Origin of the sequence: Legionella quinlivanii, assembly GCF_003265995.1 — a bacterium.
In the GTDB taxonomy this organism is placed as follows: Bacteria; Pseudomonadota; Gammaproteobacteria; order Legionellales; family Legionellaceae; genus Legionella_C; species Legionella_C quinlivanii_A.
The window spans coordinates 1-57,671 of the sequence record NZ_MVJN01000014.1 but is presented as its reverse complement, the minus strand read 5'-3'; the positions used below and the strand labels follow the sequence as shown (position 1 = coordinate 57,671).

The following is a 57,671-nucleotide window of genomic DNA, read 5'->3' as shown; positions in this document are numbered from 1 at the left end:
AGCAATGGGTCAGTTCAACTGCTGCCGCGATATAGTCGAGTGCTGCCAGTGGTGCCCGAACCATTTCACCGCAAAGATAAACCAGAACCGGCCTTAGCCGCTTACCACCAGGAAACAAGGAATAAGCAATGGCTTCTTTTAACCGGGAAGCAGGAATGTCGAGTTCAGACAGCAGTTGCAATAAGACCATCTCGTGACGGTCAATAAGGGCATTTACTTTCTCATTATTCATTGGAAGGCTCACCGGTTTCCATTGTATTCATGCGCAACATTTCAATTTTCTGCTCAGCCTGGGTCAGTACTTCCTGACATTTACGAGCCAGTTGGATACCTTTCTCATATTGCTTTAGTGAATCTTCCAGCATCAAATCTCCGCGCTCAAGCTGCCTGACGATTTCTTCGAGTTCCTGCATGGATTTTTCAAAATGAATGGTTTTAGACATAAGGGGTTCCAGAGGGGCAGAACGTTGCGAGTATACTGCCTGTGCACAAAGTTGCAATATTATATACCCAAGCCCTTTCAAAATGCTATTTTGGTCTATTGCTTTTTTCGCCTTATCTTGAAAGCTATGTGTGATATTTGAGCCATAATGGCAGTATCTTGTTAAGATAAACCATAAATTTCCAAAGCCCCACCTGCGCCTCAACACTGCCATAAGGATCGGCTTTTAATTCAGGATAAGCGATACCCAGACCAAATAATCCCGGACCAATAATACCAAGATGAGGATTGTATTGGACCTGATCAAAATCACCGATAATCAGGTTTTTCCGCGTTTCAAAGCCCACGGCATAGATGACCTGCTGGCATTGCGGGAGATAGCGGGCCAGATTGTGTTCATTGATAATATATCGGGAAAGACTGGCTGGCAGTGTTCCATCAATGTTCTCGCGTGCCCAGTTCGCCGTTTGACCTTTTAAACCGGTATTATCAAATAAAATCCAGTCGCCCATATTGATGGCATATCGGCAGGGGGAGCGGTAGAAATTGATAATTTTTTCCACGCCAAGTTCAACCAGATGGCGCAGGATAATGATGGCCGAGTGAGAGGAGCCAAACACTCCATAGCAATGATCTCTGCTTATTGTCTGGGCTAATTTCTGCTTATCAATGGCTATTTCAAAAGGCAATACATCCACACCAGGATAGTTTAGCGAAGAGGGAAGAGCACCAGTCGCTAAAATGACATTCGCAGCTTTATATTCATTTCCTTCAGTAGTCAAAGTCCATTGCCGTCCTGATAAATTGATCTGCTGCACTGATTCCTGCCGAGACGTGGTGGATTGACGTAAATGATCGCTCACCCATTGTAAGGGTTTGACGATATATTCAAGCTTGCAAGTCTCCTCGGGAGGCAGTCTCAGTAACTCAAATTGTTCTGCGGCTTCATTGAATTTAAAGGAGTGGGCATCTTTTAGAAAATCCACAAAAAGCGAAACGCGGGTATTACTGGACACCTCACTCCAGTATTGTCCCAGATCACCCACTTTAAAGGCAGGATCAATCCAGAGGATTTCACGCGCCGGTATACCCTGGTCGATGAGTTTTCCTATCGCTGCAATTCCTGCGGGCCCAGCCCCTGTGACTGCCCATTGAAATACTTCTGCACTCATTGTCGACATAGCCTCGATTAGATTTTCAGGATAAGATTACCCAGTTTGTTACATTATGCAAAAAGAAGCAAAGAATAAATGAAAGCTAAAATCCGTTACAGTTGCAGTCAATGCGCAGCCAGTTTTTCCCAATGGTCAGGTCAGTGTACACAGTGTGGTGCCTGGAATTCAGTGATTGAAGAAAGTATTGCACCGGTGAAGAATCTGCGCATTGGTAATTACGCAAATCAGAAATCAATCGTTACTTCTGTTGAAGATGTGATTATCAATCATGAAGTACGTATGGACTGCGGCTTATCGGAGCTCAATCGCGTTCTTGGCGGAGGATTGGTGGATGGTTCGGTAGTGCTAATCGGAGGTGATCCCGGTATCGGTAAATCGACTCTTTTGCTTCAGACTCTGGCGAATCTTTCCAAAGAGCAATCTGTCCTCTATGTAACGGGAGAAGAATCATTACAGCAGGTCGCCATGCGCGCAAAGCGCCTGCAGTTGCCTCTGGATGGTCTTCGCTTGCTGGCCGAAACCCATGTGGAAACCATTATAAGCCATACCAAGACTGAAAAACCACGCGTAGTGGTGATTGACTCGATACAAACTATTTTTACCGATAGCATTTCTTCCGCACCGGGTGGAGTAGGGCAGGTCCGTGAATCTGCTGCACAGTTGGTTCGTTTTGCAAAAAGCTCACAAACTGCGGTATTTCTTGTAGGCCATGTCACCAAGGAGGGCGCTCTGGCAGGCCCACGGGTTCTGGAGCACATGGTGGATAGTGTCTTGTATTTTGAAGGTCAGAGTGATAGCCGGTTTCGAGTAATTCGCGCGATAAAAAATCGTTTTGGAGCGGTAAATGAGCTAGGTGTTTTTGCGATGACTGATCGCGGACTAAAAGAAGTTGCCAATCCTTCTGCAATATTTCTGTCCCGTCAACCAGAACCGACACCCGGCAGCGCAGTGATGGTAACCTGGGAGGGATCTCGTCCTATGTTAGTTGAGGTGCAGGCTTTGGTTGATGAAGCGCATGGGCAGCAGCCAAAACGGGTTACGGCGGGTCTTGAACATAATCGTCTAGCCATTTTATTAGCCGTTTTACATCGTCATGGCGGAGTAGCTACTTTTGATCAGGATGTGTTTATTAATGTGGTGGGCGGCGTGAAAGTGACTGAAACTGGCAGTGATCTGGCTTTGCTGGCGGCTGTGGTTTCTAGTTTAAGAAACCAGGTCTTTGACCGTGAAACAATAATCTTTGGCGAGGTCGGTTTAGCAGGCGAAATCCGTCCAGTGCAAAGCGGGCAGGAGCGCCTGAGGGAAGCTGCCAAGCATGGTTTTAAACGGGCCATTGTTCCTTTTGCCAATGCACCGAAACAGGCAATGGGCCTCGAAGTAGAACCTGTCAAACATCTGCAGGAAGTATTGCAAAAGATGTAAGAAAGGCGGACCTGGGTTTTAGTAATTTGCAAATAGAGAGGCTTTATACTAATAATTCGTTATGTGTATTATTTGGACAATTAATATGCCTCCTCGCAGTGTCCTCACCCCTTTTGCATTTCTAAATCCCTATAAAGACCTGACCTCTGAACAGAATGACAAAGTAAATGAGCTGGTGATGAATCTTGAAAACGAGCATCCTCTCATTGCACTGAATAATTTAAGCCAGGAAGAACCAACAGTTGTAATGAATGTGCTCCTGCGGGTGGACATTCTGGCATTATGGAGTTCATTTCGCGAGCAAAATGAAGATCCAGAAGAGATATTTGATAAATTAGCGCAATATGGTCCTGATTTCAGCCGGTTTCTTTTTCTCGAGCTTTGGAGCAATGAGCGTGCCTGGGCCAGAGCATCCGATGAGCATTATCTGCAAATGGCAACTAATTTTAGTACAATTCCTTTTTCTATCGAAGAGGTACAGTATTTTTTACGCCATATTAATCCCTATGATTATGTGAAACTTTGTGCTGCAAGTCTTGAATTTCATGGATTATCTATGAAAGCGATGATTAAGGAGCCAGCGCTTGAAAAGCGATTTCAGAAGTCTATTGATTTTAAATCGTATCCGCCGATGTTAAAAGAGCAAAAGACCAGCCACTCCAATCCCTTAACCCAACTGAGTAATTTAATTTCCGTCAATCATCGAAATTTCAACCAGGGTACTTTGATTTCAGGGGATAGAAAAGGCTTCGTGAATAAGGGCGGAGAATGCTACGGTATTACCGGTCTGTGGCTAATAACGGATAAATTCGTTAAGCAATTTCGGAAATTAACTTCCAACCAAAGTGATTATAGCAATATGCCAATGGTAAGAAGAATTGCGGCTTTACAGCGAGCCCAGTGGCGATTGCGGCCTGATGATTTGCCTGAAGCCAATTTTAAAGCAGGCAGCTCGACGCAGAAATCCATTGCTCATACCATTGTCAGGGATATCCTGGCCAATCCGCAAAAAGATCGCATGCAATTCTTCTATTATGGAGAGGAAGTCGCTCATACAATGGGTTTACGTATCCAACACAAAGATAAATCCATCGTTTTAAAATATTTTGATGCGAATTATGGTACCCGTAGCATAGAATTTACCAATAATGCAGCAGGCGTAGAAAAAGCGGAAGATTTTTTAAGAAAGTATCTGAAGAAATCGGGAGCGGAAATGCTCTCTTATTTGCATACGTCTCAAAAGGAAATGGCCGAGCAAATTGAGTCTGCTATTGCTTCTCATGCTATAGAGCAGGAAGAGGGGATTATAGCTTTACAGAGAAAAGCGTTGCGCGCAGTTCCTCTGGCTGATACGCTGCCAGACTTCGGACCGTCAGTTTCAGCAACTCCTGATAAAAAGCCCGTGACGCCCAGTGAAGAAAAAAGTGAAGCACCAGTAAAAAGCCGCAGTTACAGCAGTAGCATGTGGCAAAACATAAAAAACCACAGCGCCAGAATTTCAAGGCTTGATACCGATTTGACGCATATCAAAGAAGGCCCACTTTTTGCTGATCTGTTAAAACAGGCGGACAAATTATTCAATGAAAAAGAGGTCAATTTTCCAAAACAGCAAAAAGATAAGCTATTCACTGTTCTGGCTGGCCTTTGCAATGCAGTCAACATTGAGCAATTTAAATCGGAGCTTGCCCAATGCAAAACATCAGGGTTTAAAGCAGGGAAGTCTGTTTCTGAGGGCGCACAGAAGATGGAAGACTCAGCTTCTTCTAAGAGATACGGTTTTTTTAAAAGCGATGCTGAATCGTCCTGCAAACGATTGGACGATTTGCTGGACGCGGTTGATGCAATGACGAAACAGGCGGCACCGGTTATTGGATAATGCTTACAAAAATGTGTCATTCCCGCCTATTCGCATAAACGTCAATTTTAAGAGGAGCGTTAGAGAAAGGGGTTAAAATCAACCCTCACTCTAGCCCTCTCCCAAACTTGGGAGAGGGGATTTTCTATAAAAGAAATTCGTTATGAAGTACTCTCTCCCTCAGGGAGAGAGTTAGAGAGAGGGGCAGTTTCTCTTAAGTTGAGGCTATGCTTTTAATGTTGCTCAAAATAATCAGAGGGCACGCCATAGATTGAGCAGGCTAAGGCTTTGTCTGATTTTCTTTCCCAATCCGGTTTAACCAGAACGTCCAGAGCATTCTGATAGCCCGTATTCATTCGATGATCAATAGCGGAGCGAATAAAATTATAATCTTTGAATGAATGTGCAAAGGCGGTTCCGCGATAGATGATATGCACCACACTGAAATGTTTGCTATGACCCAGTTCGAGAATTTTCTGAACTTCGGGATCCTGCATCGCTTCCGGGGTTAATTTATCACTAAGATATTGAATAGCTGCCTGTAAATTCTGACGGCTGGTGTACACGTTGGTCAAACGTCGGGAATGACTGGCGTAGCGGATATCTTTTTGACGCTCTTCCATCTCATCCATTGTTCGCGGCAAATTGCCTTGTAAGCTGAAACAGTCCACCACAAAGCAAAGCGTATCCTGTTCGGGCAAGGCATCCAATACGGTTACTAATGGAGTGTTGGCATAAATTCCGCCATCCCAATAGTAATTATCTCCTATTTTAACAGCTGGGAAACCGGGGGGTAAAGCACCGCTGGCCATGACATGGTCAACGGTTATTTCCGTCTTCTGATTGTTAAAAAACTCCATTTCACCAGAGGCAATATCCACAGCCCCAAGGCATAAAGTTATTTTTTTATCATTAATGCGATCGAAATCAATCAATTCTTCCAGAGTCTCACGTAAGTAGGAGGTATCATAATAACTTAAATTATCCGGCGTATTATTTGAAAAAGCATGAGGGGGTAATGGACGTGGTTTAAAAAAACCATCCAGGCCGAAAAATACAGTATGCAAAGCGCCCATACGGTTATGAAAATGGTGCAGATAATCAGGCATTTCATGCGCAAAAAAAGAATCAGTCCACAGAGCGGGAACAATTTTGTCCCAGAATGCCATTAATTTTTCAAGCTGCTTTTCCGGGGGATTGCCGGCAATGATGGCACTGTTAATAGCCCCAATCGATACGCCTGCCAGAAAATTGGGCTGGTAACCCTTTTCATGGATCGCACGAAAGGCTCCTACCTGATAAGCGCCTAATGCGCCACCACCCTGAAATATACAGGCTATTCGATCATAATGCTGCCGTGCATCGGTTAAATGGGATGGTTTATTAATTCGACATAAAGGACCTTTATGGTGGCAACTTGCATCCTCACATTTATCTTTGTGGCCCATCGTACTACTCCCGCAATCCTTATAAAAAGCTTGAGATCTCCTGGCTAGAGGAGATCTCTCCCTGAAAAATCAGCTATGTCATTAGCATCACTCGCTAGTTCAGTTTAATCTATTTACCTTCTTTTCCTGAACAAGTCGCAGCGATTTTGTAAATTTCTTTATAATACTCGTCATCTGTCATTTTTTCGGAGTTTTTACTTAAATCAACTAACTTGGGATCTGCGCAATCGCAATAGGATGTCGCAATTTTCTTATCGTTCTCATCCATTTTTGGATACACAAGCAGCCAGCGATTGTGACAGCTGTCATCGATATCTTTACTGGTTACTTTATCCAGGCCTACATTTTCCTCTACATTGTCCATTGCATCTTGCAATATGGTGCGTGACATACACACTTGAGCGGCTTTATTAATCGCTTCCTGGGTGTCAAGAGGTTGTTGGGTTTCCGCACATTTACAATATTTTTCACCAAAATTTTTAAAATCCATTTTATCAGTTATTTCCGTATTTCGGCCCATCCAGGCATTAACGCAGGTTGACTGGAATGTGGGCGCCTCGGTTTTTGCATCCGTTTTTGTATCGTCGCTAAAACCAATGGCCGGCAAACAACTTACAACTACAACTGTTAATAGTGACTTCATGGATCGAAAGGTCATGGCATGCTCCGTTGAGTGAAGTTATCATTTTCTAGCTTAGTCTATAGATAGGAACTTGGCTAATTTATTTATTGAAAACAATGAATAATGTCAAAATTTGAACTTTTTCCCTACGTCTCTAGATTTGCTTTCCTAACACCCGCTACTTGTTTGGTGTTGAGTAACTATAACGAATTAACTAACTTGTCGTCTTTGCGAACGAATGTGAAGCAACCCAGATCGAACCTTGAACAAAGTTAGAAGCTGGATTGCTTCACATTCGTTCGCAAAGACGGATTTGTGCACTAATCTTCATTCAGAACAACGCCGACTTGTTCGCTGAATCCAAAGCTCTGATTCACGGTTCAATTCCCGAAGCTTAAGCTTTTCTTAAGTCTTTACGTGTAAAATATTAATCCATTGTGTTTAATTGTAAATATTCATTTTGGGAGTGTTATGCCAAACCTGGAAAATATCCCTTTACTTCCTGCTAATTCAAATGCCATAGAGCCGCCTTCATCAATCGAAAAATTCAAAACCGGCATCCGGTTGGTTGCTTCCGTTCCTGAAGGCGCAGCGAATTGGGTTTCGACTTTAGGTTTGGTGGCGATTTATTATCATCCAGGTTCCTGGCTGATTGCTCCCATGGCCCTGGGGGCGGGTATTTCACTTAGTAACGAGGTTGTAGAAGCGCTTGCCAAACGATATCCCGAAAATAAATTCCTGAAATCCCTGCATAAAGGCACGTTCTTTATGGACTACGCAGTAGGCGGATTTCTGGCTGACTTCGGCTTTGCATGGACCATGATCACCACCGTGGCTATGGATATCGGGGGAGTGAGTTTATATAACGATAGCTTTGGCAAGATTATTGCGCCGGCTTTGGCTCTCATACCCACGCTGATTTCAACTCGAAATGAATATTACCGTGTTCTGGGTGAGGGCAATGAACGTAGTTTTTCTCGACACGCTGCCAGTTTCTGGCGTGGAGGAACTGCTTTCACTGGAGTTCTGGATGTACTGATTCAGCAGGGACAGCTAGCCTTAAACTCATTTATTCCCACTACAATAATCCTTTTCACTGCGATTACCGGCCTATGTGAGTCACTGGCAAGAGAAGGCTATCCGATATTAAGCGATAGTTTAATCTTTCTATTGACCGTGCTTTGTGTGAATCCTTCCCTGGCTGCTGCTCTCTTCCATTTTCCTTTGGATATCTATGCCGCAGCACATGATGATGAGGTTACTAATGGTCTGTTTGACGGGGATTTGGCTGGTAGCTCTTTCTTGATGGGTTTACTGTCTGCAGTGGCACTTATCGATTTTCAGTTGCAATTAGCACAGCGCCGTCAAAAAGAGCCTTCAGTGCGGGTTGAAGAAATTGAAGATGAAAATGATATCGAAAGCCAGGAGTTGATCACATTTTCAATGTCTGATTTTTCAGATGATGACGAAAACATAAATAGTGAAGTATTTGTACAACAGAACGATGCGGACGCAGATCAATCCGATGAGAACAGTGATTACTATGACGCAGATGATGATATCAGCCTGGACAGTGATGAAGAAGAGCAACTGACTTCAGAGCCCCTTCTCGAAGATTTATGTATTTCTGATGACAATCCTGCTTCACCTTTGAGTCAAAAAGAGTATAATGAATCAATAAGGACGGATTATAGGCAGATAAGGGATATGCCAGAGGTAAATGTTTCTTTGCAGGGCAAGAATCGTTATCCGTTTTTTGCGAGACATAGCCTGGAAACATCTAGTGTAGTAAAGCAAGAGCATAACGACGATTTAACTCATCGTAGCGGATATGAATCGAGCTAATTTAAGAGGTTATCATGAAAAAGTTGTTGGGTACTGTTTGTCTGGTAGTCAGTAGTTATGCAATGGCCTCAACTCAGACCAATTACATGTTTTTCCAGAGCGACTCACAGGCGCAGCTGGTAAAAAATGCTGACAGTTCGTATACCCTGACCTTGCAAAATCCTCCCAATTATCTGAGCTACTTCTCAGACCGACCAGTCCGTTCAACGGGTCTGGTAAGTTTATCTGAGTTTCTGAAGCTATGGACCGAGAATTCAATTAAAGATAATTTCAAAGAGGTGCCGCCGAATGTCGCTTTCGCCATGATGCCAGCGTCTGGAAAGCAGCAGAATTTTGTAGCCGTGGTTTCTTCTCCACATTACAAGAACAATGAAGTCAGCTACAAGCTGGCAATCATAGAGAAGCAGAATATTCAGACCGGTAAAATGACGCATGTGGATGCATTCTTTGATAATATTCCCTGGAATCCAGGTGGATTTGGTCATTCAAAAGAGTAATAATTATTAATTATCTGTGCTTCCCCGCGGCATGCGGGGAGCTGGATGGCAGCTAATCCAGTGACACAATCCCCAAATCAATCAATGCATTAGTCAATGCCATCAGAGGCAGCCCCTGAATGGTACTATCACTGCCGATGACTTCACTAAAGAGCCATTTGGCCCTTCCCTCATAATGATAAGCGCCGCAGCTTTGATAGGGTTTATCATGTTGAAGATAATTTTGAATGGCTTGCTCACTTAGGTTTTTTACAGTCAGCAGAGCGCTATCCTGAGCCTCCCAGATAATTTTTCCAGCAAAAGCAATACAGCAGGCCGAAATCTGACTGTGCTGTTTACCTCTTAACAGTTTAAGGTGGATAACCGCGGTTTCATGGCCCCCCGGTTTATCCAGAATCTGCTGCCCCAATACACAGAGTTGATCTGCAGCAATCACATAAGAGGATGGGTTCGCCTCACTCACAGACAGCGCTTTAGAGCGAGCCAATTGACGGGCCAGCTCTATAAAATTCTGGAAAGGGAATGATTGTTTGATTTCCTCTTCATCGCAATTGGAGGGAATTACACGAAAATCAAGGCCAAGTGATCGCAAAAGTTCCTGACGGGCTCTCGAACCGGATGCCAGAATAATCGGTTTTTGATGGGGGAAATTATACATAAACCGCTACCGAAGCCATCAACAGAAAACCAATGATAACAAAACTGAAATCGCGAAGATTACAGCAGCGCTCCACCATTACACAGCGCTCCAGTCCATGCAAGGTTCCCAGATAAAGAAACGTACCGGCTGAAGCTGAGATCAGTATGGAGTCAAAAAGGGAATTGGTCTCAAGTCCTCTTCCAAAATACCAGCCGAGAAAAATACCCAGTGGCGTCATCAGGCTAAACGATAGAAAAAAGAGCAGGCTTTTGGTATGACTGAGACTGCTTTTGTTAAGTTGTACAGCGATCGCAAAACTTTCGGCCCATTTATGAGTAATAATGGCCAGGAAAAGCATGATTACTACTGAATTACTGTGGCTTAGGCCCAGTGCTGTGCCTAACATCAGCGAATGAACCGACAACATCGCCCAGGCTAAGATGGCGAAAGCCGGATGGCGGTGATTATGATGCTGGTACAGTTCCTTGCCCAAATGTTCAAACCACAAAAACACCAGGAAAACCAGGCCAGTAATGATAAAAGCAAAAGGATAATGATAGCCTCGTTCCATAAAGGCATGATTTGCTTCAGGCAGCATATGCATTAATGCTGCACCCAGAAAAACACCGGTCGCCAGTGTTTCTCCGATAGGAAAGTCCAGATGTTCTTCGTTTTCAATTCGTTTCTTAAAAGGTAACCAACCTGCTAATAAAATTACCGCAACAATGGCAACGGCAAATATCAGCTTTAATGTAGCTGCAGTGACAATCATGGATTTCCTTGGGTGGGATACTGTTTAATAATATGCCTGGGCCTGAAAGATGCAGGAATGATATTTTTCCATACTCTGTTTGGCAAGTGTTTTCTAGCCAATTCGGCAAGCCCCATTTTCAATACTCTGGTTCAGATTCAGGATAGTAACGCGTTTAATTTCAGGATAATCTGTGAGATCACGGGTAATGGTTTCCTGAAGCGATAAAGAGATTGATGAGGATTTAATCTGCAAATCAAGATAGATAAAGCCGTCAAGATAATGAATGGTGCATCTCTCCAGTTCAGGAAATTGCTGCTGCCAGGGAGTAATTAACATTTCTTGCAATTTTTTTCGGCTGGGAAGATGCAAGGACGGGCAAGTGACCTCATCATCTTCCGGATCCACGTGAACAATAACATCTTTTACTCTTTCGAGTTTATTCACTAATGCCTGATGAACATGTTGGGCAATATAATGTCCTTCAGAGACTGATATAAACGGGGAGACAAGGATATGCACATCGATTAGGATATCGCCACCCATGAATCGGCTGCGCAACTGATGAATTTTGTCTACACCATCCACTTGCTGAATAATCGTTTCAATTGCCTGCAGGGTCTCGGCGTCAACCGCGGTGTCAACCAGCTCTTTCACACTGTTCCAACCGTATTCAAGTCCCATTTTGATAATCATTAATCCCACAATGATGGCAGCGATAGCATCAAAATAAATAAACCCTGAAAGGCTGGCGACTAATCCTAATGCCACCACGACGGAAGAGGCGGCGTCTGAACGATGATGCCAGGCATTGGCAATAATCAGCTCTGATTTAATGCGCTTGCCCACATGACGGGTGTAATGAAAGAGGAGTTCATTCAACAGAATAGAAATTAAGGCAACCGGCAGGGCAAGCCAGCCAGGTCGGGTGTGGCTGGCGTTCATCAGCTCGTCAATAGAATCCCAGGCAATGCCGCTTCCTGCGAGTACGAGCAGCAGCGACAACAGTAAAGTGGCGGCAGTTTCAATGCGCTGATGCCCATAAGGATGGCTGTCATCTGCATCCAGACTGCCATATCGGGAGGCAAAGAGAACCAGACCGTCGGTGAATAAGTCTGAAAAAGAGTGTACGCCATCTGCAACCAGCGCATGGGAATGCCAGATAAAACCGGTGATTAATTTAATTAAACCCAGCATTGCGTTGACTAATGCGCCAAGAAGTGTAACGCGTTTGGCCTGCTGATAACGTTCTGATTGAACCATGCTGCTTTTCATGTGCAAAGTTGCTAATTTTAGCATGATTTAATTACTGTAAACACAAGCCTGATAAAAAATTAACTCGCTGCCATTGATAATGCAGCCTGTCAGAATTGAAGCAATAGCTCACAGGCCTTTGTTTTAAAGACGTTTTACAGTGTATGCACAAGCTTATCCACAGATTCTGTGGATAAGCGGTCGAATGAATGCCCCGCTTTGCGGGTTTTGTAAAGGCTTAAAGGGTTAAAGCCCGGGAACACCTGACTCCAACAAGATTGCGCTTGGTAAGGTCGTAGAGCTGATAACTGGCCCCCCAGTAGCAAAAAACTGATACCAGGGGCTCTGGACAGGATTCGGTGCAATTATTCTATTCATAACCCGTCTGCCAATCATCCTGTGTCCTTATGCGATGAAATAAGATCAATTACTTTATTGTGTAAAGCTAATTGAGAGCAGGAAGTAATTAATGGCCAGACCAGTATTTGTACGATTAATTTTTATTTGCACAATCCTGCAAATCGCTATAATTTAGTCATCAGAATTAATATCCACGAGGTAATTATGGAGTTTGTCAGCCGCTATGTTTCTCACACGCCTGATTCAGAGGGCATGGTCAACTATTCCCCTGAGGAACATCGAATCTGGCAATTGCTCTATGAGCGGCAAATGCCGATTTTGGTTAATCGGGCTTGCGATGAATTTTTAAACGGCCTCAAGCGCTTGGGCCTGTCTGCCGATACAATTCCTCAATTACCGCATATCAGCCGCAAATTGCTTGAGTTAACAGGTTGGCAGGTGGAACCGGTTGCGGCGCTAATTTCAGCGAGGGAGTTTTTTGAGTTGCTGGCACAGAGGAAATTTCCAGCGGCTACCTTTATCCGCTGTGAAGAAGAGTTGAATTATGTTCAGGAGCCGGATATTTTTCACGAACTCTTTGGTCATTGTCCCATGCTTACTAATCCTGTCTATGCCGATTTTGTGTGCAACTATGCCCAGCGGGTGCTGGGTTTTTCCGAGGATGAATGGCCTTTGCTGCAGCGCTTGTTCTGGTTTACCGTTGAATTTGGATTAATAAATAATCGCCAGGGTCTGCGGGCATATGGCGGCGGTATTCTCTCTTCAATCAGCGAAACCGCTTACAGCGTGGAAAGCGAAATTCCGATGCGGGTGATATTCAATCCTATTACTGCGTTTAGAACGCCATACCGTATTGATCAGTTACAAAAAGTTTATTTTGTTATTGATAGTTATGAGCAGCTTTACGAGCTGGTGACTCAGGATATTTCCAAATTGATTAACAGGGCGCGGGAACTGGGTGAATATCCTCCTCTTTTCCCTGTGGATCCGAATAATCCAAGCATTCATATTCTGGCCTGTTAAATTCCGCTACACTATATAGTATGCGTCATGAATGGGCACAGGGAAATTGAAATGGTTATTGACTGGCTATCATTGTAATGACAGAGCAGTCTTGCTAATATCAGTGGACCTTTTGTGTTCATTGGCGTAGTGGTCAAGGAGCATCGTTTGATTAAAGTACTCATTGTGGATGACCATGTGTTCGTTAGAATGGGTATTCGCCGTTTGTTGGAAGATTTACCTGACATGAGTGTCGTTGCTGAGGCAGAAAGCGGCGAACAGGCGTTAACACAGGTCAAGTTGCATAAACCGGATGTGATTTTGCTCGATATGAAAATGCCCGGCATTGATGGCTGGGAAGTAACCCGTCGTTTAAAAAAATCCAATCCGCAGGTCAAAATTATTGCCGTGACGGCATTATGCGCTGAACCATTGCCCTCACGAGTGTTACAATTGGGTGCAATGGGGTATGTCACAAAAGAATCCAGTGCTGAAGAAATGGCTGCCGCAATTCGCAAAGTAGCCAAGGGTGAGAAATATTTAAGCACTGAAATTGCTCAGAAAATGGCAATCAGCAGCCTCGAGGCTGACCAGGAATCTCCTTTTGATCAGCTTTCTGAACGTGAAATGCAGGTCATGTTTATGATCACCAGTGGTATGACCGTTCAGGATATTGCTGACCGCTTATTTTTAAGTACCAAAACTATTAATGGTTATCGTTACCGCATGTTTGACAAGCTGGGCATTAAAAATGATGTCGAGCTGACCTTCCTGGCGATGAAACATCGTATTATTGAAAAGCCCACCGATGCACTGCACGATGAGTCTTAAGCAGGAGCTTTCAGCTAAAAGTCTTCCCTTCAGGGAGAGGGGTTTAAATCAACCCTCACCCTGGCCCTCTCCCAGCTTGGGAGAGGGGATTTTCTCTTATAAAGAATCTTCCTTAGAGTCCTCTCTCCCTGAGGGAGAGAGTTAGAGAGAGGCGTTTAAGATCAATCCTCATCCTGGCCTCTTCCAGCTTGGGAGGGGGATTTTCTTTTAAGGAATCTTCCTTTAAAGTCCTCTCTCCCTGAGGGAGAGAGTTAGAGAGAGGAGTTTAAGATCAATCCTCATCCTGGCCTCTTCCATCTTGGGAGGGGGATTTTCTTTTAAGGAATCTTCCTTTAAAGTCCTCTCTCCCTGAGGGAGAGAGTTAGAGAGAGGGGTTTAAGATCAATCCTCATCCTGGCCTCTTCCATCTTGGGAGGGGGATTTTCTTTTAAGGAATCTTCCTTTAAAGTCCTCTCTCCCTCAGGGAGAGAGTTAGAGAGAGGGAATTTCAGCTGAGTGCAAAAAATGTTGAGCTTTATAGTATAATTGTAACCTTATGAGTAATCACGAAGTCACTACAGATTTTTCAGCCTTTCTATCAAAGCTCACCAGCCAGCCTGGTGTTTATCGCATGCTGGATGGTGAGGGTACTGTGCTGTATGTAGGCAAAGCATCCAATCTTAAGAAAAGAGTCAGCAGTTATTTCAATAAACAAACAATCGGTACCAAGACCCAATCACTGGTCAATCAAATCACCGCTATTGACATAACAGTAACCAGCAGCGAAACCGAAGCCTTATTGCTGGAAAGCAGCCTCATTAAAACACTGCGGCCTCGATATAACGTATTGATGCGCGATGATAAAACCTATCCTTATATTCAGGTAAGCGCTGGAAGTGTGTATCCCCGAATCGAAATGTTTCGCAGTAAGCGAAAGCCGCAGAAAGGCCAGGTATTTGGACCTTATCCCAGTGCGGGCTCGGTACGGGAAACACTTGGGGTGATTCAGAAAGTGTTTAAAATCCGTAATTGCCGCGACAGTTATTTTAATGCACGATCAAGACCCTGCCTGCAATATCAGATTAAACGCTGCAGCGCTCCCTGCACTGCCTATATCAGTCCTGAAGACTATCAGCAATCAATCAATGATGCGCTGCGGTTTTTGCAGGGTAAATGCGGGCAAATTCTTGATGAGCTGGCTAAGCGCATGGAGAGTGCGGTTGAGCGCCTGGCTTTTGAGGAAGCCGCTGTTTTGCGCGACCAGATAAAAAGTTTACGCCTGGTACAGGAACAGCAGGGGATAATTCAGTTGCGCGGCGATGCCGATGTGATTGTCATGGATGTACAGCCAGGTTTTGCCTGTATTCAATGTCTCACGATCAGAGATGGTCAGGTGATTGCCAGCCAAAGCTTTTTTCCCAGCATGCCCAGAAAACACATTGCTCTTGAAGAATATGAACCCAATGATTTGCGTCAGCAAGTATTTGAAGCCTTTGTTTCATACTATTATCTTGAAACGCCAGAGAGGATTCCTTCGCTCATTATATTGGATGAGGCTTTGACCGATGAGCCGGTCATTGAACTGATGTTGGGCGATCTAAGAAAAAAAGAGGTTCGCATTAATTCAAAGCCGCGAGGGATTAAAGCCAGATGGCTTGAGCTGGCCCGCAAAAATCTGCGTCTGGCAGTGTCTGAGCATATTGCTTCCACCACCACACTCGAAAAACGCTACAGCGCTCTTATGGAGTTACTTGCCCTGCCATCGGCGATTACCCGAATGGAATGCTTTGATATCAGCCATACGCAAGGGGATTCCACAGTTGCATCCTGCGTGGTATTTAATCAGGAGGGGCCCTGGAAAAGTGAATACAGACGCTTCAACATTCAGGGTATTACGCCAGGAGATGATTATGCGGCGATGGAGCAGGCGATTACCCGCCGCTTCAGACGTCTGACGGCAATGCAGAATTTGCCGGATGTACTGATAATTGACGGCGGTAAAGGGCAGGTTGGGGTGGCATCGAAGGTATTATCTTCATTAGGCGTTCAATCGGTTTTTTTGCTGGGGATTGCAAAAGGTCCGGAACGAAAGGCCGGCTGGGAGCGTTTGATTCTGGTATCTCAGGATAGAGAAATTACTTTACCCATGGATTCTCCTGCACTCCACCTTTTACAGCATATTCGCGATGAGGCGCATCGATTCGCGATTACTTCCCATCGTAAAAAGCGTTTGCAAACTGGACTGGATTCTTCCTTATTAACTATCGAAGGAGTTGGGCCAAAGCGGCGTCAGGCACTGATGAACCGTTTTGGCGGTATCAGAGAACTGGCAAAAGCGCCTTATGATGAAATTGTAAAAGTATCCGGAATCAATGCCGAACTGGCAATGCGAATTTTTCAACATTTCCATCCTGAGGCTTGAAAAAAGGCGACATTTGAGAGAATGTATAGGCTTTTGTCTGCATTGGCCGGTATTTCAGAATTTGTAGCTGGAAAAGTTTCCTTTTTAGCTAAACTTTTTTCACCTTCTACCGACATTAGCTTTGAAACAGATTAATAACACAAATTTAAGCACGTTTTTTGCTTGAGAAAAGATAAATGCACGAAGGGAGCAAATTATGAGAAAACTATTAGCAGTGATGACATTATTGCTATCGACTTCAGTGTCTGCCGCAAGCAATTATTATGGCGTGGGTCTTTGTGCTTATTCTCAGTATCAATGCATCAAAGTGCAAAAGGGACAAACCTGGGAAACGCTGTTTCCAGACCCTGTGCAGCGTGATATTGTTCAGCGTTTGAACCGCTCCTACAATCATTTATGGGCGGGTAAGGAAATTGTAGTCCCAAAAGATCTTAATCAAAAAACGTTGCTCGATTTCGCTCCCTTCCCGCAAAAGATTGAACCCGAGGATGAAAAGCAGGTGATTGTCGATCAGGACAAATTAGCCTGGGCAGCTTATGATGTGAACGGCAAGCTGGTTAACTGGGGTCCTATCTCTTCAGGCCGGGATAAATGCTCTGACAGCAACCACTCTTGCCGGACAATGACGGGGATCTTCCATTTCTTCAGCAAAGAAAATGAGAAATGCCGTTCCAACGTGTTCCCTATCGGCAGAGGGGGCGCAAAGATGCCTTACTGTATGTATTTCCACAAAGGTTTTGCTTTACACGGTTCCGATGATATGCCTGGGGAGCGGGCCAGTCATGGATGTGTCAGGTTGTTCACGCAGGATGCGCTTTGGTTGAATCATGAATTTGTAGAAATAGCCAACCCCAAAATTAATCGATTGGGTACAAAGGTAATTGTTCGTCCAATATTGGCCACCAACAGTGGAGCAAAAAAATGAAAACAATAAATTCCGGAAAAACTCTGCTGCTTGCGTCTGTGTTATTAGGCTTAATGCAAGCAAGTTACGCAGAAAAGGTAGAAAAAGAAGATAACCGAAATCCTCTCGGTTGTCGTGACACCGGTTATCTGTTTGAATTAAAAACACTGAAACTGCTTCCAGAAGAGGCTGGGGCAGCCCAGTCTATGTACTTTCTATTTAATAAGTCAAATCAGGCAGTTAGTCTGTATCAGATGCTTAATAAGGAAAGTTCGCGCAGCATGTATCTGAATCATACGATCCGAAATGGACAGTGGGCAGTGCTATCAACAAGTGAAAAGCTGATGAAGTACATTTGTACAGTACCCCAGAAGGGTTCTACTTATGGTCAGATAGTGGATTGTGCGGATCATTTACAGGTCTGTGAGTATACCAATGTAAAATATGGTTTGAATAATAAAGGAAATTACTGGCTGGTAAACGGTAATACAAGGAGTGGCGCTCTTCGCGATGTTGTGCGTTATGGCATCATTCCGGCGCTATAAGATCGCAAATACTTGGCAAGCGATAACAAAAAGAGGGAGTCACCATGAAATCATTTATCCCGTGGTTTTGTCTGGTAGCTGCAACTGCAGCCAATACTGTACAAGCTGCTGACGGAGTCGACGCTTATCGTCGCGGCAATTATTTTCTGGCTGCCAAAAGCTTTGCGGAGGGACCAGGCAAGGATCCTGTAGTCGAGTATTACATGGGAAGAATGCGGCTTTATGGTTATGGAGAGCTAAAAAATAATGCATTGGCGCTTCGTTATTTTACCGATGCGGCCCAGAAAGGGTATATGCCAGCCCAGGAGTTACTCGCTCGCTATTATCTGCAAAAAGGAAAAGACCCGGCTCAGGCATTTCAGTGGTTTAAAAAACTGGCTGATGCCGATAACACTGCGGCGCAAATGTATTGTGCTGCTGCCTATATCTATGGATATGGAGTTAAACAAAATACCGATATGGGGCGCCGTTATTTCATTGAGGCGGCAAAAAATGGCAACCCGATTGCACAATTTGCCGTTGCTGATCATTTTCTGGATAGCAGAGACAGCAGAAATAAGAAATTGGGTTTGATATGGCTGAACAAGGCTGCCGAACAGAATAACCCCAAAGCATTGGTAAAACTGGGTGAACTATATGCTGCTGGTGGAATTGTTACCCGTGACCTGGCCAAAGCCAAACAGTTAATGGAACAGGCCGCGAATCAGAATTACACCCCGGCAATGGTTTCTTTAGGGGAACTTGCGCAAAAGCAAAACAATTTCGCTGAAGCCAAGGACTGGTTTAGCAGAGCAGCAGAAGCTAACAATATCGATGCCCAGCTTGATCTGGCCAAATTCTATCTGGCAGCTACCAACCCGCAGCAGGATGTCGACTCTGGCTTTATGTGGATGCTAAAAGCTGCACAAAACGGCTCTATGGATGCTCAAAAGTCTTTATCTGAAATGTATAAGAAGGGACAAGGTGTTGCGGTGGATGAAAATCTGGCTGCCCAATGGAAGCAGACTGCAGAAGCGAATGCCAGCAAAAAGATTGAGCCTGATCCGCAAATCGCTGCCGCGCGTTGGCTAAGTAACGATACAGAAGAACAATTTAACGGTGTTTACCAACTGGGCGGGATTTACAGCGCCTGGAATAATCCGCAAGCGTTAAAAGAAAATAATTATAATGCGCCGCCACAAATGGATGCGGTGACTCGTAAGCATTTGTATCAGCCGCAATTCGTGATGGCTCAACCGGATACCATTCCAATTAACGATTATTTTGATGTGTTGGCTCCGATGCTGACTGGCGCCCATTCCAATGACTGGTCTTATCCTCGCTACCCGATTGACAAGCAAATTGCTTCGTTAGTACGTCATGATTCAATGGTCCTCAAGCACAAACAAGGTTCAGCGCCAGTGGATGATGGAGCGTCCTATCTGCAAAAAGATGAGGAAGAAAACTCACCTGATTATCTGGCACAGCAAACATTGGGCTGGAAGCAACAGGCCAATATGCAAGCCGTTCTAAGTGAGATGTATAACCAGGCAATTCTTGGAAATTCCTCAGCACAATTTGAAATTGGCCAGTTATATCAATACGGTATTGGTGTGGTTAAAAATATTGACCAGGCGATTATTTATTATCAATTGGCAGCTGCCCAGCAGGATGTAAGGGCGGAATATAATCTTGGTGTAATGTATCTCGAAGGAAAAACCAATCCGGTTGATTATCAGAAAGGTATCGAATGGATGACTGATGCGGCCTTTAAGGGTAACGCCTATGCGCAATATGTGCTGGCTAACATCTATGAAAAAGGCCTCACTGATCCAAACGGCAACGAAATGATTAAGCCCAATCATCAACAGGCGATGGCAATGTATTACCTGGCCTCAGCGAATCATTTTGGTGAAGCCGAATACCGTCTGGCTGATTATCTGGTAAAGGAAAAACAGTCCGGTTTAAGCCAGGCCGCTAAAAAGCATCGCAGCGATCTTATCAAACGCTTGTATGCGGGCGCTGCCAAACAAGGGGTGGCAGAGGCGATTCTTCCGCTGGCGTTCTATAACGCGATGGACAGCGATCCCAAAAAACAGGAGCAAGCGTTTGAAACGGCGCGCCGGGAAGCTCGTAATGGAAATTCTGAAGCCGCTCTGTTGCTTGGTATGATGTATGATCGGGGTATTGCAGTTTCCCCTAATCAATACGAGGCCTTATACTGGTATCAGCAGGCAACGACCAATCCGGTGAGCGCGTTTATACTGGGTACCTATTTTACTGAGGGCAATGGGGTTGCCAAGGATACTGAAAAAGGCCGCGCGTTGTTACAGGAATCAGCTGATGCCGGATTTTCCTATGCCAGTCTGAATTTAGGTGTTCTTAAGCATGATGTTGGTGAATATTTCCTGACCGAACTCGATAACGCCAGAAAGCAGGGCAACAGTAAAGCAGGTTTATTGCTCGCTGACTATTTCCTGCAGCAGGCCAATGATCCCGAAAAAATGAAACAGGCCCGCGATATCTATGAGTACTTTGCCGGGAAGGGTGATAAGGACGCGCAATTAAAACTGGCGTTTCTTTATGATCGGGGACTGGGGGGAGAGGCGAACAGTGAAGTGGCAGCACATTGGTATACAGAAGCTGCTGAGCAGAACCAGCCAATCGCTCAATTTTTACTTGCACAGCTCTATCAGATGGGACGCATCGGTAAACAGCCTGATTATGAAATGGCAAAGAAATGGTATAAGCAGGCACAAGCCCATTCTCCCTATGCCTCGGTAGCGCTGGGTTTTATCTATGACACTGTAGATGATGACTATGCTAATGCAGCGGATAACTACAGCCGTGCTGCAGCTACCGGCGATGCCATTGCTCAGTATGATCTCGGCCTTCTCTATGAAAACGGTAAAGGAATGCCAGTCAATCCTGAAAAGGCCAGAGAGTATTTTCAACAAGCAGCCGAGCAGGGTTATGGCAAGGCAATGACCCAGCTGGCCGGACTCTACTTTAATGGAATCAATGGTATTCGTGATGAGCAACAGGCATTGCACTGGTACAAGAAAGCTGTCGCCGCGGGCGATAGCGGGGCAATGTACCAGCTTGGTCTGTTATCCGAGACTGGAGTGGCCACAAAGCTTGATTTTCCCAATGCAGTCAGTTATTACCAGCAAGCCTCAGATCTGGGGAATGAAAAAGCGCAAATGGCCTTGGCAAGAATGTATCAGTATGGTATCGGGGTACAGAAAGATATTCAGCATGCCGCTGATATCTACAAGGGTCTTGCGGCTAACAGCAATGCCTATGCCCAGTATCAGCTAGCCATGATGTATATCGATGGGCAGCTGGGAGAGCCCTCCATTGCCCAGGGCAAGCCACTGCTGGTTCAGGCCAGCAGCAATGGCAGTAATCAGGCTGAAACGATGCTGCGCCTGCTAAATGCCCAGCAGGAGCAGAAGCTCAGTTTCATTGAGCCCCTGCAATTGAACAAGGCCCCTGTGCTGGCTGGACAACCTGCGGAGTTGATGTATATGGATGCTCTGAATGAATGGAATCGTGGTGATGAAACCCTGTCACGTATGATTCTGGATCGTCTGATGACTCAGTTCCCGCATTATGTCCCTGCGAAAAAGGTCTATGAGCAATTGAATCAGCAAAATAAAGCGCCAGATTTGGGCTAGTCCCAGGTCTTAATCAGGGAGGGGCTTAGCCCCTCCTTTAATACTCCTCCAGCTCCTCTCTTAAACGTTTTTCTTCGAGAATGTCTTCAATTCGTCTTCGCCGTTCAAGTCTTTTGCTGGAAGCAGTTTCACATACCGCGTCATCCATGCTGTGGTCGTCATTTATTTCAGATTCGAATTCATTAAAATCCTGCGATTCCATGCAACCTCCTTTTGCTGTTGGCAGCTTCCATTTTGAATTGCCTCATACAAAATAACAGAAATCCGGGGCGAGATTCAATGAGTTTTTGTAGTGTTAAATTAAGAGAAAACTTGGGATAGGGTTCAATTTTAACCCCTCTCTCTAACTCTCTCCCCTGAGGGGCGAGAGGACTTTAAAGAAGGTTCCGTTTAAAAAGATAATCCCTCTCCCTTTGGGAGAGGGCTAGGGAGGGTTAATTATATCTACATAAGCAGTTAATTTTGTGACGAATTATCAGATCCTGAATCCAGTTCCTTCTCGATAGCATTAATAAAGCGTGTCGAATCAGGGGCGGTGGTTGAAAAAAAATAAGTGACCAGTTCGCCATTTCGATTAATAAGGTATTTATGAAAATTCCATTTGGGAGCACTGCCAAATCCTAATGTTTTATGAGCCCATTGAAAAAAAGGATGGGCATTTTTTCCGGAAACCACTTCCTTGCCGGTCATTGGAAAGGTTACGCCATAATTAATCTGGCAAAATTGACCGATTTCATCTTCTGTTCCCGGCTCCTGTTTGCCAAAATCATTGGAAGGTACACCAATAATCACCAGGCCGCGATCTTTATAGTCCTGGTATAATTTTTCTAGACCTGTATATTGAGGTGTAAAACCACATTTCGAGGCAGTATTCACAATAACTAACACCTTGCCTTTAAAGTTTGCCAGCGGCAGTTCCTGTCCTCCTGCTAACTGGTGAAATGAGTAGTGGTAGGCATTATCATGAGTGGATATTGTCATAGGTAAATCCTTTTGAGTGGAATGAAGCGTGAGTTTTGTAACTCACGCGGTTTAAAGAGTCTGAGCTGGAGCGCTATTTTGCGCCAATTCTGCTTGTTTTTCAGCCTCAGCTTCCGCATCTTTGACTTTGGCCTTTTCAGTTTGCAGGGCGTTTTTTATCACATCGCTATTAGTGGTTTTGCTAATCGGATTTTCAATATAGTTTTTGCGTTGTGTTGCTTGCTGAGCTGCGACGCGCCGCATTTCTTGCAGACGTGCCTGCAGTTCTGGAGTGTCAAACAGTTCATCAACAGTTTTCGATTTTCCATTAACCACAGTAGTGATATTGGAAAGCGATTTGCTGGGATCTTTAGGATCCGGGAAAGTGCCTTCCTGAAAACCGGCACGTAAACAAGCCTCAAAAGAGCGTCTGCCTAATTCCATTGCCCATTTTTCATCCTTGTGCTGTACCTTCATGTTAATGGAATTTGCCCCGGTCGCATAGACTGCAGAAGCGAGCGAGGTTAAATCATAAAGGACATTATCGTGACGGGTATTGTAATAAAGAAAGCCGTATTGAGGTAACTGCATAGAGTATTTGCCATCCTTAACATTCATAGGCAAACCTGTGATACCTTCCATGTACTGAAGATCTTCAATCTTGACATTTTCAAAAATGGCAAGGCCTTTCTCATTAACATTGACAGAGATTGTTGTTGCTGCAGCGGCTTTGCCTTGCTTATTTAGTTCAGCAACACGAGCAATTTCTTGTTTCATGGCATTGGAGTGATGCCACATGGTTGCCAGCCAGGCTACACGGCGACGCTCATTTTCTGCCTGAGTGTGCAGACTTTTAACCTCTTCTGTCACCGAGCTTTCAAACTTGGAGAGTGCGTCTTTGTGTGCCTTATCCAGCTTTGTTTCCATTTCTTTTTTAAAACTTTCCAGCTGGGTATCGGTGCTCAGGCCCATGGTTGTTTTAAGCTTGGTTTTAAAATCATCCTCTTTAAACAGGGCCTCCAGCTTGTCTTTTTCCAGTTTATGCTGATTTTCAATCGCCTTTTTGGCGTCAGCATTTGCCTCCTGCAGCTTGCTGGCGACTGCTTCAACCTGATAGCGCGGTGTCTTACTATGTAACAGATTATTCAGCGCAGTCACTGAGTTCGCATACTCTTTTTGCGCTGCTGTGGTTTTGTCATCAGTAACCAGAATATCCTCAAGCGCTTTTTTTACCGCTTTGGCAGGATCTGTATCCTGATTAATCTTATGACCAAAGTTTTCTTTCTCATTCTGGGTTTTAATCTCGGCAAAAACGTCTGTATTTTTAACTTTGTTTTTTTCGTACTCATCGAAAGGGGTTTTGCTGCCCAGTTTGATTTGATCAGGTCCTTTCGCACTGGTTTCGTAGGCTTTAAATTGCTTGTGCATTGAATCAGGACTGAACAGCTCCATGCGCTGTTCGGTTTTCAAGTGGGTACCAAAAGGAATAAGTGCTACCGGAACATTATCGAGTAACGCTTTTCCGCCAGAGACTAATGCGGAGCCTACCTGAGTGAGAACTTCTTTTGGATCAGCCATAAAATTTCCAATTGTTACTGCATTTATCACTTAAGTATATCAGCAAAAAATTAACTGTGAATTAAGAAATAAATCAACAATAAAAAATATAATCCGTGCATAATCCTGTATATTTTGCTATTATAGTGAGCAAATTTTATATAACTTAAACCGCTTTACCTTGGTTTTGCTTTATCTTGGAAGTTCTATGACAAATGATTCAACAAGCTTTGCATCTCTTGGACTATCTCAGGCTTTATTAAAAGCCCTGTCTGATATGCAATTTCAAACGCCCTCTCCTGTGCAGGCGCAAACCATTCCCTGCCTGCTTGAGGGACAGGATGTTATTGCCCAGGCGCAAACCGGTACGGGCAAAACGGCAGCCTTTGCTTTGCCCATATTACAGCAGTTAAACCTGAAATCCTCTGCAACGCAAGCCTTAATTTTAGCGCCCACACGTGAGCTCGCCATTCAGGTGGCTGAACAATTTTCTGCTTTGAGTATTCATTTAGCTGGCATCACCGTTTCTGTTCTTTGTGGAGGACAGGATTATCGCCGTCAGTTAAAACAATTAAAAGACGGTGCCCAAATCGTGGTCGGGACACCCGGTCGAATTCTTGATCACATCGACAGAGGCACTTTACAGCTTAATCAGCTGAAGACTTTTGTACTTGATGAAGCGGATGAAATGCTGCGTATGGGCTTTATTGAAGACGTGGAGCTGATCCTGTCCAAATTGCCTGAAGCCAAACAAATGGCTTTATTTTCAGCGACAATGCCTTATCGTATTCGCCAGATTGCCAATAACTATCTGCGCGACCCTGTTTCTATTGAAATTCGTTCAGAAACAGCCACTGTCAAAAGTATTGAACAGCGCTTTCTTTTTGCTTCTCAGGGTCAGAAACCTGATGCCTTACATCGTATTCTGGCGGTTGAAGAGTATCAAGGGGTGATTGTTTTTGTTCGGACTAAAAGCAGCACAGAAGAAGTTGCCGAATCCCTGCAACAGCAAGGTTACCGGGCAATGGCTATTCATGGCGATATTACCCAGGCGTTAAGAGAGAGGATTATTGCTCAGTTCCGTCAGGGTGCGATTGATATTCTGGTAGCTACCGACGTAGCCGCACGGGGTCTGGATGTTGAGCGTGTCACGCATGTTATCAATTATGATGTTCCGCATGATTGTGAAACCTATGTACACCGTATCGGTAGGACTGGGCGTGCTGGTCGAAGCGGAGTGACTATCCTGTTTATTACTCCACGAGAATCAAGAATTCTCACTACCATTGAACGACATACGCGCCAACGCATTGAAAAAATTACGGTTCCGAATGATCATGCAATTCAGCAAGCTCGTCAGAAACGCTTTATGGATAATATTTCTGCTCGATTAACGCATGAGCACTTACCGGCTTATAAATCCATTGTGGAAAATTATCTTGCCCAAAATGAAGTGTCACCCGCTGACGTTGCTGCAGCCCTGGCATTGCTGCTTCATCAGGATAAACCCTGGCAGCAAAACTTGCCGCAATTTAAAGAAGCTAAAGAAAGACGCAGCCGTGATGGCGATGTGAGAAGCTCAAGAGGCAGTGAGCGCCGTCGAGAGGACCGTTTTGAACTGTCAGCAAGAAAATCAGGTAAAAGCGATAAGCGATTTGCTGATAATCATCAACAGGAATTGTTTAGAATCGATGTGGGACGTATTCACGGTGTGAAACCCGGTAACATTGTGGGAGCGATAGCCAATGAAGCGGGATTACAGAGCCGTCAGATTTCTGGCCTGAAAATTCATGAAGATTATTCCACTGTTCGTTTACCACAAGGCATGCCAAAAGAAGTATTCCAGGACCTTAACAAAGCCTGGGTTTGCGGGCGTCAGTTAAAGCTGACCTCCTTGGGTGTGGTGTAAGGTCAAGGCCTTCATCACCTCTTAACCCGGACACAAGCACGGTCTTTGCGAGCATTAGCGAAGCAATCCACCTACTAACTTTGTTTAAGTTTCGATCTGGATTGCTTCACTTCGTTCGCAAAGACAGCAAGTTAGCTTGGTTCTATTTATGTAGCAGCGCCGGACAAGTCGCGGTCTGAACCAAGGCTAGATTTTCGGTGTATTTGAACCAGAACTCGCCAAAGCTGCCACTCCCAAGACCAGCAATGCAGCACCACCACCTAACAGGGTATAGTTATTGATCAATGAAGGCTGGGTATTAGTCACTCTCATCCGCGTTTTAATTTCTTCAACCAATAATTTCAAGGGTTCATCCGCATGGATTGGACTTGCCAGTTCGCTGATTAGTGTATTCAGGAATTTTTGATTGTATTTCTGTGTAATTTCTACGGGCTCTCTTTGATAGTATTCCATCGTTAAAGCATGCGCCTCTGCCACTGCGGCGGTAAGATTCAGTGCATCCTCATCCTTCCAGTGCTGAATGCCAAAACTCTCTTTATGCATGAAGCGCTTTGTATCGTCTGAACTGTGAAAATTTTGCCTGGCTCTCTGTATTTTGCCGGGGGTATTGAGAATAGAAACCAGATATCTATAAAACTTTTCTCGAAATTCCTCAGGTGTCACTGCCATGATACTCCTCTTAATCCATTGGTTAATAATTACAATAATCCGGTAAACATCGATAAATACGATAAGTGAAATCAGCGAACCGTTGGCCATTGGCCCTGGTTGCATATAAAGGAAACCCCCCCACTAATTGGTAATGGTTTAAAAATCCTTTCGCCATCAGTATTTCCATCAGATCATTAGCCCTGCCCAATTCATTGACTGAATAAATGATCCAGTCAGGTCGAGCGTTTCTCATGAGTTCTACAGCATATAATTCAAGGGATTTATATTGAGTCATGTCACGATTATTAAGACACTCGCTGTCGATGAACTCTAAATCAGATCGGCCAAAATAGGGGATCACTCCGCAATCGGACACCAGAATACGGGCATTCTTTTTTGCTTGTTGATTAATCAATTGACTGACTTGAAGACGAAGCGCGCTTCGTTGCTGATAATGACCTAATTCATTTTGAATTTGCTCTGACTTAATCGACGGTATACTGGAAAAAGCCAGCAACAGAATAGCAATAAGACATATAAGCTGTTTATAACGCTCATTGATTGAAAAATAGTGCAGAGATTCATTAATTCCAAGAGGGGGCAGTATGCAGACCAGCGCAAATGCGGGCAAAAAAAGACGATTATAATGAGCAATTACCGGGTTAGCATCCCAAAGCAATAAGGCATAGGCCAGTGATGGCAACCATAAGAGAAGATGCCGGCAGTCGTATCTTGCCATTAAATAGGGAAGCCCGATAATTAGCGAGGGAAAGCTGATTGCAAGATAATCCTGAATTAGAAAAAAACGATAGTAGGAGGCTATTGAGGGGTAAAAACTGCTCATCCATTTGCAAAGATAGCTATTGGGTAGTAGCTGGCCAAAATAACTGAGTCTCCATGCAAAATAAATGGAATAGGGTAATAGAAATCCCAATATAAAGCAGACGGCGGCTGGCTTCAGAACAGGTTTCCAGAGTTTTTCCCGAGCGCTGCCGGCATGAAACCAGTGGCAAATAATGTAAAGACCGGCAAATCCCAGCCATAGAATTCCTTCAAAGCGGGTGAGTGATAAAAGCGTCAGACTAATACAAAGCCAGAAGCAGCTCCTGCAGTTATTTTGTTTGGTATCAGAGAATATTTGTAGCAATAAAAAAGTAAACAGCAGGACCAGCATAATGAACAAACTGGTCTCCAGACCACTCACTGTCCACCAGTAGAGCCCTTTGTAGCAGGAGAACAGGTAAACGCTGAGCAAAGCATAAAAAGGGCTGCCGAATAGCCGCGCACAGCGATAAAGTAAAAAGAAGGCTAGTAAAAGACAGCTGGTAGCCACTACTTTGAGGGAAGGGATTAAAGGCAAGCCTAGTTTGAGAACCAGATAAGCCAACAGAATCCATGTAAAATTAGAGTAGCCTTCAACTGGCAGCTTATTGACTGTCCACAGAAGTCCATTGCCCTGAGCCAATTGATCGGCGTAACGCCAGCTGATAAACGCATCATCCGTTACAAAATTCCAGCAATTGATCAATGAATAGCTGATATTGAATCCAATTAGCAGCAAAATAATCGCGACTAGGCTGTTTTTTGAAAAAAATGCTTTATTCACGTTCAACCAGTCTGCCCTGAAGCGGGTCTGACCCCAATCGATTGTTCCTCCTTCTCGGAAAATGCACTTAAATGACTAATAAAGAAAGACAGAAAATTTCCAATACCATTTTGTTGGTAAAATCGTTTAATGGGTGGCCTTGGCTCATTTACTCCATCCGTCAGGCGAAGTACATAGGCGAGGCAGTCCGTCTCTCCAGGCTTCATCCGATTTACCATGTAATGCAGAGTGCAGGCATGCGTTTCCTGCATTTGTCGGTGCAAAGCCATCATTTCAGCGATTTTTCTACCGGTGGTCTGGCGCGAAATGGGTTGAGTCAGATCTCTGGTGAGATCGGATGGTGAAATTGCAAACTCAAGGGCAAAAGGAGGTTTATCAGCAATTTTCACTGCAATTAAGGCATGCTGTCCCACAGTACCTCTTAAATGCTCACTGACAAATTCTGCGGGATGGCTTCCCGCTGTATAACTGGCGGGTGAATTCAAAAAATGATTCAGCTTTTCCTTATCATTATTGAAATAATTGGCCAGCAGATCATCCAACACCTCGTTGAGATAGTCATGAATTGTTTTACGAGATGAGGTTAATTGATTCAGATTAAGGTTTAAGCCGTTTAATACCAATTTTAATTTCCTGAATAAAGGCTCTTCCAGCAAATACTCGGGTGTGCGATTGCCAATAGCTCCCCCCAGGCATAATCCTACAAAAGTACCCAGTGCAAAATATTTTAAGGGGTTTTGCTGGTTAATTATTCCTTGCACAACTCCGGTGATCCCTCCCAGGATTGCGAAAAACAAGCCAAGCGTAATAGCTAACAAAGCCGAGCCAATCGTTAGCAAATGAGGATACAAGACAAAGCTGCTGTTGTATTTATCAATGAGCCTAACCAATCGGCCATATTTAGTATTCACCAGTTCAATCTGCTCCTGAAGCTCATCTGCACGCTGTCCGGGATTTAAAAAATTCTTACATTGAACTGTCAAATCAATGGAAAGGGCCAGGATGTCTCTTGTTTGGGGGGTATTAATGGGTTCAATTGCGGCAAGCAACAAAAATAAATGATATTTCAATTCGGTGGTGGGTAATGCAAAAATATGTTTTCTAAATTCTTCCAGCCTCTGTGTGTATTCTGATGGGAGCATGGCATTTATCACCTGAACGCGCTTTGACAATTATATTGTGAAGAAAATCACAAAAGTTCAAGCAATAAATGCAAAAATACAAGCGAGTGAATTAAAACCACAACAGGCTGCTATGGCAAAAAGAAATCAGAGCATATAGGGCCAGAGGAAAAATTTTTAGAAATCTGCTATTCATTTTCATGAGCGGTTCCATTTTACTTGATCAAGGATAAATTACATATTCAAAATTCATGCCGAGTTTCAATTGACCTGGACATCGGCAACTTACCATTCAAAATTGCCAATTAATGCTCTAATAGTTGACTTATTGTAAATTAAATTGATTGTATAGCAGTTCCATACTATAATTCATCGTTTTTCATAAAATACAATGAATTAAGGCTTTAAATGAAAGTATTACTGACCTTATGTGCTTTGTTTTTCTCCACTGTTATCCAATCGGCCGCTTTAAAAAATATCGTCGTATTTGGTGACAGCCTTTCGGATAACGGCAATCTTTATGAGTACATGCACCATCAATTGCCGCAATCCCCGCCTTATTATGAAGGACGGTTTACAAACGGCCCCATCTGGGTGGAGCGTCTGCTGGCTCTTTATTACAAACAAAATCCGGAAAGTCATTTAAAGGATTATGCGTTTGGCGGGGCTGGTGTTTCTGAAGAGGATGATGGCGGAGTGCTGTTTACCTTGCGCAGCGAGATCGACAGCTATTTTCTCAGCCATAATAATCAGGCGGAAAAAGACAATCTGTATGTCGTCTGGATTGGTGCTAATAATTATCTTGGTGTTCCCGATGGGGTTAATGAAACGGTTGAACGGGTCAACAAGGGTATTGCTCACAGCCTGTCGGAATTGGCCAGTAAGGGTGCTCGCCATATCCTGGTATTTAATTTACCCGATTTGGGGAAAGCACCTGCTGCCAAAGAGTTTGATGCGGAAGAGATTCTATCTGAATTTTGCCAGGCGCATAATGCCGCATTGGCTGAAACGATGAAGCAACTGCGCAAGGAATATCCCAAAGTGCAATGGATATTCTATGATGTAAACGAGCTACTGAACCAAATTTTTGCTAATCCTGCTCATTACGGTTTCAACAATATTGAGCAAACCTGTTACGATGTGATGATTGATAAGCCGAGCCAGAAATCAGTTCTGCAAATCGCCTCACGCATTCGACCCACAAGTGAATTCGATACCTGTGATGGCTTTTTGTTTTTCGATCCGGTACATCCGACAGGCCCTGCCCATCAAATTATGGCCGAGACTGCCTATCGGCTGCTTAAAGAAGCTAATATTTCATTCAAATAATTAGTGAAGTTCCACTGCTATTAACTTAAGGAATTGTTGTCATTCCCGCGCAAAGCGGGAATCCGTTCCTTAGTTGGCATTATGCGAATTCATCGATGGTTCCCCGCCTGCGCGGGGATGACAGTTTTGTATACAATTGAGCTTACTTAATGGCAGGGTGCCTTAGTCTATTGCCAACAGCAGAAGGGCAAGATGCTACTCAACTTCGGCAAAATTCTTGCATTAAATCCCTTATGGCTCTCGAAAAGAAACCCTTATGCACTCTCGATTGATCCTGATTATCTTGCTGTTGCTCTTTCAGCCACTGGCTGTTTTAGCAGACGATCACATTAAAATTAATGTCAATCAGGAAGAAATAAAACTCCCTTTCTGGGAGGCCAGGCAAAAAGAGACTAAGGGCGGCATCATTTTGTTACAAGGTGGAAAACCAGCAGGAGGGGCGGAGTTTTCCAGAAAATTGGCTGACTCCTTAGCGAAGGCGGGGTGGTCGGTAATGCTTTTAAATAGCGATCTCAGGGTAAAAACGCCGTGGATAGAGCAATTACCGGAAGCAATGTCTACATTAAGGCAAAGAAACAGTAATCGTTTGATCATGATTCACTATGGTGATGAGCTCAATCTCAGCCTGGATTATTTTAGCAAGCCACAGTCCAAGCAAGTGAATGGCCTGGTGTTACTTTCGGCGTTTCAGAGCAAACCTGATGAGGAGACCACTAAAGAAGATCTGGGCAAAGGCCTGCGTTTTCCGGTGTATGAGATCTATGCTCAATTTGATTATGAAGCAGTTAAACACAGTGCTCAGCAATTGAAACTGCAGCTTAAAAAGACAGGCTCGAGAAGTTTTCAGGTTCCTGGAAGCAGCCATGATTATTACTATTCCACTGATCTGCTGAAAAATTACCTGAATGGATGGATGAGCCACCTGAATCCCACAAAAAGAGCAAAACTACCCTTGTAAATTAATTCTTTTAGACACTACCATCCTTTGTTTGCACAAATTTGCTCATAGGCTTTGGTAATTCGCTGTGTTTTCTCATTCGCAATTTTAATCATTGCCTCTGGTAAGCCCTGCGCTATTAATTTATCAGGATGATTGCGGCTAATTAATTTGCGATAAGCTTTTTTCACTTCCTGCTTACTGGCATTGGGGCTGATTTCCAGAACAGCGAAGGCATGCATTAAATTATTGGGATTCTGATAATTATTGAATTCCTCTCTGCGTTGATGTGAATTTGAGGAGTACGAAGAAGATGAGCGCTGATTGTTGCGTTGGGAATAATCTGCGGTTGAGTAAGCGCCGCCAAAAATAAAATCTTCATAAAAGCGATACTGCTGTTTCAAGGGAGCAAATCCCATTTGCCGAAAAATGTTGTCCAGCGCTTGAACTTTAGACTCAGTCAGACCTCCCGCCTTGGCCACCCGGTATTGGATATCCATAAATAATTTCAGAAGTTCGGGATTGACCCGGCAGGTATCCTGAAGCGTGTTTAAGGTGCTCTCGAGATCGAAATGCGGGTCTTTTCCCTCATTGAACAAGCGTTTGGCCAATTCCTGCTGCTCGTTATTTAAGCGCATTTCATTCATTAACTGACGAGCGACCTGGATCTCTTCTTCAGATACCCTGCCGTCCGCCTTCGCAATATGCCCCATAACGGAAAAGGTAGTCTGGAAAAATACCTGTTGAATTACTTTTCTTTTCTCGCTGTAATAACTCCAGTGAGGACGTGAAAAATGTTCTGCAAGCCCCCGGTCAAAGAAATTACCGATTAAAATACCAAATAAGGCGCCGGCGGAGCCTCCCATCAGGTATCCTAAAAAACCACCGATGATTTTTCCCCACCAGGTATGTGTCGTAAAGTACTGACGAAAATTCATGTGAGCCTGCATTGATTGTTTGAATAAATCAAATCGATATCCATACTATTAGATGATCGCCTTATTATTCCATAAATTAGTAGAATAAACTGCATTAAAGATACGGTTTACGCTTTGTTAACTATTATTATAATGGCTAATTAAGTAACTTACATCTAAAACCAGATCTTGAAGTATCGATCTGGATGCCCGCGGATAGCCCATAGACTACAAGAATCATCGAATTCAATAAACAATTTCTGAATGCCTGGCAATCGGTATATACTTCTGTTTTTTTGCAAGGAATTCCAATGCGTTATATTTATTCCTTTTTCATGTACCTGATGACACCCTGGCTGCTTTTTCGGCTTTGGTGGAAAGGCAGGCAATTGCCTGCCTATCGGGATCGCATTGGCGAGCGTTTCTGGGCAGGCATGCCGCCTGTGCCAAATATTGATGTATGGGTTCATGCTGTCTCTTTGGGAGAGGTCATTGCAGTCACTCCGCTAATCAATGAGATGTTGGCTAAAAACTGGCGGTTGTTAATTACCACAATGACCCCAACCGGTGCAGAGCAAGTGAAGACGAAGTTTGGACATCGCGTTCAGCATCGATATATCCCCTATGATTTGCCTGATGTACTGCAACGATTTTTTGTTTCGGTCAAGCCACGCGCTGGTGTGATTGTCGAAACTGAACTTTGGCCTAATCTGATTCATTATGCCAGTCAGGCTAAAATTCCCTTGATGCTTATTAATGCGCGTTTGTCAGAGCGTTCTTGCAGAGGCTACCAAAAGATCAAATGGCTGATAAAACCGGTTATTAATCAATTTACCTGGATCCTTGCTCAAAGCGAGGACGATGGCAGGCGTTTTCAGCAATTGGGAGCTAAGGCGGGCCTGGTCCAGACTATCGGTAATATGAAATTTGACTTACAGACCAAGGATATTGACCAGGGACTGTTTCTTCAATTGAAAGCGGCTTGGGGACCGGAAAGGCCAGTGCTTATTATTGCCAGTACGCATGACAATGAGGAAGAGCAAATACTGCAGCAATTAACCCGATTGCAGGCCTCTATAAAAAATATACTGGTATTGATCGCTCCTCGTCATCCAGAGCGTTTTCAAAAAGTTCACTTACTTGCAGAGCAGGCTGGATTTAAAACGGCATTGCGAAGCAAGCCTGAGACCATTTCTCCTGAAACTGAAGTGATTACTCTTGATTCTATGGGAGAGCTCCTGGGTTTTTATCAGATTAGTGATTACGCCTTTGTTGGTGGAAGTTTTGTACCCATCGGTGGACATAATGTGCTTGAGCCTATCGCTATGAAGGTTCCAGTGTTTAGCGGTCCTGAGGTGCATAACTTTAAAACGATTTGCCGGGACTTGATGGATGCAAACGCTATGATTATTGTACAATCTGCTGCAGAATTAATAGACAGAGTTATTGCGCTTCATGCTAACCAGGCAGAAAAAGAAAAGCTGGTATTGAATGCAACCCAGGTATTGAAAGCTAATAAAGGAGCGGTAGCACGCTATTTGGCGGTGTTGGAAACCTTTGTCGACTAGCAATCTCCTGCTTTCCGGGAAGAAGCCGCGGGAAGCAGGGAATACGAGAGTCTTCATCAAACTGTATCATGCCACGTCATCTCGAACGCAGTGAGAGATCTCCGAATGCTGGAACAAACCAAGATTTGGGAGATCTCTCACTGCGTTCGAGATGACGGCGTGTCTGCGTTCAGGAGCTGCGTTAACTGCCCTGGTTTTGTCTTTCTTTTATTTCAGAAAGCGTTTTGCAATCTATACATAAAGTAGCTGTTGGTCGGGCTTCCAGACGACGCAGTCCAATTTCAACGCCGCAGGCTTCGCAGTATCCGAAATCTTCATCACGAAGACGTTCAAGAGCGTCCTCAATTTTCTTGATCAGTTTCCGTTCCCTGTCGCGTGTACGCAGTTCAAGGCTGAATTCTTCTTCCTGACTGGCCCTGTCATTGGGATCCGCAAAATTCGCTGCTTCTTCCTTCATATGAGAAACTGTTCGATCGACTTCTTCCATAAGAGAGCGCATCCAGGCCAGCAATATTTTTTCAATATGCGCCCGCTGCTGTTCATTCATGTACTCTTCCCCTTCAGTTTCCTGATAAGGGGCAATTCCCATACTGCCAACGGCGTCATTTTTCACGTTAAGTATACTCTCATTGTTTGAATCAATTAATTGTAACGGCATCGAGGCCTCCCCACTATTTACGTCCCTTACAGTAAAGCACCAAATTAAAGGCCGTTAGGTATATCAAAAATCGAGTCATTCATCAACCTTTAGCAGCCTTCCTCCGCTGACTCTGTCCAGACCTTGTACGTCTTTCCAACACTGTAGCTTTTGATACCCATAATCTTTAAGCATAGACCCTACAACAGTTTTTTGATCATAACCATGCTCAATCAATAATAGCCCGTCTCGATTGAGCCTCGCAATACTCTGTTGCATGATATCCCGAATTGCCGTCAAGCCATCTTCACCGCTGGCGAGTGCGGATTGGGGTTCAAAGCGCAAATCGCCCTGTTGCAGATGAGGATCAGTCTGTGGAATATAGGGCGGATTGGAGACAATCGCATGAAACTGCATGGCATCAGGAATAGCAGAAAACCAGTCGGACTGGAAAAAATGAATGTTGGCAATATTTAAAGAAGCGGCATTTTCTTTGGCAACATCGAGTGCCTGCTCGCTTATATCACAGGCATAGACTTCCCATTGAGGACGTTCTTTTGCCAGGGCGAGCGCAATAGCGCCGCTGCCTGTTCCCAAATCGATTATTCGTATGTCCCTTTGTTCCGGGATTAAACGAAGGCAAAGTTCAACAATCAGTTCTGTTTCAGGTCTTGGAATTAGCGTGCTTTCAGTCACTTTCAGGGGAAGCGACCAAAACTCCCGCATTTTAACAAGATAAGCCACCGGACGGCCAAGCTGGCGCTCTTTCACCAGCGTCTGAAAACGCTGATATTTTTCTGTGTTAAGAGGCTGCTCTGGATGGGTATATAGATAGGTTCTTGTTTTGGAAAGCGTATAAGCAAGTAAAATTTCCGCATCTATTCGTGCTGTATCATGGAGATCAGCAAGTACTTCGGTCGCATTGGATAAAGCGGTTTTGATATTAATCATGACGGCTTAATTCAGCCAGGAGTTCAGCATGATGTTCCTTTTGCAAGGCATCAACCACTGGTGCTAAATCGCCCTCAATAATATCGCTCAATTGATAGAGCGTCAGATTGATGCGGTGATCGGTGAGCCGGCCTTGCGGAAAATTATAGGTTCGAATCCGTTCGGAACGATCGCCTGAGCCAACCTGCAGTTTTCTGGTTTGTGCCTGCTGTTGTCGTTGCTTGCTTTGTTCTGCATCCAGGAGCCTGGTTTTTAAGAGAGCCATCGCTTTCGCACGATTCTTATGTTGCGAGCGTTCATCCTGGCATTCGACAACAAGGCCGGTGGGCAAATGGGTGATGCGAATGGCTGAATCGGTCTTGTTGACGTGCTGACCACCGGCGCCGGACGAACGGTAGGTGTCCACGCGTAATTCGTCTGCACTAATATCAATATCGTCAATTTCATCGACTTCAGGAAGAATAGCAACGGTACAGGCGGAGGTATGAACCCTCCCTTGCGATTCGGTTTCCGGGACGCGTTGTACGCGATGTGCTCCGGATTCAAATTTCAATTGCGAGTACACAGAGACACCGGAAATTCGGGCAATAATTTCCTTATAACCACCATGCTCTCCCTGGTTCGCGCTGATGATTTCCAGTTGCCAGCCCTGATTTTCCGCATAGCGGCTATACATGCGAAACAGATCACCTGCAAAAATTGCCGCTTCGTCTCCTCCGGTTCCCGCGCGCACCTCGAGATACACATTGCGCTCATCATCAGGATCTCGCGGAATCAGATAAATCTGCAATTGTGCATCGAGTTCCTCAATTTGTTTTTTTTCAGCGCTGATTTCATCAGCTGCCATTTCTGCCAGATCCGCATCTTCCCCGGCTGCCATTTCCTCCAGAGCCTGCAGATTTTTCCGGGCATTCTGATAGGTTTCATAACAGGTCGCTACGGGTTCCAGCTGAGCATATTCTTTGGATAAATTTTTAAATTGATTCTGATCGCTGATAACCGATGCATCAGACAACAGACGGCCTACTTCCTGGAAACGTTCGAGGAGCTGCTGTAATTTGGATTCAAGAGATTTCTTCATAACTGGATTGATTAACCGGATTGTGAAAAAGGTATTGGGCCAGGTCAAGAAGATCCTGGCGATTATCCCAGGCGGCCTGTCTTAAGCCGATAGTGGGTTGATGAATGAGTTTGTTCAGCATGCGGTTGCAAAAAGTTTCCAGAACCTCTTGCTGATTCTGCCCTGTAGACAGGTGATGAATGGCACGCTCCAGCTCCTGTTGCGCCAAGGACTCCATGTGATTACGATAACCGCAGATAATATCCTTGGCCCGTAATGAACGATGCCAGCGAATATAATTATCGAGTTCGCAGTCAATCAGCTGCTCCGCCTGCAAGGCTGCTGTACGCCGTTCATTCATTCCATGCTCAATCATTAACTGCAGATCGTCAATATTATAAAGCTCTGTATTGGCCAGCTCGCCTACATCAGCCTCAATATCGCGAGGAACCGCCAGATCAAGAAAAAACATAGGCGCCTGATTTCTTTGAGCCAGGGCGTGCTCCACCAGGCTTTTATTAATGAAAGGCAAAGGACAGGCAGTGGCTGAAATAACGATATCGGCCTGAGCCAGATACTGGGGAATGTCTCCGATGGTTAATGCTTCACCAGCAAAGGTAGCTGCCAGTTGGCGGGCATTTTCCTGAGTTCGGCTTGCCACCAGAAATTGTCTTACCCCTTCTTTATATAAATATTTTGCTACCAGAGAAGAGGTTTCCCCAGAACCAATTAGGAAAACGCGTAAATCGCTGAAATTTTTAAATTGCTGGCCAATCAGTAATACGGCAGCGTAGGCAATGGATACCGGATTGCTGCCAATGCCGCTGCGGCTGCGAATTCTTTTACTTGCGCTAAAAACATACTCAAAGATGGATCGAAGATTGGATTTGATGGTGCCAGCCTGACAGGCATGATGATAGGCCTGTTTCATTTGGCCAAGAATTTGCGGCTCTCCCAGCATCATCGAATCTAATCCACTGGCTACCCTTAGGGTATGCCGAACACCTTCCTCGCCATGATGAAGGTAAAAATAAGGTTGAAGCTCTTCTGCGTGAAGATGATGTTCGCGGGCAATCCAGGGAACCAGTAAATCGGGCTCTTCTGTTTCACAGTAGATTTCTGTGCGATTGCAGGTTGAAAGTATGGCGGCTTCATTCACTGCAGGCAAATACATGAGGCGATGCAATATCGAATCCTGAAAAGCAGGCGACACGGCAATCTTCTCACGAATGTCAAGCGGAGCAGTTTTATGATTGAGCCCACAGGCAACAAACACCATAGATTTATCATAGAGAAAGCAAAATAATCCCGAATTGTAAACTAAAAAAGGGGTAATTTACAGACTTGACTCGCAGAGAGACAAATGAATAAAGGATTTACTCAAGTGATTTTCAAGTTGGCCGTTAAAAGAAGTAGGCTGGATTCACTGCCAGCCTGAGTTGAATAAACAGAAGTCCTGGCATAGATTTCCAAATTGGGCCTATGCTAAACAAGAGGGCTATAAAAAATCGTATCTTCTTACTGTCCTTTAAGGAGCATCAAATGGATATTATTTTCCAAGGGAAGCATAACAGTGAGGAAGCCGCTGAGAGTTTACTGAGTGTATTGAAATTATTTAAAGAGCGCTATCATATAGAGCAGTTCCGCGAGATGCATCTGACCGTGACTCTGGTTGATGATGCGGGCGAGGATGTAGAATTGGTTGACACAGACACCATGCAAACTTATCGTATATTTGAAGTATACCGCAGAGGCCATGAATTATCGACTGGCCGGCGCACTCATCCAATGTTGCAGTTGGTTGTAGATAATACAAAAAAGCAGGAGTAGGGAATGCTTATTGCTCTGCTGGCAATTATTCTGACTTTGTTGTTGGTTGTCGGTTTACATGAAGCGGGTCATGCGATAGCGGCAAGGATTTTTGGCATCAAAATAGAAACCATCTCTATTGGTTTTGGAAAGCCTATTGTCAAATGGCGCAAAAATGGAGTGGAATGGGTTTGGGCGATGTGGCCGCTCGGGGGCTATGTCAAACTGCTGAACTCTCGTATACATCCTGTAAAACCACAGGACTATCCTTACTGCTTCGATAAAAAGCCGGTATGGGTAAGAATCGTTGTACTTTTTTCTGGCGCATTGGTTAATCTGATATTAGCCTGGGCCGCATTATTTTTATATTTTTCGATGGATCATCAGCAGCAGATTCCAGTAGTTAAACAAGTCGTTACTGATAGTGTGGCGGCCGGTGCTGGAATAAAAAGCGGCGATCGCATTATAGCCATTGATCAGCATAAAACAGATTCCTGGCAGGATGTGGGTATGTATTTAATCAGCCATCTGGATAATCCTGCTGTACCGATTAAAGTGATTGGCAGCGATAACACCCATCAGAATTATCTCCTTAATCTTAAAGATCTTTCAATGCAGGGCAATTTACTGACGGCAATAGGCATTGTGCCTGCGGAGAGTCAGGAATATCTTGAGCGAGTTCCTGGCCAGGATTTCATAGAGGCGGCAAGCTTTGCAAGTTTAAAACTGAAGCAATTACTATGGTTTTTCCTGATAATTTTAAAACAATTGTTAACCGGAAAGATCCCTTTCTCAGTTCTGTTGGGGCCTGTCGGGCTGTTGAGCGCGTCGATTCTCTCTCTCAAGCAGGGGCTCGCGGTGTTTTTATATTTTATCGCGACCTTAAGTCTGGCTGTTGGGCTGGTTAACTTATTCCCAATCCCGGGATTGGATGGCGGCTCTATTATTTTTGCATTGATAGAAAAAATAAGTGGAAGACCTGTCTCTGTCGCTCTGGAAATTCTACTCTACCGTTTGGCATTGATTGCCTTTTTCCTTTTCCTGGTACAGTTGCTTCTTAATGACCTCCAGCGCTATCTGCGCTAGCTAAACCTAACCAATTGTTCTGGCACAGCATAATACATCAATTTTTTCGACGCCTTGTCGTTTTAATAGTGTTGATAACTCGTTCACTGTACTCCCGGTGGTCAATAAATCATCCACAAGCAGAATATGGGAATAGGGCGTCTCTCTTACAGAAAAACTGTTGAAGAGATTGCTGCGCCGTTGTTTACGATTAAGCTGCGCTTGGGGGGAAGTATTCTTTATTTTCTGGCATGAAAAGAAATCATAAGGTACCTCTAAATGTCTGGCGACACCTCTGGCAAGAAGAGCTGCCTGATTAAAACCCCTTTGCCGCAGCTTTTTAAAATACAGGGGAACAGGGAGAATGCAATCAGGTTTTTCAAGTGACAGAGGCAAGGCATCAAGAAGCAGCTTAAGCAATACAGGCAGCAGATAAAGCCCTTCCCGATATTTAAACTCATGAATTAAGCCACGCAGAGGTTCCTCGTAACGATAGGCGGTAAATACGCGATTAAACTGCGGCTTTTTTTTAATACAGGCACCACATAGATCGAATTGTTCACCTATTGGCATTCTGCAGATGCAGCAGGCGGTTTCAATTTTTTTGAACAGGCCCATACAAAATTGGCAAATAGCCTGACCCCCGGTATGGTACTGGGAACAGAGCTTGCAAACAGCAGGTAGTTTTAATCTGTTGAAAATATTTTTCCAGCAGAAAGGGTGTTTATCTAGGCTATCCATTTTGATAATCCTGTTGCCAGCTGACTAGCAGTGTTATACTTCGATTTTTTTACCAGGTTGGATTCATTCCATTTGTGCTGATGATGAACCCGAAAACAGAAGTTTGCAAGGCCTTTAATCGCCATGCTTCAGAATATGAACAGGCCGCCAAGGTACAAAATGAAATTGGTCAACGCCTTTTTGACCGTTTGTCCTACTTAAAAATCACTCCTCGTTATGTGCTCGATTTGGGTTGCGGCACGGGATTATTCACCACCCAATTGAAAAAGCGTTATCCGCAGGCACAGGTCATCGCGCTTGATCTGGCCTATGGTATGTTGCTGCAGGCTAAACAGAAGCAGAAATTATGGCGTAAATGGCCTTTGGTCAATGCGGATATGATGCATTTACCTTTTGCTGATCGCGTATTTGATTTAGTGTTTGCCAATCAGGTGATTCATTGGTCACAGCCTTTACAAGTTGTGTTGAAAGAGCTGCATCGGGTAATGAATGTGCATGGCTGCATAATGTTTTCAACCCTCGGGCCAGATACTTTCAAGGAGCTTCGCGAAAGCTGGAGATCGGCTGATGTCTATGAGCATACGAATGAATTTGCCGACATGCATGATATAGGGGATGAATTATTAGGCGAAAACTTCCTTGATCCGGTGATTGATATGGAGCTGCTCGCTGTTCATTATAAAAGCGTAGCGCAATTGATTCGCAGTCTGAAGAGCCAGGGAGTGCGTAACATCAATCCAAAACGAAACCATGGATTAACAGGTTGCCAGGCATGGAAAAAATTTGAAAAAAATTATCAGCAATTTTCTACAGAAGATAATAAATATCCTCTGACTTACGAAGTGGTGTACGGCCATGCCTGGAAAGGTGAAAAGCATCAGGATAATGAAGTGTTTATCCCTGTTTCGCAGATAGGAAAAGTGAAAAGATCGTAACTTCCCGGATACGTCATCCTGAACGCAGTGAAGGATCTCAAACTGATTAGAGCGGAGCCAGATTCAGGAGATCCTTCACTACGTTCAGGATGACGTAAGTTACAAGAAATCCTTTGTTTTTCTACGCTCTGAAACTTATTCCCCACATGACTCTCTATAAGCTATTCTTAATAGATAAGCTGTGGGAGATTGATGGTAATGAGTACCCTGTTTTTGGGGGAAATAAAGTCTCGGATGCTTAGGGAAGACAATATAAATCGAAATGGAGCGAGTCTTTATCGCAACGAATTCGGGCATATAATTGCCCCGCTTCTGTTGACCCAATGGCCGACGTTTAAAAGAAAACAGCCTGTCATATTTAGCGATAAACATCTATGCATGATGCAGCTGGCCGAGTTATGCTATCGAATGCTGGTTCGCTGTGAAATTCAGCCTTTGTATTCTTTACAATCGACCCCCATTCATGCGAATAACACTATATCCATATCACAATTGAATAGTATTGAGCAGCGATTATTTACCAGAGTTAACCAGCCGTCTCTTTATTTACCCAACGCGAAGGGAGAAAAACTGTCGAAATCCCAGGTTTTGAGGTGGACGCATTTGTATACACTGGAGGCAGCTCACCTGACAGTCGAACAACAGACAAAAAATTATCCTGATTTAATCAGCGATGCAGATCTTTGGTCGCAATTTAAAGAGGAAGCAGGTTTTATGATGTATTGTATCGCTTGCGGTGATTGCAATCTGATGAACAAAGTCGATTATATGTTGAATGAATGCCTGCGTTTTCTGGATGTGAGCTGGCTGCAAATGGACATCATACAGCAAAACAACTTTATGTATTACTATCATCGAGAAATACTTGAAGCTTTTTATGATGATTTTATCGATTATTTTGACAGTCTGGATGAGCAGTTTATCTCAATTCATGGTCAAAGCCTGTCACAAATGACCATCGAACAACTGGATGAGCTCTCGATAGAGGATTTCACGGACCGTGAACCCTTAATCAAAGTGCTTTATGGTCAGGATACAGCTGATTTTCGCCAAAGCTGGCGAGCCAATATTCAGTATGATGAAGCGAGAGGGCTTTATCTAATCACTCGAATATCAGCTCCGGAAAGGGTGATGAAAAATCTTATGAATTAGGGTAGAAAATAATAAGGATTAGGTAATTTAAACCCTTTTTCAGCGAACCCACCTTTCAAATCACTATATTGATCACCGATTGTGGCCACTATCGTATAACCTTTCGCCTCAATCGCCCTTCGCGTGCCTGATTTAAATGGAATAACAGAAGATTCTTTATAATCATTGGGCTTTAAGAACAGAGCCCCCCAGTGATTGTAGCCCGCCCGGTGTAGATTGAGCTCGGTGGGCTGGCGCTCACTAGTTCGACGTCCAGTCACAAAAAAGACAGTGATATTGTTTTTTTGAGCAAGATTATAGAGATGCAGCATGCCAGGAATGGCGGTCGCTCTAGCTTTAAATACAGATTTTCGAAATGCTGCGGTGCTGACAGCAAAATCATGTTTCTCCAGGTTGGCATAATTACTCAGGCTGGTTTCATCAATATCAAGAACCAGAGCCAGTTTCTTCCTGTTCTGCATTTGTCTGTTTTGAGCTGCCCGTTTTTGGATATAACACTCCGCCTGGCGAATTACCTCATTGAATTCTTTTTCATACTGGCCGTCGTTGTGATACTGAACGAGTTCATCTTTAAGAAGACCCAGATTCTGTGGTTCTGCGAACAGATTGGAAAGGTTGAAGATCAAAAGGAAAGATAGAAGAATGCGTTGAGCTGATAAAGTCATGATAAAATTCCAAAATGAACAGATGGAGGGCGCTTCTCGTTGCTTAGTATCGCGGCTTGGCCGCTATTATATCGCGAAAAAACTGACTGTCAAATGAACAGCGTGATAACTAAGATTGCAACACAGGGTGGGCAACTGGTGTTCCAATCGTTCCTTCCATGTCATCTCGAACACAGTGATAGATCTCCGAATGCTGGCACAAACCAAGATTTGGGAGATCTCTCACTGCTTTCGAGATGACGGCGTGCCTGAGTAATGACACAGTTTTAATGAACCTTCTCCTCAAATCCATAAACCTTATTGAGACTAGCCGAAGTTTTCGCTAGAATACGCCACTGTTTTCTAAATAGAACTGAATTAGTACTATATGAGCAAGTTCATGTTATACTTAATGATGAGGAATAAATCAGACTGATTTAGTACTAGATTATTTGATGTGGGGGTGCTATGCTGCGCATCAGCAAATTGGCCGATTATGGAACAGTAGTCATGGTGCATCTGGCAAAATCGCCGGGTCAGCTTTGTAATGCCAGGGATATAGCCCAAAATACTCATTTGAGTATACCGACGGTCAGTAAATTGCTAAAACGTCTGACGGCCGCGGGATTATTAATTTCTGTCAGAGGGGTCAGCGGTGGTTATCGACTGCAGAGACCCGCGAGTGAAATTTCAGTGGCTCAGATTATTTACGCATTAGAAGAGCAGCGCGGCTTGATTGAATGCAGTTTGCAACCGAATGAATGCTCCTTACAAGGCTTTTGTCATATTCAGGGTAACTGGCGCCTGATTAGCCAGGCAATCGAAGCAGCTCTGGACAGTGTCAGCCTGGAGGTTTTGGCCAAGCCAACTTTGCAAAGTATTGAAATTGACCGCATCAAGCAGTTAGCGAGTGGAGTAAGTCGTGGCTAAAAGCAATGAACAAATTACAGCCCTTCTGGAAAGGGAATATGAACATGGTTTCGTGACCGATATTGAGGTGGAAACGTTTGAGCCTGGATTAAACGAAGAGATTATTCGCCGGTTGTCAGCCATCAAAAATGAGCCTCAGTTTATGCTGGATTGGCGTTTAAAGGCTTTTGCTCACTGGAAAACCATGACCCATCCCGAGTGGTCAAGTGTTCGTTATCCGCCGGTGGATTATCAGGCGATATCCTATTATTCCGCACCCAAGTCTAAAAAAGATGCTCCTAAAAGTCTGGATGAGGTCGATCCGGAGTTACTGCGAACTTATGAGAAACTGGGGATCCCTTTGCGTGAGCAGGAAATGCTCGCAGGAGTCGCGGTAGACGCGGTGTTCGATAGTGTTTCTGTCGCCACGACGTTTAAAGCCAAACTAGCCGAAGTAGGGGTTATTTTCTGCCCGCTTTCAGAAGCGGTTCATCTTTATCCTGAGCTGGTTAAGCAATACCTGGGTTCAGTTGTTTCTTACCGCGATAATTTCTATGCAGCGCTTAATTCCGCTGTATTTAGCGACGGCTCCTTTGTCTATATTCCCAAAGGTGTTCGCTGCCCCATGGAATTATCCACTTATTTCCGAATCAATGCTGCATCAACGGGTCAGTTTGAGCGTACCCTGATAATTGCTGATGATCACAGCTACGTTTCCTATCTGGAGGGCTGTACCGCACCGATGCGTGATGAAAATCAACTGCATGCCGCTGTGGTGGAGCTGGTTGCTCTTGAAGGAGCCCAGATTAAGTACTCAACCGTACAAAACTGGTATCCCGGTGATAAAGAAGGAAAAGGGGGCATTTATAATTTTGTAACCAAGCGTGGAGCTTGCCGCGGTAAGCGCTCAAAAATTTCCTGGACGCAAATTGAAACCGGTTCGGCAATTACCTGGAAATATCCAAGTGTCATTCTTCAGGGAGATGATTCAGTAGGTGAGTTTTATTCCGTTGCCTTGACGAACAATTTTCAGCAGGCGGACACTGGAACCAAAATGATTCATCTGGGCAAAAATACCCGCTCAACTATTATTGCCAAAGGCATTAGCGCAGGCCATGCCCATAATGCCTATCGTGGATTAGTGCGTATTGCGCCCACGGCGACTAATGCCAGAAATTTCACGCAATGCGATTCCATGCTAATGGGCAGCCATTGTTCAGCTCATACCTTTCCCTATATTGAGGTTAAAAATCCCAGTGCTCAGATTGAGCATGAAGCAACCACCTCAAAAATTAGTGAAGAGCAATTATTTTATTGCCAGCAACGCGGCATTGATACGGAAGATGCCGTATCGATGATTGTTAATGGTTTCTGTAAACAGGTTTTAAAAGAACTACCTATGGAATTTGCGGTTGAAGCAACCAAATTATTAGGTATTAGTCTGGAAGGGGCAGTAGGTTAATATGTTAGAAATAAAAAATCTTAATGTGGCCATCAATTCTCAACCAATTTTAAAAGGGATTGATTTGCAGGTCAAAGCTGGGGAAGTGCATGCCATTATGGGTCCTAATGGCTCTGGAAAAAGCACTTTATCCAAAGTATTGGCCGGTCATCCTGCTTACACCGTCACTGATGGAGAAATCCAGTATGCGGGGCAGGATCTGTTACCGCTTTCGCCGGAACAAAGAGCCCAATCCGGTATTTTTATGTCGTTTCAATACCCTGTGGAAATTCCAGGCGTTACCAATATTAATTTTCTGAAAGCGTCGGTCAACGCTGTCAGAAAAGGTCTGGGTAAGCCAACCTTTGATGCGATCGATTTTCTAAGCTTTATTCGTGAAAAATGCCAATTGCTGGATATGGATGAGAGTTTTCTTTACCGCAGTATTAACGAAGGTTTTTCAGGTGGTGAGAAAAAGCGCAATGAGATTTTACAAATGGCAGCTTTAGAGCCTAAGCTGGCCATTCTTGATGAAACTGATTCCGGTTTGGATATTGATGCCTTACGGATTATCTCCCAAGGGGTTAACGCCATGCGTTCACCGGATAGAGCGATAATTCTCGTTACACACTATCAAAGATTACTGGATTATATTGAGCCTGATTTTATCCATGTCCTGGCCAATGGACGAATTATTAAATCAGGTGATAAAAATCTGGCGCTGGAGCTGGAGAAAAAAGGCTATAGCTGGCTCGAGGAGACGGTATAGCCATGAGTGCAATAGTCGAGTTTTATCAATCACAAATCAAGAATAAACCGGCATCATTGCCCGCATTGGCAGAAGTTCAGCGGCATGCTTTGCAGGAGTTCCGACGCCTGGGATTTCCTACCAGACATCATGAGGAATGGAAATACACGCTGGTTGATCCGCTGCTGCAGTATGAATTTCATTCTGAACTGCCTGGGAATGCCGAGCAGTCTGTGGTCCCCGCACCTGAGTTTGGTATTCACTGTGGTCTGAATAATGGTTTATTTTATAATTCTGAAGCCATTTTGCAGTTGCGCGAAAAGGGCGTTATTGTGGAATCCCTTCTGACAATCATCCAGGAACAGCCTGAACGGGTGAATGCATATTTAAAACAGACGCATTTTGAACATGGTTTTCAGGCTTTAAATACGGCCAGTTTAAACAGTGGTCTGTTTATCTATATTCCCGCAAACGTAAAACTCGAAGAACCTCTGGTTATTAATTACTGGCAGGATATCAGCGAGCTTGCTGTGCATTCGCGTACTCTTATTATTCTTGAGCAGAATGCCTCTGCGGTAGTCGTGGAATCTTATCAGGGTAAAAAGGATTGTGTTTATTTAAACAATCAGATGACTGAAGTTTATTTATCAGAACAAGCCGATTTAACCCATTATAAAATCCAGCAGGAAAGCAGAAAGGCTTTTCACATTGGTCATTTGTCTGTGCAGCAGGCCTGTGCCAGTGAGTTTAAAAGCCATTCCTTAAGTCTGGGTGGACGATTAGTGCGCAGCGATATCAATATTGCAATGAAAGAATCACAGGCTGCCTGTTTAATGAACGGTATTTATATTCCCGGCGATAATCAGCACATCGATCATCACACTGTAGTGAATCATATAATGCCTGAATGCCGCAGCACTCAGGATTATAAAGGCATTTTGTCAGGCAAATCCCGGGCGGTATTTAACGGCAAGGTGATTGTTGCTCCGGGCGCTCAGCAAACGGAAGCCCAACAGCAGAATAAAAATTTATTACTCAGCGGACAGTCTGAGGTGAATACCAAGCCGCAGCTGGAAATTTTTGCGGATGATGTAATTTGTTCACATGGGGCCACAGTGGGGCAATTGGATGAGGACGCCTTATTTTATCTGGCAACGCGTGGTATTGGACGGCAGGAAGCCAGCCGTTATCTGATTCAGGCTTTTGCTGCCGAAAATTTGAAGCTGATAGCCTATCGCCCTGCCGCTGAGTGGATTGGTAATTTGATTAATCAGCAATTGGAGGAAAATCATGCCTGATGCAAATACTCTGATTGACACGTTCAATGTGGCCCAAATCAGGAATGATTTCCCTATTTTACATCAAAGTGTGAATGAGCATCCGCTGGTTTATTTTGACAATGCTGCGACAACGCAAAAACCAAAGTCGGTGATTCAGGCGCTTACTGATTATTATACTAACGATAATGCGAATGTTCATCGAGGGGTTCATGCTCTCAGTGCCCGCGCCACACAACAATACGAAATAGCTCGCGGCAAGGTTCAACGCTTTATCCATGCTAAAAGCTTAAGAGAATGTATATTCGTACGTGGCACAACCGAGGCTATTAATCTGGTAGCTCAAAGTTTTGTCGCGCCGAGGATAATGCCAGGAGAAGAAATTCTTATTACCCATATGGAGCATCACTCCAATATTGTACCCTGGCAAATGGTTTGTAAAAAAACAGGCGCAAAATTAACAGTTGCTCCTATTTCCTATGATGGTGAAGTGCTATTGGATGAATATGAGCGGCTGTTAACTGATAACACCAAATTCGTCTCAATAAGCTATGCTTCCAATGCCTTGGGTACTATTAACCCGGTTAAGAAGATGATTGAAATGGCTCATGCCAAAGGGGCTTTGGTTTTATTGGATGGGGCCCAGGCATCTGCTCATTTGCCTATCAATGTGCAGGATTTGAATTGCGATTTCTATGCGTTCTCAGGCCACAAGATGTATGGACCGACTGGCATCGGTGTGCTATGGGGAAAAGAGCATTTACTGGATGATATGGGGCCCTATCAGGGCGGCGGAGAAATGATTAATTATGTAACATTTGAAGCCAGCGATTATGCTCAATTGCCGCATAAATTTGAAGCAGGAACCCCCAATATTTCAGGAGCAATTGGTTTAGGTGCGACAATCGATTATCTGTGGTCACTCGATATGGATGCGGTACTTGCCTATGAAAGCTACTTGCTGGCTTATGCGACTGAGGAAATTAAAGCACTTAAAGGCTTCAATATCGTAGGTACGGCGAAACATAAAGTGCCCATTATTTCTTTTGTTCATGGGAAAATACATTCTCATGATATCGGTACTATTCTGGATAGTGAGGGAATTGCCATTCGCAGCGGTCACCATTGTGCAATGCCTTTAATGGACTTTTTTGATATCGCGGCGACTACCCGCATTTCCCTTTCCTTTTATAATACGATTGAGGAAATTGATCGCTGCATACATGCTTTGAAAAAAGTCAAAGAGGTATTTGCATGAATACGGAACTAAGAGAGTTATATCAGGAAATCATAATTGATCATAACCGTAATCCCCGCAATCATTATGCGATGGAAGAGGCGACTGCGCAGGCCAATGGATTTAATCCTCTCTGCGGAGACAAGTTAACACTTTATGTCAAAATCGAAAATGAAGTGGTGGAAGCGCTTAGCTTTGTCGGTTGCGGCTGTGCAATTTCTCAAGCCTCTGCCTCATTAATGACAGAAGCTTTACGAGGCAAATCCATCGAGGAAGCCCATCATTTATTTCAGCGTTTTCATCATATGGTCACCAGTGATGAGTCCAATGAATGGGCGGCTTTAGATAAATTGACAGTTTTAGCGGGTGTGCGAGCTTTTCCCGCCCGTGTTAAATGCGCCACTCTGGCCTGGCATACTCTCGAAGCAGCCTTAAAGCAAAGCAGATCGACGGTGAGTACGGAGTAAAACGATGTTCGGATTTAAAAAAAAACCTGAGCAGGAGCAACTTAAAGAGCTGGTGATTAGCGAGTTAAAGACCGTATTCGATCCGGAAATTCCTGTGAATATTTACGATCTCGGTTTGATCTATGATATTGAAATCGATGATGAGCACCATGCTCATGTCAAAATGACACTGACCACTCCCGGCTGTCCAGTCGCCCAGACATTCCCGGGTACAGTAGAACAGGCCGTGAATCGTGTAGAAGGTATCAGCGACTGCACCGTTGAATTAGTATGGGATCCACCCTGGACCCAGGAACGGATGACTGAAGCGGCAAGATTGGAACTGGGAATATTTTATTAATACCCTTAAAAGAAGTCCTCTCTCCCTCAGGGAGAGAGTTAGTGAGAGGGGATTTTCTTCTAAAGGAGTCTTCTTTTAAGTCCTCTCGCCCCTCAGGGGAGAGAGTTAGAGAGAGGGGTTTAAATCAACCCTCACCCTAGCCCTCTCCCAAACTTGGGAGAGGGGATTTTCTTCTAAAAGAGTCTTCTTTTAAGTCCTCTCGCCCCTCAGGGAGAGAGTTAGAGAGAGGAGTTTAAATCAACCCTCACCCTAGCCCTCTCCCAAACTTGGGAGAGGGGATTTTCTTCTAAAGGAGTCTTCTTTAAGTCCTCTCGCCCCTCAGGGAGAGAGTTAGAGAGAGGGGTTTAAAATCAACTCTCACCCTAGCCCTCTCCCAAACTTGGGAGAGGGGATTTTCTTCTAAAGGAGTCTTCTTTAAGTCCTCTCGCCCCTCAGGGGAGAGAGTTAGAGAGAGGGGTTTAAAATCAACTCTCACCCTAGCTCTCTCCCAAACTTGGGAGAAGGGATTTTCTTCTAGAGGAGTCTTCTTTTAAGTCCTCTCTCCCTCAGGGAGAGAGTTAGAGAGAGGGGATTTTCTTCTAGAGGAGTCTTCTTTTAAGTCCTCTCGCCCCTCAGGGGAGAGAGTTAGAGAGAGGGGTTTAAAATCAACTCTCACCCTGGCCCTCTCCCAAACTTGGGAGAGGGGATGTTCTCAGGCTGACACCCACTCCTCTTCACGGAAATCCATATGTATCAAGGTATTTCATCAAATCATTATTTAAAAGGTCATTAAAATGCATCTTCCTGAACAATGGCAGCCCTCCACGTCAATTGATCTGTTAAGACAAAGGGCCGCAATTCTTAATAATATCCGCAGTTTTTTCAACCAACGCGGTTACCTGGAAGTAGAAACGCCCGCAATGGCTCGCTGCGGCATCACTGACGTGTATTTGAGCAATATCAAAGCGATATTTCGCAATCAGATCTACTATCTGCAAACCTCCCCTGAATATCATATGAAACGGCTTCTGGCAGCCGGCAGCGGTCCGATTTTCCAAATGGCTAAAGCTTATCGCGATGATGAATTTGGCCGACACCACAACCCTGAGTTCACTATGCTGGAGTGGTATCAGCTGGATATAGATCATCATGCCTTAATACAGGAAGTTGATGAGCTCTTGCAAACGATTATAAATTGCCCTCCTGCAATCCGTAAAACCTATCAACAGGTTTTTGTGGAACTATGCGCAGTTGATCCATTTGCGGCAAGTATCACTGATTACCGTCATTGCCTAAAACAATTTGAGCTGGATTATGTGCTGGCCAAGGATGAGCATGATCCTGACCAATATCTGTTTTTATTAATGAGCCATGTCATTGAACCGGCTTTAGCAAGTAGTGCTGCGCCAGTCGTTATCTATGATTTCCCGGTTTCACAGGCTGCATTAGCTCAGGTCAATAACGGGCGCGCCGAGCGATTTGAATTCTACTACCGGGGAATGGAGTTAGCGAACGGTTTTCATGAGTTGCTGGATATTGAAAAGCAAAAACAGCGCTTTGAACAGGATGTGGCTCAGCGAGAAAGGCTTAATCTGGAACTCCCACCCATTGATCCTTTATTCCTTGCCGCATTAGCGCATGGGTTGCCAGCCTGCAGCGGAGTGGCTTTAGGTGTGGATCGCCTGATCATGCTGGCCTTGCAGCAGACTGAAATAGCCTCCGTTTTGAGTTTTGATTTCTCGCGTGCCTGATAATTAAGCGATAAGATTATTGCAAATAAAAAAGCCTTTCTCCCAGGTAGAGAGAAAGGCTTCCTGAGCAGAGATGGACAGCGTCAATCAGTTATCGCTGTGTTCTCTATTGGTGACTTGTTCTTTATCCTTTCTTTTTCCCGAGTTTGCATCGGTTTTTAAAGGAACGACTCGTGCACCGGATTGTTGTTGCTGATTGCCGCCTTTTTTGCGCTGCATATTCGCACCGGAAGTCTGACGTTGCTGATTACCAGGTGAACGTCTTCTGCGAGAAGGCGAGCCGCCTTGTCGTTTCTCACCGCTATTTCCAGCTCTGGTATTTTGCTGACGAGGATGCTGCTGACGGGTCTGTTTAGGCTCAGTTTTGGCAGCAGGTTGTTTTGATGCCTCATCCGAACCACCAAAAAGGCTTGTCCACAAACGCTTGATAAAGCTGGTCTGAGGCGCTTTTGAACTACTTGCTACGGCAAAGGCTTTAACAGCAGGCTCGTCTCTTACAGCATCCTGCTCATCGCGCACAAGCGTTAATTCGGGCTGTTGAATCATTGAATAACTGGGTTTCTTGTTCTTGCCCACATTATCTTCTTTGAGACGCGTGATGTTATATTGAGGTGTTTGCATGTAAGGGTTAGCAATAACGATAATTTTAACCCCATGACGTTTTTCAATATGCAGAATAAATTCACGCTTCTCATTAATGAGAAAGGTCGCCATTTCAACGGGCACCTGAACATGAACTTCCGCCGTTTTATCCTTCAATGCTTCTTCTTCGATAAGACGTACGATAGATAAACCATGCGACTGAATATTTCTGACAGTACCACGTCCTTCGCAGCGCGGACAAACTTCCTGAGCGGTTTCTCCCAGAGAAAGTCTCAAACGCTGGCGGGACATTTCCAGTAAACCGAAGCGAGAAATCCGGCCCACCTGAATCCTTGCCCGATCGGTTTTTAATGCTTCTTTTAACTCATTTTCTACGTCACGCTGGTTCTTGCTGGAATTCATATCGATGAAATCGATGACTACCAGACCACCGAGATCGCGTAAACGTAACTGACGTGCAATTTCATTGGCTGCTTCGAGATTAGTATTTAATGCAGTTGTTTCAATATCGGCACCACTGGTCGCCTTGGCTGAGTTAACATCAATGGACACCAGCGCTTCAGTGCGATCGATAACCAGAGAACCGCCGGAGGGCAGGGGTACTTCTCGCTGGTAAGCCGTTTCTATCTGACTTTCAATCTGATAATAATTAAACAGAGGGATATTGTTGTTATACAGTTTAACATTGGGTAAGAAATCAGGTTTAACCTGCTCAATGTATTGTTTTGCCTTAACATAGGAAATCTGATCATCAATGATGATTTCAGAAATCGATTTTCTGAGATTATCGCGAATTGAGCGAATAATCACATCACCTTCCTGATGAATCAGGCAAGGAGCCAGTTGATTAGTATAGGCCTGATTAATGGCTTGCCACTGATTGCACAGCATATCAAGATCAGCCTGCAATTCATCCTGGCCTTTGCCAACACCTGCTGTCCGAATGATTAAGCCCATTCCTTCCGGCAATTCCAGAGCGTTGAGTGTTTCCTTCAGTTCATCACGGTCATCGCCTTCGATGCGTCGCGAAATACCGCCAGAATTTGGATTATTCGGCATCAGAACCAGATAACAGCCTGCCAAAGTAATGAATGTAGTGAGTGCTGCCCCTTTGCCGCCGCGTTCTTCTTTATCCACCTGAACCAGTAGCTCCTGGTTTTCGCGAATTAATGAGGTAATTGGAGGACGATCTTCACCAAATTCTTCAGGATTTTTACTCAGATACTCGGGAGCAATTTCTTTTAGTGGCAGGAACCCTTGTCGTTTTGCACCATATTCCACAAAAACGGCATCAAGACTTGGTTCACGACGAGTTACAACCGCTTTGTAGATGTTTCCTTTCTTTTTGACTTCTGTTGGGCAATCAATGTCCAAATCAAACAGGTAATTATCTTTTATCAGGGCAACTCGAACTTCCTCAGTTTGAGTCGCATTTATTAACATTTTCTCCATCACACACCCCGTTGAGGGCGCAACACTTAAGCAGAACGACAGTGCAGGATCTTTTTGTTCGTTAAACGTTTCACGCCCGGTACAGGCAAAGTACAGCAAACGAACACTAATCGTTAGTTCGTATGGCAGTACTGGACAGGGATGATGGCATTGAATAGTAACAGTAAGTTACTTTGTCAAATCAACAGATCCCGGATTTACGTCTCTTTAACCAAACAAAATTTATTAAGCATTTCCCAATATTACTAAATTCAGACCGTACGCAAGTTACCATTCAATCAATGGTGCATGTAAGTGCTTGTATTTAAAGGACTGTTTACGCAGAGCAGGTGTTTACTTCAGAATAGCGTAACATAGCCTTGACTCTAATATTCAAGTCGTTTTACATCTACACACATGTCTCACATGCGCAGGTATCCGGTGAGTTCTCAGTTTATGACTCTTAATACCGGGTTTACTTCCTTCATATCATTAACTTAAGGGAAGCGCATTTTATTTATCGTAAGTGTGCCGATTTTTATCGGCAATTAAACTTTTTAGTCATTATACGGTATAATTCGGTCGTCGAAATATTTTTTTTCCGACGCCTAGCATTTTAGCAAAAAAAACTGCCACAGCAAATAGGTTATTGAGAATGAATGATGTACGCTATCTGGAAGTCACTGCCAATGAAGAGGGGCAGCGTCTCGACAATTATCTGATGAGGGTATTAAAAGGAGTTCCCAAGAGTCATATCTATCGTATCATTCGTTCTGGGGAAGTACGCATCAACAAGAAAAGAGCAGAAGCATCCAGCCGCTTGAAAGAGGGCGATATTCTCCGTATTCCGCCTGTGCGAGTCAGCCAGGAAAAAGAGATTTTTGTCGGCGACAGGATGGAGCAGCGCCTGAGAAAAAGTATTATTTATGAAGACAGTGAACTGCTTGTAATTAACAAGCCGGCGGGTATCGCCGTTCACGGCGGAAGCGGTTTAAATCTGGGAGTCATCGAGGCTTTGCGAAAAATTCGGACCGATCTGCATTATCTCGAACTGGTCCATCGTCTGGATAGAGAGACTTCGGGCTGTCTTTTGCTGGCCAAAAAAAGAAGTGCCCTCCGATTAATCCAGGCGCAATTGGAAAGCAGAGAGGTGAAGAAAATTTATTGGGCACTTCTTCAAAATAGCTGGGCTGATGAAAAAAAGATTCTGGTCGATGCCCCATTAAAGAAAAATAATCTGCAATCAGGCGAGCGTGTGGTTGTCGTGCATCCGGAAGGCAAGCCCTCGCAAACGACTTTCAGATTATTGGAGAATTATACAGATGCCTGTTGGATAGAGGCTTCGCCCAAAACAGGCCGCACGCACCAGATCAGGGTACATAGCGCACATATCAAACACCCAATCGCTGGCGATGAAAAATATGGCGGCAGACGTTTATCCTATGATTTCATTCAGGATCGTTCTCGACTATATTTGCATGCGCGCGCAATTCAATTTAATCTGAAGGATAAAAAACTTTGCTTTGAAGCTGAATTGGATGAGCAATTTAGTCAAACATTAAAATTTTTACGTACACGGGAGTGTGGTATTCATGAGTAAGCGATATCGTCTGGTCGTCTTCGACTGGGAAGGGACAATCAGCGACACTCTGGGGCAGATTATCGATTATGTGGCCAGTGAAGCAAAGCGCCTGAATTTTGGGGAGTTAAATCCTGAAATTGCAAGGGAAAATGTAAACCTTGGTCTGGTTAAGGCGACTAAAAAAGTATTCCCTCATTTAAGCACGCAGCAGATGGAAGAATTGCTGGAGGCTGTTCAAAGCAAACTATACACGCGACACGCGGAAGTTTATTTGATTCCGGGTGTCCTTGACCTAATCAGACGCTTAAGTGAAGAAGGCGTTTTTCTTGCCATTGCCACCAACAAGGGGCAGCAAAGTTTACATAAGGCGTTGCAAAGCACCGGGCTTGAAAAATATTTTATTGTAACAAAATCGGCAGGCAGCCTCCCATCCAAACCGCATCCGGAAATGCTTAAGGAAATTTTGCAGGATTTTGGAGTCACTGCGAGCGAGACACTGATGATAGGAGATTCACCCACCGATATGGAAATGGCGAAAAGTTTACAAGTTGATGTGATTGGGGTTGATTTCTACCACCAGCATCCGGAGTTATTAGAGCAATCAGGTGCACTGGCCGTATTTGATGATTACCAGCTGGTTGCAGATTTTCTTCAACTGCCCCAAAAGGATTGATGTCGTGAGTAATCTAACCAGTTTACCCAATATGTTGACGTTGTTTCGGATAGTGCTGATTCCGGTTTTTATTATCGTATTTTATCTGCCTTTCGCCTGGTCGAGGGGGTTGGCGGCTATTATTTTTGCTTTAGCGGGATTTACTGACTGGCTGGATGGTTATGTCGCCAGGAAAATGAAATTGATGTCGCCATTCGGTGCTTTTCTTGATCCTGTTGCTGATAAATTACTGGTCGCCTGTACGCTTTTGCTGTTGGTTGGAGCGAGAGATGTCGATTACATCACATTGCCTGCCATCGTTATTGTAGGCAGAGAAATCGTGATCTCTGCGCTTCGTGAATGGATGGCAGAGGTTGGCAGTCGAGCCAGTGTTACTGTAAGTTACATTGGTAAGGTTAAAACCACACTGCAAATGGCGGCACTGGTTTTACTGGTAGCCTTTGATCCGACTCAGTCCTGGTGGGGATTGATTGGTTTCATTTTGCTTTATGTGGCCGCCATTTTGACCATATGGTCAATGGTTATTTATTTGTCCATAGCATGGCCAGAATTAACTAAAAAAAGTTAAATTTATGTGTTGACAGAGAATCAATTTTCGGTAAAATGCTTCACATAAAGACGCGGGAATAGCTCAGTTGGTAGAGCACAACCTTGCCAAGGTTGGGGTCGCGAGTTCGAGTCTCGTTTCCCGCTCCAAATTCAAAGCGACCTAATATGTCGCTTTTTTTTTCAAAAGAAAATAAGGCTGTGTGGCAGAGTGGTCATGCAGCGGCCTGCAAAGCCGTGTACGCCGGTTCGATTCCGGCCTCAGCCTCCACAAAATGCCCAGGTGGCGAAACAGGTAGACGCAAGGGACTTAAAATCCCTCGGGAGTTAAATCCCGTGCCGGTTCGACTCCGGCCCTGGGCACCATATAAATCATAAGCACACGTAGATTTAGCGCTTAGCTCGATGTTTCCTTTCTCAGCTCATTGAAATCACACTGAACCTATTTAAATTTGATAAAAAATGAAATGTCGGGCGAAGCGCCCGACCTACACTAGTCGAGTGGGTATATAATTCATGATTAACTTTATCAAAGGATTTTAAATGGGATTTTGGCAAAAATTAAAGTCGGTCAGCGACCAATATGCAGAAGTTACACATTGTACGGATAGTCTGCTATTTATAGATATGGCAAAGAAAATATTGCAACAGTGCATGACGAACTGCGCTTATATTTATCAGGGGTATGTTCAGATAAAACCGTTTAAAAGCTATAGTCGAGAGTATTTAAAAAGAGGATTGGAGTTATTAAATGATGCCAGTCTGAATCAGGAAGAGCAGTTCAAAATTGTGATGGGTACTTTATTAGCTGCCAAGTATTACAATGATCAGTGTTATTCCGATGATATGTATTATAGAAGCAATCCCCGGCATCTTAGTTCCGAAATGAAAGATAGTATTAAATCACTGTTGGAACCATATGAGGGAAAAGAGATTTTTACTGCTGAGGAACAGTGTGCAGATTGCAGTAATAAAATCAACGTCCTGTCTGATGCTGTATTTAATGAGGAGTTAGATTTGGATGAATCATTTTTTATTAAATCCTCTTTAATTTCTGCTGAGCCATTTAATCTGAAATTAAAAGAGTTGTGTGAAGTTTACGATATTAAGTTATCTTTGGAAGAACAGAGCCAAACCCTGGCGTGGCCCAGGTAAACACATCTAACGTAGGTCGGGCGCTTCGCCCGACAATTCCATTTTCATCAAATTTCAATAATTAGTGAGCTAAGAAAAGAAACGTCGGGCGAAGCGCCCATAGCCGTCAGGCTAAGGAACTAAAATCCCTCCCCCGGGGAGGGAGCTGGCTCCCAATCGGGTTTCTTTTTTACATTTTTTATAGCAAAGCAAGCGAGACTTTCATAAAAGGAATGGATAAACGATTTTAGGCGATAGACAGAGACTAGAGCAGAAGCTAGTTCTGAGACGTTGATGATTAGGAGTTTACAGGCTTTGTAAAAGGAAAATTCTATATTGTTATGGTTTTTT

At 44.2% G+C, this 57,671-nt stretch carries 52 protein-coding genes and 3 tRNA genes (1 of these 55 running past the window's edge); 33 read left to right on the top strand and 22 right to left on the bottom strand.

The features are described 5' to 3' along the window. The 3 genes from B1207_RS14960 to B1207_RS14950 all read right to left on the bottom strand — a co-directional run. Nucleotides 1-232 carry the 5' portion of a polyprenyl synthetase family protein gene (locus B1207_RS14960; RefSeq protein ID WP_112220687.1) on the bottom strand. 662 nt of this gene lie to the left of the window's left edge, so the window shows 232 of its 894 coding nt (coding positions 1-232); its start codon is at nt 230-232; its stop codon lies beyond the left edge, outside the window. After that, nucleotides 225-443, bottom strand: a complete 219-nt coding sequence (locus B1207_RS14955) for an exodeoxyribonuclease VII small subunit (RefSeq protein ID WP_112220686.1) — start codon at nt 441-443, stop codon at nt 225-227. Before B1207_RS14955 ends, B1207_RS14960 begins: the two co-directional genes overlap by 8 nt. A 124-nt stretch (nt 444-567) precedes the next feature. Then, nucleotides 568-1,614, bottom strand: a complete 1,047-nt coding sequence (locus tag B1207_RS14950; protein WP_112220685.1) for an NAD(P)-binding domain-containing protein — start codon at nt 1,612-1,614, stop codon at nt 568-570. A 78-nt stretch (nt 1,615-1,692) separates the two neighbouring features. Here B1207_RS14950 and radA point away from each other — a divergent pair, with 78 nt between their 5' ends. Together radA and B1207_RS14940 are read left to right on the top strand one after the other, a co-directional pair. After that, the gene (radA, locus tag B1207_RS14945) at nt 1,693-3,039 is read left to right on the top strand and encodes a DNA repair protein RadA (RefSeq protein ID WP_112220684.1); all 1,347 of its coding nucleotides are present in this window, start codon (nt 1,693-1,695) and stop codon (nt 3,037-3,039) included. Between the two features lie 85 nt (nt 3,040-3,124). Beyond that, nucleotides 3,125-4,915 carry a hypothetical protein gene (locus B1207_RS14940; RefSeq protein ID WP_112220683.1) on the top strand — a complete coding sequence of 597 codons (1,791 nt, stop codon included), beginning with the start codon at nt 3,125-3,127 and terminating at the stop codon, nt 4,913-4,915. 212 nt (nt 4,916-5,127) lie between these two features. Here B1207_RS14940 and B1207_RS14935 read toward each other — a convergent pair whose 3' ends face one another. Both B1207_RS14935 and B1207_RS14930 read right to left on the bottom strand, forming a co-directional pair. Then, nucleotides 5,128-6,342, bottom strand: a complete 1,215-nt coding sequence (locus B1207_RS14935) for a patatin-like phospholipase family protein (RefSeq protein WP_112220682.1) — start codon at nt 6,340-6,342, stop codon at nt 5,128-5,130. A 109-nt stretch (nt 6,343-6,451) separates the two neighbouring features. Then, the gene (locus B1207_RS14930; protein ID WP_112220681.1) at nt 6,452-7,000 is read right to left on the bottom strand and encodes a hypothetical protein; all 549 of its coding nucleotides are present in this window, start codon (nt 6,998-7,000) and stop codon (nt 6,452-6,454) included. Between the two features lie 435 nt (nt 7,001-7,435). Here B1207_RS14930 and B1207_RS14925 point away from each other — a divergent pair, with 435 nt between their 5' ends. Both B1207_RS14925 and B1207_RS14920 read left to right on the top strand, forming a co-directional pair. After that, on the top strand, nt 7,436-8,809 hold the full coding sequence (locus B1207_RS14925) for a hypothetical protein (protein ID WP_112220680.1): 1,374 nt from the start codon (nt 7,436-7,438) through the stop codon (nt 8,807-8,809). Nucleotides 8,810-8,823: 14 nt separating this feature from the next. Further along, the gene (locus B1207_RS14920) at nt 8,824-9,306 is read left to right on the top strand and encodes a hypothetical protein (RefSeq protein WP_112220679.1); all 483 of its coding nucleotides are present in this window, start codon (nt 8,824-8,826) and stop codon (nt 9,304-9,306) included. A 52-nt stretch (nt 9,307-9,358) separates the two neighbouring features. On the opposite strand, the gene B1207_RS14915 is transcribed toward B1207_RS14920, so the two are convergent. The 3 genes from B1207_RS14915 to B1207_RS14905 form a co-directional block, all read right to left on the bottom strand. Next, nucleotides 9,359-9,964: a Maf family protein gene (locus tag B1207_RS14915; RefSeq protein ID WP_112220678.1), complete on the bottom strand. Its 606-nt coding sequence runs from the start codon at nt 9,962-9,964 to the stop codon at nt 9,359-9,361. Beyond that, nucleotides 9,957-10,718 carry a ZIP family metal transporter gene (locus B1207_RS14910; protein ID WP_407927342.1) on the bottom strand — a complete coding sequence of 254 codons (762 nt, stop codon included), beginning with the start codon at nt 10,716-10,718 and terminating at the stop codon, nt 9,957-9,959. Before B1207_RS14910 ends, B1207_RS14915 begins: the two co-directional genes overlap by 8 nt. A gap of 93 nt (nt 10,719-10,811) precedes the next feature. Further along, the gene (locus B1207_RS14905) at nt 10,812-11,960 is read right to left on the bottom strand and encodes a cation diffusion facilitator family transporter (RefSeq protein WP_112220702.1); all 1,149 of its coding nucleotides are present in this window, start codon (nt 11,958-11,960) and stop codon (nt 10,812-10,814) included. A 555-nt stretch (nt 11,961-12,515) separates the two neighbouring features. Between B1207_RS14905 and phhA the strand changes: the two genes are divergently transcribed. The 6 genes from phhA (at nt 12,516) to B1207_RS14875 (ending at nt 21,653) form a co-directional block, all read left to right on the top strand. After that, complete coding sequence (gene phhA, locus B1207_RS14900; RefSeq protein ID WP_112220677.1) at nt 12,516-13,334, top strand: phenylalanine 4-monooxygenase; 819 nt, start codon at nt 12,516-12,518, stop codon at nt 13,332-13,334. 147 nt (nt 13,335-13,481) lie between these two features. Continuing rightward, nucleotides 13,482-14,144: a two-component system response regulator LetA gene (gene letA, locus B1207_RS14895; RefSeq protein WP_058506407.1), complete on the top strand. Its 663-nt coding sequence runs from the start codon at nt 13,482-13,484 to the stop codon at nt 14,142-14,144. A 535-nt stretch (nt 14,145-14,679) separates the two neighbouring features. After that, nucleotides 14,680-16,545: an excinuclease ABC subunit UvrC gene (gene uvrC, locus B1207_RS14890; RefSeq protein ID WP_112220676.1), complete on the top strand. Its 1,866-nt coding sequence runs from the start codon at nt 14,680-14,682 to the stop codon at nt 16,543-16,545. A gap of 196 nt (nt 16,546-16,741) precedes the next feature. Beyond that, complete coding sequence (locus B1207_RS14885; protein ID WP_112220675.1) at nt 16,742-17,470, top strand: L,D-transpeptidase; 729 nt, start codon at nt 16,742-16,744, stop codon at nt 17,468-17,470. After that, nucleotides 17,467-17,994: an endopeptidase IV gene (locus B1207_RS14880; RefSeq protein WP_112220674.1), complete on the top strand. Its 528-nt coding sequence runs from the start codon at nt 17,467-17,469 to the stop codon at nt 17,992-17,994. Before B1207_RS14885 ends, B1207_RS14880 begins: the two co-directional genes overlap by 4 nt. A gap of 44 nt (nt 17,995-18,038) precedes the next feature. Continuing rightward, complete coding sequence (locus B1207_RS14875; protein ID WP_112220673.1) at nt 18,039-21,653, top strand: tetratricopeptide repeat protein; 3,615 nt, start codon at nt 18,039-18,041, stop codon at nt 21,651-21,653. A 37-nt stretch (nt 21,654-21,690) separates the two neighbouring features. On the opposite strand, the gene B1207_RS16005 is transcribed toward B1207_RS14875, so the two are convergent. The 3 genes from B1207_RS16005 to B1207_RS14865 all read right to left on the bottom strand — a co-directional run bounded on the left by B1207_RS16005 (nt 21,691) and on the right by B1207_RS14865 (nt 24,191). Then, nucleotides 21,691-21,855 (bottom strand): PA3496 family putative envelope integrity protein, encoded by a 165-nt coding sequence (locus B1207_RS16005; protein WP_165483174.1) that lies wholly within the window; start codon nt 21,853-21,855, stop codon nt 21,691-21,693. 254 nt (nt 21,856-22,109) lie between these two features. Then, nucleotides 22,110-22,634: a glutathione peroxidase gene (locus B1207_RS14870; protein ID WP_112220672.1), complete on the bottom strand. Its 525-nt coding sequence runs from the start codon at nt 22,632-22,634 to the stop codon at nt 22,110-22,112. Between the two features lie 51 nt (nt 22,635-22,685). Further along, entirely contained in the window at nt 22,686-24,191 is a 1,506-nt protein-coding gene (locus B1207_RS14865) for a hypothetical protein (RefSeq protein WP_112220671.1), read from the bottom strand. A gap of 187 nt (nt 24,192-24,378) precedes the next feature. Between B1207_RS14865 and B1207_RS14860 the strand changes: the two genes are divergently transcribed. Beyond that, nucleotides 24,379-26,079, top strand: coding sequence for a DEAD/DEAH box helicase (locus B1207_RS14860; protein ID WP_112220670.1), 1,701 nt, complete (start codon nt 24,379-24,381; stop codon nt 26,077-26,079). Nucleotides 26,080-26,265: 186 nt separating this feature from the next. Here B1207_RS14860 and B1207_RS14855 read toward each other — a convergent pair whose 3' ends face one another. Genes B1207_RS14855 through B1207_RS14845 form a run of 3 tightly spaced genes read right to left on the bottom strand, consistent with a single transcriptional unit; the run spans nt 26,266 to nt 29,478 of the window. Continuing rightward, nucleotides 26,266-26,748 (bottom strand): hypothetical protein, encoded by a 483-nt coding sequence (locus B1207_RS14855; protein WP_112220669.1) that lies wholly within the window; start codon nt 26,746-26,748, stop codon nt 26,266-26,268. A gap of 22 nt (nt 26,749-26,770) precedes the next feature. After that, nucleotides 26,771-28,336 carry a protein LphB gene (locus B1207_RS14850; RefSeq protein WP_112220668.1) on the bottom strand — a complete coding sequence of 522 codons (1,566 nt, stop codon included), beginning with the start codon at nt 28,334-28,336 and terminating at the stop codon, nt 26,771-26,773. Between the two features lie 2 nt (nt 28,337-28,338). Next, a complete protein-coding gene (locus tag B1207_RS14845) occupies nt 28,339-29,478 on the bottom strand; it encodes a hypothetical protein (protein WP_112220667.1) in 1,140 nt (379 codons plus the stop codon). Between the two features lie 387 nt (nt 29,479-29,865). Here B1207_RS14845 and plaA point away from each other — a divergent pair, with 387 nt between their 5' ends. Both plaA and B1207_RS14835 read left to right on the top strand, forming a co-directional pair. Then, nucleotides 29,866-30,786 carry a GDSL family lysophospholipase PlaA gene (gene plaA / locus B1207_RS14840; protein WP_112220666.1) on the top strand — a complete coding sequence of 307 codons (921 nt, stop codon included), beginning with the start codon at nt 29,866-29,868 and terminating at the stop codon, nt 30,784-30,786. Nucleotides 30,787-31,042: 256 nt separating this feature from the next. Beyond that, nucleotides 31,043-31,744, top strand: a complete 702-nt coding sequence (locus tag B1207_RS14835; RefSeq protein ID WP_112220665.1) for an alpha/beta hydrolase — start codon at nt 31,043-31,045, stop codon at nt 31,742-31,744. Between the two features lie 17 nt (nt 31,745-31,761). On the opposite strand, the gene djlA is transcribed toward B1207_RS14835, so the two are convergent. Next, on the bottom strand, nt 31,762-32,661 hold the full coding sequence (gene djlA / locus B1207_RS14830; protein ID WP_112220701.1) for a co-chaperone DjlA: 900 nt from the start codon (nt 32,659-32,661) through the stop codon (nt 31,762-31,764). A gap of 290 nt (nt 32,662-32,951) precedes the next feature. Between djlA and waaA the strand changes: the two genes are divergently transcribed. Further along, complete coding sequence (waaA, locus tag B1207_RS14825; protein ID WP_112220664.1) at nt 32,952-34,208, top strand: lipid IV(A) 3-deoxy-D-manno-octulosonic acid transferase; 1,257 nt, start codon at nt 32,952-32,954, stop codon at nt 34,206-34,208. 181 nt (nt 34,209-34,389) lie between these two features. Here the strand turns inward: waaA and dksA are convergent, their stop codons facing one another. From dksA to hemA, 4 genes are all read right to left on the bottom strand, one after another. Beyond that, a complete protein-coding gene (gene dksA, locus B1207_RS14820) occupies nt 34,390-34,866 on the bottom strand; it encodes an RNA polymerase-binding protein DksA (RefSeq protein WP_058507745.1) in 477 nt (158 codons plus the stop codon). 75 nt (nt 34,867-34,941) lie between these two features. Next, nucleotides 34,942-35,796, bottom strand: coding sequence for a peptide chain release factor N(5)-glutamine methyltransferase (gene prmC / locus B1207_RS14815; protein WP_112220663.1), 855 nt, complete (start codon nt 35,794-35,796; stop codon nt 34,942-34,944). Further along, nucleotides 35,789-36,877, bottom strand: a complete 1,089-nt coding sequence (gene prfA, locus B1207_RS14810; protein ID WP_058507743.1) for a peptide chain release factor 1 — start codon at nt 36,875-36,877, stop codon at nt 35,789-35,791. The genes prmC and prfA overlap by 8 nt, the downstream gene beginning before the upstream one ends. Beyond that, the gene (hemA, locus tag B1207_RS14805) at nt 36,861-38,135 is read right to left on the bottom strand and encodes a glutamyl-tRNA reductase (protein ID WP_112220662.1); all 1,275 of its coding nucleotides are present in this window, start codon (nt 38,133-38,135) and stop codon (nt 36,861-36,863) included. The genes prfA and hemA overlap by 17 nt, the downstream gene beginning before the upstream one ends. A 263-nt stretch (nt 38,136-38,398) precedes the next feature. Here hemA and B1207_RS14800 point away from each other — a divergent pair, with 263 nt between their 5' ends. Next, complete coding sequence (locus B1207_RS14800; RefSeq protein ID WP_112220661.1) at nt 38,399-38,686, top strand: hypothetical protein; 288 nt, start codon at nt 38,399-38,401, stop codon at nt 38,684-38,686. 3 nt (nt 38,687-38,689) lie between these two features. Then, on the top strand, nt 38,690-39,751 hold the full coding sequence (locus B1207_RS14795) for a M50 family metallopeptidase (protein WP_112220660.1): 1,062 nt from the start codon (nt 38,690-38,692) through the stop codon (nt 39,749-39,751). A 6-nt stretch (nt 39,752-39,757) separates the two neighbouring features. Here B1207_RS14795 and B1207_RS14790 read toward each other — a convergent pair whose 3' ends face one another. Then, nucleotides 39,758-40,471 (bottom strand): ComF family protein, encoded by a 714-nt coding sequence (locus B1207_RS14790; RefSeq protein WP_253255885.1) that lies wholly within the window; start codon nt 40,469-40,471, stop codon nt 39,758-39,760. A gap of 83 nt (nt 40,472-40,554) precedes the next feature. Between B1207_RS14790 and bioC the strand changes: the two genes are divergently transcribed. Both bioC and B1207_RS14780 read left to right on the top strand, forming a co-directional pair. After that, entirely contained in the window at nt 40,555-41,406 is an 852-nt protein-coding gene (gene bioC / locus B1207_RS14785) for a malonyl-ACP O-methyltransferase BioC (protein ID WP_112220659.1), read from the top strand. A 198-nt stretch (nt 41,407-41,604) separates the two neighbouring features. Continuing rightward, a complete protein-coding gene (locus B1207_RS14780; protein ID WP_133140765.1) occupies nt 41,605-42,558 on the top strand; it encodes a hypothetical protein in 954 nt (317 codons plus the stop codon). On the opposite strand, the gene B1207_RS14775 is transcribed toward B1207_RS14780, so the two are convergent. Beyond that, the gene (locus B1207_RS14775; RefSeq protein WP_112220657.1) at nt 42,555-43,223 is read right to left on the bottom strand and encodes an HAD family acid phosphatase; all 669 of its coding nucleotides are present in this window, start codon (nt 43,221-43,223) and stop codon (nt 42,555-42,557) included. The genes B1207_RS14780 and B1207_RS14775 overlap by 4 nt on opposite strands. A gap of 447 nt (nt 43,224-43,670) precedes the next feature. Between B1207_RS14775 and B1207_RS14770 the strand changes: the two genes are divergently transcribed. The 8 genes from B1207_RS14770 (at nt 43,671) to epmA (ending at nt 51,351) form a co-directional block, all read left to right on the top strand. Next, nucleotides 43,671-44,132 carry an SUF system Fe-S cluster assembly regulator gene (locus B1207_RS14770; protein ID WP_112220656.1) on the top strand — a complete coding sequence of 154 codons (462 nt, stop codon included), beginning with the start codon at nt 43,671-43,673 and terminating at the stop codon, nt 44,130-44,132. Further along, the gene (gene sufB, locus B1207_RS14765) at nt 44,125-45,573 is read left to right on the top strand and encodes a Fe-S cluster assembly protein SufB (protein ID WP_112220655.1); all 1,449 of its coding nucleotides are present in this window, start codon (nt 44,125-44,127) and stop codon (nt 45,571-45,573) included. The genes B1207_RS14770 and sufB overlap by 8 nt, the downstream gene beginning before the upstream one ends. A gap of 1 nt (nt 45,574) precedes the next feature. Then, complete coding sequence (gene sufC, locus B1207_RS14760) at nt 45,575-46,321, top strand: Fe-S cluster assembly ATPase SufC (RefSeq protein ID WP_112220654.1); 747 nt, start codon at nt 45,575-45,577, stop codon at nt 46,319-46,321. Nucleotides 46,322-46,323: 2 nt separating this feature from the next. Beyond that, nucleotides 46,324-47,598 carry a Fe-S cluster assembly protein SufD gene (gene sufD, locus B1207_RS14755; RefSeq protein WP_112220653.1) on the top strand — a complete coding sequence of 425 codons (1,275 nt, stop codon included), beginning with the start codon at nt 46,324-46,326 and terminating at the stop codon, nt 47,596-47,598. Beyond that, nucleotides 47,591-48,835: a cysteine desulfurase gene (locus B1207_RS14750; RefSeq protein WP_112220652.1), complete on the top strand. Its 1,245-nt coding sequence runs from the start codon at nt 47,591-47,593 to the stop codon at nt 48,833-48,835. The genes sufD and B1207_RS14750 overlap by 8 nt, the downstream gene beginning before the upstream one ends. Continuing rightward, a complete protein-coding gene (gene sufU, locus B1207_RS14745; protein WP_112220651.1) occupies nt 48,832-49,281 on the top strand; it encodes a Fe-S cluster assembly sulfur transfer protein SufU in 450 nt (149 codons plus the stop codon). The genes B1207_RS14750 and sufU overlap by 4 nt, the downstream gene beginning before the upstream one ends. A 4-nt stretch (nt 49,282-49,285) precedes the next feature. Further along, complete coding sequence (locus B1207_RS14740; RefSeq protein ID WP_058507730.1) at nt 49,286-49,621, top strand: SUF system Fe-S cluster assembly protein; 336 nt, start codon at nt 49,286-49,288, stop codon at nt 49,619-49,621. A gap of 773 nt (nt 49,622-50,394) precedes the next feature. Continuing rightward, entirely contained in the window at nt 50,395-51,351 is a 957-nt protein-coding gene (gene epmA, locus B1207_RS14735; protein ID WP_112220650.1) for an elongation factor P--(R)-beta-lysine ligase, read from the top strand. Nucleotides 51,352-51,438: 87 nt separating this feature from the next. Here the strand turns inward: epmA and B1207_RS14730 are convergent, their stop codons facing one another. Then, nucleotides 51,439-53,406, bottom strand: coding sequence for an Rne/Rng family ribonuclease (locus B1207_RS14730; RefSeq protein ID WP_112220649.1), 1,968 nt, complete (start codon nt 53,404-53,406; stop codon nt 51,439-51,441). A 634-nt stretch (nt 53,407-54,040) separates the two neighbouring features. On the opposite strand from B1207_RS14730, the gene B1207_RS14725 reads away from it, so the two are divergent. The 7 genes from B1207_RS14725 (at nt 54,041) to B1207_RS14695 (ending at nt 57,341) form a co-directional block, all read left to right on the top strand. After that, the gene (locus B1207_RS14725; RefSeq protein WP_112220648.1) at nt 54,041-54,985 is read left to right on the top strand and encodes an RluA family pseudouridine synthase; all 945 of its coding nucleotides are present in this window, start codon (nt 54,041-54,043) and stop codon (nt 54,983-54,985) included. Then, nucleotides 54,978-55,640 carry an HAD family hydrolase gene (locus B1207_RS14720; protein ID WP_112220647.1) on the top strand — a complete coding sequence of 221 codons (663 nt, stop codon included), beginning with the start codon at nt 54,978-54,980 and terminating at the stop codon, nt 55,638-55,640. Before B1207_RS14725 ends, B1207_RS14720 begins: the two co-directional genes overlap by 8 nt. A 4-nt stretch (nt 55,641-55,644) precedes the next feature. Continuing rightward, a complete protein-coding gene (gene pgsA / locus B1207_RS14715; RefSeq protein WP_058507725.1) occupies nt 55,645-56,208 on the top strand; it encodes a CDP-diacylglycerol--glycerol-3-phosphate 3-phosphatidyltransferase in 564 nt (187 codons plus the stop codon). A gap of 52 nt (nt 56,209-56,260) precedes the next feature. Continuing rightward, nucleotides 56,261-56,336 (top strand) — tRNA-Gly (locus B1207_RS14710). A gap of 47 nt (nt 56,337-56,383) precedes the next feature. Then, nucleotides 56,384-56,457 (top strand) — tRNA-Cys (locus B1207_RS14705). Nucleotides 56,458-56,463: 6 nt separating this feature from the next. Then, nucleotides 56,464-56,552, top strand: a tRNA-Leu gene (locus tag B1207_RS14700). Nucleotides 56,553-56,729: 177 nt separating this feature from the next. After that, the gene (locus B1207_RS14695; protein ID WP_112220646.1) at nt 56,730-57,341 is read left to right on the top strand and encodes a hypothetical protein; all 612 of its coding nucleotides are present in this window, start codon (nt 56,730-56,732) and stop codon (nt 57,339-57,341) included. Nucleotides 57,342-57,671 lie beyond the last annotated feature (330 nt).

Coding starts and splice junctions, on each gene's coding strand:
- B1207_RS14955 (WP_112220686.1), bottom strand. CDS start 443: ATGTCTAAAACCATTCATTTTGAAAAATCCATGCAGGAACTCGAAGAA.
- B1207_RS14950 (WP_112220685.1), bottom strand. CDS start 1,614: ATGAGTGCAGAAGTATTTCAATGGGCAGTCACAGGGGCTGGGCCCGCA.
- radA (WP_112220684.1), top strand. CDS start 1,693: ATGAAAGCTAAAATCCGTTACAGTTGCAGTCAATGCGCAGCCAGTTTT.
- B1207_RS14940 (WP_112220683.1), top strand. CDS start 3,125: ATGCCTCCTCGCAGTGTCCTCACCCCTTTTGCATTTCTAAATCCCTAT.
- B1207_RS14935 (WP_112220682.1), bottom strand. CDS start 6,342: ATGGGCCACAAAGATAAATGTGAGGATGCAAGTTGCCACCATAAAGGT.
- B1207_RS14930 (WP_112220681.1), bottom strand. CDS start 7,000: ATGACCTTTCGATCCATGAAGTCACTATTAACAGTTGTAGTTGTAAGT.
- B1207_RS14925 (WP_112220680.1), top strand. CDS start 7,436: ATGCCAAACCTGGAAAATATCCCTTTACTTCCTGCTAATTCAAATGCC.
- B1207_RS14920 (WP_112220679.1), top strand. CDS start 8,824: ATGAAAAAGTTGTTGGGTACTGTTTGTCTGGTAGTCAGTAGTTATGCA.
- B1207_RS14915 (WP_112220678.1), bottom strand. CDS start 9,964: ATGTATAATTTCCCCCATCAAAAACCGATTATTCTGGCATCCGGTTCG.
- B1207_RS14910 (WP_407927342.1), bottom strand. CDS start 10,718: ATGATTGTCACTGCAGCTACATTAAAGCTGATATTTGCCGTTGCCATT.
- B1207_RS14905 (WP_112220702.1), bottom strand. CDS start 11,960: ATGGTTCAATCAGAACGTTATCAGCAGGCCAAACGCGTTACACTTCTT.
- phhA (WP_112220677.1), top strand. CDS start 12,516: ATGGAGTTTGTCAGCCGCTATGTTTCTCACACGCCTGATTCAGAGGGC.
- uvrC (WP_112220676.1), top strand. CDS start 14,680: ATGAGTAATCACGAAGTCACTACAGATTTTTCAGCCTTTCTATCAAAG.
- B1207_RS14885 (WP_112220675.1), top strand. CDS start 16,742: ATGAGAAAACTATTAGCAGTGATGACATTATTGCTATCGACTTCAGTG.
- B1207_RS14880 (WP_112220674.1), top strand. CDS start 17,467: ATGAAAACAATAAATTCCGGAAAAACTCTGCTGCTTGCGTCTGTGTTA.
- B1207_RS14875 (WP_112220673.1), top strand. CDS start 18,039: ATGAAATCATTTATCCCGTGGTTTTGTCTGGTAGCTGCAACTGCAGCC.
- B1207_RS16005 (WP_165483174.1), bottom strand. CDS start 21,855: ATGGAATCGCAGGATTTTAATGAATTCGAATCTGAAATAAATGACGAC.
- B1207_RS14870 (WP_112220672.1), bottom strand. CDS start 22,634: ATGACAATATCCACTCATGATAATGCCTACCACTACTCATTTCACCAG.
- B1207_RS14865 (WP_112220671.1), bottom strand. CDS start 24,191: ATGGCTGATCCAAAAGAAGTTCTCACTCAGGTAGGCTCCGCATTAGTC.
- B1207_RS14860 (WP_112220670.1), top strand. CDS start 24,379: ATGACAAATGATTCAACAAGCTTTGCATCTCTTGGACTATCTCAGGCT.
- B1207_RS14855 (WP_112220669.1), bottom strand. CDS start 26,748: ATGGCAGTGACACCTGAGGAATTTCGAGAAAAGTTTTATAGATATCTG.
- B1207_RS14845 (WP_112220667.1), bottom strand. CDS start 29,478: ATGCTCCCATCAGAATACACACAGAGGCTGGAAGAATTTAGAAAACAT.
- plaA (WP_112220666.1), top strand. CDS start 29,866: ATGAAAGTATTACTGACCTTATGTGCTTTGTTTTTCTCCACTGTTATC.
- B1207_RS14835 (WP_112220665.1), top strand. CDS start 31,043: ATGCACTCTCGATTGATCCTGATTATCTTGCTGTTGCTCTTTCAGCCA.
- djlA (WP_112220701.1), bottom strand. CDS start 32,661: ATGAATTTTCGTCAGTACTTTACGACACATACCTGGTGGGGAAAAATC.
- waaA (WP_112220664.1), top strand. CDS start 32,952: ATGCGTTATATTTATTCCTTTTTCATGTACCTGATGACACCCTGGCTG.
- dksA (WP_058507745.1), bottom strand. CDS start 34,866: ATGCCGTTACAATTAATTGATTCAAACAATGAGAGTATACTTAACGTG.
- prmC (WP_112220663.1), bottom strand. CDS start 35,796: ATGATTAATATCAAAACCGCTTTATCCAATGCGACCGAAGTACTTGCT.
- prfA (WP_058507743.1), bottom strand. CDS start 36,877: ATGAAGAAATCTCTTGAATCCAAATTACAGCAGCTCCTCGAACGTTTC.
- hemA (WP_112220662.1), bottom strand. CDS start 38,135: ATGGTGTTTGTTGCCTGTGGGCTCAATCATAAAACTGCTCCGCTTGAC.
- B1207_RS14800 (WP_112220661.1), top strand. CDS start 38,399: ATGGATATTATTTTCCAAGGGAAGCATAACAGTGAGGAAGCCGCTGAG.
- B1207_RS14795 (WP_112220660.1), top strand. CDS start 38,690: ATGCTTATTGCTCTGCTGGCAATTATTCTGACTTTGTTGTTGGTTGTC.
- B1207_RS14790 (WP_253255885.1), bottom strand. CDS start 40,471: ATGGATAGCCTAGATAAACACCCTTTCTGCTGGAAAAATATTTTCAAC.
- bioC (WP_112220659.1), top strand. CDS start 40,555: ATGAACCCGAAAACAGAAGTTTGCAAGGCCTTTAATCGCCATGCTTCA.
- B1207_RS14780 (WP_133140765.1), top strand. CDS start 41,605: ATGAGTACCCTGTTTTTGGGGGAAATAAAGTCTCGGATGCTTAGGGAA.
- B1207_RS14775 (WP_112220657.1), bottom strand. CDS start 43,223: ATGACTTTATCAGCTCAACGCATTCTTCTATCTTTCCTTTTGATCTTC.
- B1207_RS14770 (WP_112220656.1), top strand. CDS start 43,671: ATGCTGCGCATCAGCAAATTGGCCGATTATGGAACAGTAGTCATGGTG.
- sufC (WP_112220654.1), top strand. CDS start 45,575: ATGTTAGAAATAAAAAATCTTAATGTGGCCATCAATTCTCAACCAATT.
- sufD (WP_112220653.1), top strand. CDS start 46,324: ATGAGTGCAATAGTCGAGTTTTATCAATCACAAATCAAGAATAAACCG.
- B1207_RS14750 (WP_112220652.1), top strand. CDS start 47,591: ATGCCTGATGCAAATACTCTGATTGACACGTTCAATGTGGCCCAAATC.
- sufU (WP_112220651.1), top strand. CDS start 48,832: ATGAATACGGAACTAAGAGAGTTATATCAGGAAATCATAATTGATCAT.
- B1207_RS14740 (WP_058507730.1), top strand. CDS start 49,286: ATGTTCGGATTTAAAAAAAAACCTGAGCAGGAGCAACTTAAAGAGCTG.
- epmA (WP_112220650.1), top strand. CDS start 50,395: ATGCATCTTCCTGAACAATGGCAGCCCTCCACGTCAATTGATCTGTTA.
- B1207_RS14730 (WP_112220649.1), bottom strand. CDS start 53,406: ATGGAGAAAATGTTAATAAATGCGACTCAAACTGAGGAAGTTCGAGTT.
- B1207_RS14725 (WP_112220648.1), top strand. CDS start 54,041: ATGAATGATGTACGCTATCTGGAAGTCACTGCCAATGAAGAGGGGCAG.
- B1207_RS14720 (WP_112220647.1), top strand. CDS start 54,978: ATGAGTAAGCGATATCGTCTGGTCGTCTTCGACTGGGAAGGGACAATC.
- B1207_RS14695 (WP_112220646.1), top strand. CDS start 56,730: ATGGGATTTTGGCAAAAATTAAAGTCGGTCAGCGACCAATATGCAGAA.